This window comes from Butyrivibrio sp. (genome assembly GCF_015056685.1).
Classification (GTDB): Bacteria; Bacillota; Clostridia; order Lachnospirales; family Lachnospiraceae; genus Butyrivibrio.
In genome coordinates, this window is the sequence record NZ_SVFW01000013.1 from 1 (window position 1) to 41393 (window position 41393).

The 41393-nt window shown below is 41.4% G+C and carries 47 protein-coding genes; 44 read left to right on the plus strand and 3 right to left on the minus strand.

Annotation, left to right across the window (positions count from 1 at the left end; translation table 11 throughout):
* The 13 genes from E7303_RS06225 to E7303_RS06285 all read left to right on the plus strand — a co-directional run.
* The coding region (locus tag E7303_RS06225) for a VirB6/TrbL-like conjugal transfer protein, CD1112 family (RefSeq protein ID WP_292144338.1) at positions 1-750 on the plus strand (750 nt) is incomplete at its 5' end.
* A gap of 19 nt (positions 751-769) precedes the next feature.
* Positions 770-1171: a PrgI family protein gene (locus E7303_RS06230; protein WP_022766160.1), complete on the plus strand. Its 402-nt coding sequence runs from the start codon at positions 770-772 to the stop codon at positions 1169-1171.
* On the plus strand, positions 1140-3569 hold the full coding sequence (locus tag E7303_RS06235; protein ID WP_330601635.1) for a VirB4-like conjugal transfer ATPase, CD1110 family: 2430 nt from the start codon (positions 1140-1142) through the stop codon (positions 3567-3569). The genes E7303_RS06230 and E7303_RS06235 overlap by 32 nt, the downstream gene beginning before the upstream one ends.
* A gap of 4 nt (positions 3570-3573) precedes the next feature.
* Entirely contained in the window at positions 3574-5337 is a 1764-nt protein-coding gene (locus E7303_RS06240) for a C40 family peptidase (RefSeq protein WP_292144339.1), read from the plus strand.
* Between the two features lie 23 nt (positions 5338-5360).
* The gene (locus E7303_RS06245; protein WP_292144340.1) at positions 5361-5630 is read left to right on the plus strand and encodes a DUF4315 family protein; all 270 of its coding nucleotides are present in this window, start codon (positions 5361-5363) and stop codon (positions 5628-5630) included.
* Entirely contained in the window at positions 5614-6279 is a 666-nt protein-coding gene (locus E7303_RS06250) for a DUF4366 domain-containing protein (RefSeq protein ID WP_292144341.1), read from the plus strand. Before E7303_RS06245 ends, E7303_RS06250 begins: the two co-directional genes overlap by 17 nt.
* Positions 6280-6340: 61 nt before the next feature.
* Positions 6341-6565 carry a hypothetical protein gene (locus E7303_RS06255; protein WP_292144342.1) on the plus strand — a complete coding sequence of 75 codons (225 nt, stop codon included), beginning with the start codon at positions 6341-6343 and terminating at the stop codon, positions 6563-6565.
* Entirely contained in the window at positions 6562-6900 is a 339-nt protein-coding gene (locus tag E7303_RS06260) for a hypothetical protein (protein ID WP_292144343.1), read from the plus strand. The genes E7303_RS06255 and E7303_RS06260 overlap by 4 nt, the downstream gene beginning before the upstream one ends.
* Positions 6857-7189 carry a plasmid mobilization protein gene (locus E7303_RS06265; RefSeq protein WP_292144344.1) on the plus strand — a complete coding sequence of 111 codons (333 nt, stop codon included), beginning with the start codon at positions 6857-6859 and terminating at the stop codon, positions 7187-7189. The genes E7303_RS06260 and E7303_RS06265 overlap by 44 nt, the downstream gene beginning before the upstream one ends.
* A gap of 95 nt (positions 7190-7284) precedes the next feature.
* Positions 7285-7569, plus strand: a complete 285-nt coding sequence (locus tag E7303_RS06270; protein WP_292144345.1) for a hypothetical protein — start codon at positions 7285-7287, stop codon at positions 7567-7569.
* A 99-nt stretch (positions 7570-7668) separates the two neighbouring features.
* Positions 7669-8841, plus strand: a complete 1173-nt coding sequence (locus E7303_RS06275) for a relaxase/mobilization nuclease domain-containing protein (RefSeq protein WP_292144346.1) — start codon at positions 7669-7671, stop codon at positions 8839-8841.
* Between the two features lie 132 nt (positions 8842-8973).
* Positions 8974-9267, plus strand: a complete 294-nt coding sequence (locus E7303_RS06280) for a SpoVG family protein (protein ID WP_292144347.1) — start codon at positions 8974-8976, stop codon at positions 9265-9267.
* Positions 9268-9294: 27 nt separating this feature from the next.
* Positions 9295-10266 carry an ArdC family protein gene (locus E7303_RS06285; protein WP_292144349.1) on the plus strand — a complete coding sequence of 324 codons (972 nt, stop codon included), beginning with the start codon at positions 9295-9297 and terminating at the stop codon, positions 10264-10266.
* Between the two features lie 219 nt (positions 10267-10485).
* Here E7303_RS06285 and E7303_RS06290 read toward each other — a convergent pair whose 3' ends face one another.
* Together E7303_RS06290 and E7303_RS06295 are read right to left on the minus strand one after the other, a co-directional pair.
* A complete protein-coding gene (locus E7303_RS06290; RefSeq protein ID WP_292144350.1) occupies positions 10486-12264 on the minus strand; it encodes a sensor histidine kinase in 1779 nt (592 codons plus the stop codon).
* 19 nt (positions 12265-12283) lie between these two features.
* Positions 12284-12913, minus strand: a complete 630-nt coding sequence (locus E7303_RS06295; RefSeq protein ID WP_292144351.1) for a response regulator — start codon at positions 12911-12913, stop codon at positions 12284-12286.
* A gap of 188 nt (positions 12914-13101) precedes the next feature.
* Between E7303_RS06295 and E7303_RS06300 the strand changes: the two genes are divergently transcribed.
* The 20 genes from E7303_RS06300 (at position 13102) to E7303_RS06395 (ending at position 31998) form a co-directional block, all read left to right on the plus strand.
* The gene (locus E7303_RS06300; RefSeq protein WP_292144352.1) at positions 13102-15063 is read left to right on the plus strand and encodes an NHLP bacteriocin system secretion protein; all 1962 of its coding nucleotides are present in this window, start codon (positions 13102-13104) and stop codon (positions 15061-15063) included.
* Positions 15064-15084: 21 nt separating this feature from the next.
* Positions 15085-17244, plus strand: a complete 2160-nt coding sequence (locus E7303_RS06305) for an NHLP family bacteriocin export ABC transporter peptidase/permease/ATPase subunit (protein WP_292144353.1) — start codon at positions 15085-15087, stop codon at positions 17242-17244.
* A gap of 21 nt (positions 17245-17265) precedes the next feature.
* Positions 17266-19824, plus strand: coding sequence for an NHLP bacteriocin export ABC transporter permease/ATPase subunit (locus E7303_RS06310; protein ID WP_292144354.1), 2559 nt, complete (start codon positions 17266-17268; stop codon positions 19822-19824).
* The gene (locus tag E7303_RS06315; protein ID WP_292144355.1) at positions 19796-20302 is read left to right on the plus strand and encodes an RNA polymerase sigma factor; all 507 of its coding nucleotides are present in this window, start codon (positions 19796-19798) and stop codon (positions 20300-20302) included. The genes E7303_RS06310 and E7303_RS06315 overlap by 29 nt, the downstream gene beginning before the upstream one ends.
* Before the next feature lie 139 nt (positions 20303-20441).
* Positions 20442-20936 carry a radical SAM protein gene (locus E7303_RS06320; RefSeq protein WP_292144356.1) on the plus strand — a complete coding sequence of 165 codons (495 nt, stop codon included), beginning with the start codon at positions 20442-20444 and terminating at the stop codon, positions 20934-20936.
* Entirely contained in the window at positions 20921-21256 is a 336-nt protein-coding gene (locus tag E7303_RS06325) for a hypothetical protein (RefSeq protein ID WP_292144357.1), read from the plus strand. The genes E7303_RS06320 and E7303_RS06325 overlap by 16 nt, the downstream gene beginning before the upstream one ends.
* Before the next feature lie 58 nt (positions 21257-21314).
* The gene (locus E7303_RS06330; RefSeq protein WP_292144358.1) at positions 21315-21794 is read left to right on the plus strand and encodes a hypothetical protein; all 480 of its coding nucleotides are present in this window, start codon (positions 21315-21317) and stop codon (positions 21792-21794) included.
* Positions 21795-21877: 83 nt separating this feature from the next.
* Positions 21878-22225, plus strand: coding sequence for a hypothetical protein (locus E7303_RS06335; protein ID WP_292144359.1), 348 nt, complete (start codon positions 21878-21880; stop codon positions 22223-22225).
* 411 nt (positions 22226-22636) lie between these two features.
* Complete coding sequence (locus E7303_RS06340) at positions 22637-23110, plus strand: hypothetical protein (RefSeq protein ID WP_292144360.1); 474 nt, start codon at positions 22637-22639, stop codon at positions 23108-23110.
* 6 nt (positions 23111-23116) lie between these two features.
* Entirely contained in the window at positions 23117-24157 is a 1041-nt protein-coding gene (locus tag E7303_RS06345) for a radical SAM protein (protein ID WP_292144362.1), read from the plus strand.
* Between the two features lie 172 nt (positions 24158-24329).
* Positions 24330-24503 (plus strand): hypothetical protein, encoded by a 174-nt coding sequence (locus E7303_RS06350; RefSeq protein WP_292144363.1) that lies wholly within the window; start codon positions 24330-24332, stop codon positions 24501-24503.
* A gap of 38 nt (positions 24504-24541) precedes the next feature.
* A complete protein-coding gene (locus E7303_RS06355) occupies positions 24542-24841 on the plus strand; it encodes an STAS domain-containing protein (protein WP_292144365.1) in 300 nt (99 codons plus the stop codon).
* 106 nt (positions 24842-24947) lie between these two features.
* Positions 24948-25316, plus strand: coding sequence for a Crp/Fnr family transcriptional regulator (locus E7303_RS06360; protein ID WP_292144366.1), 369 nt, complete (start codon positions 24948-24950; stop codon positions 25314-25316).
* 12 nt (positions 25317-25328) lie between these two features.
* Positions 25329-26984: a dicarboxylate/amino acid:cation symporter gene (locus tag E7303_RS06365; protein WP_292144367.1), complete on the plus strand. Its 1656-nt coding sequence runs from the start codon at positions 25329-25331 to the stop codon at positions 26982-26984.
* Between the two features lie 26 nt (positions 26985-27010).
* Entirely contained in the window at positions 27011-27457 is a 447-nt protein-coding gene (locus E7303_RS06370; protein WP_292144368.1) for an ATP-binding protein, read from the plus strand.
* 13 nt (positions 27458-27470) lie between these two features.
* Positions 27471-27839, plus strand: coding sequence for a hypothetical protein (locus E7303_RS06375; RefSeq protein WP_292144369.1), 369 nt, complete (start codon positions 27471-27473; stop codon positions 27837-27839).
* An 18-nt stretch (positions 27840-27857) separates the two neighbouring features.
* Positions 27858-30026 carry a SpoIIE family protein phosphatase gene (locus E7303_RS06380; RefSeq protein WP_292144370.1) on the plus strand — a complete coding sequence of 723 codons (2169 nt, stop codon included), beginning with the start codon at positions 27858-27860 and terminating at the stop codon, positions 30024-30026.
* An 18-nt stretch (positions 30027-30044) separates the two neighbouring features.
* Positions 30045-30371, plus strand: a complete 327-nt coding sequence (locus tag E7303_RS06385) for a hypothetical protein (RefSeq protein WP_292144371.1) — start codon at positions 30045-30047, stop codon at positions 30369-30371.
* 121 nt (positions 30372-30492) lie between these two features.
* Positions 30493-31425, plus strand: a complete 933-nt coding sequence (locus tag E7303_RS06390; RefSeq protein ID WP_292144372.1) for a DUF7005 family protein — start codon at positions 30493-30495, stop codon at positions 31423-31425.
* 420 nt (positions 31426-31845) lie between these two features.
* Positions 31846-31998 carry a hypothetical protein gene (locus tag E7303_RS06395; protein ID WP_292144373.1) on the plus strand — a complete coding sequence of 51 codons (153 nt, stop codon included), beginning with the start codon at positions 31846-31848 and terminating at the stop codon, positions 31996-31998.
* Between the two features lie 38 nt (positions 31999-32036).
* On the opposite strand, the gene E7303_RS06400 is transcribed toward E7303_RS06395, so the two are convergent.
* On the minus strand, positions 32037-32786 hold the full coding sequence (locus E7303_RS06400; protein WP_292144374.1) for a metallophosphoesterase: 750 nt from the start codon (positions 32784-32786) through the stop codon (positions 32037-32039).
* A gap of 202 nt (positions 32787-32988) precedes the next feature.
* On the opposite strand from E7303_RS06400, the gene E7303_RS06405 reads away from it, so the two are divergent.
* The 11 genes from E7303_RS06405 to mraZ all read left to right on the plus strand — a co-directional run.
* Positions 32989-33201, plus strand: coding sequence for a hypothetical protein (locus E7303_RS06405; RefSeq protein ID WP_292144375.1), 213 nt, complete (start codon positions 32989-32991; stop codon positions 33199-33201).
* A gap of 23 nt (positions 33202-33224) precedes the next feature.
* Positions 33225-33458 (plus strand): GlsB/YeaQ/YmgE family stress response membrane protein, encoded by a 234-nt coding sequence (locus E7303_RS06410; protein WP_292144377.1) that lies wholly within the window; start codon positions 33225-33227, stop codon positions 33456-33458.
* Positions 33459-33865: 407 nt separating this feature from the next.
* Positions 33866-34225 (plus strand): helix-turn-helix domain-containing protein, encoded by a 360-nt coding sequence (locus E7303_RS06415; protein WP_292144378.1) that lies wholly within the window; start codon positions 33866-33868, stop codon positions 34223-34225.
* 114 nt (positions 34226-34339) lie between these two features.
* Positions 34340-35005 (plus strand): hypothetical protein, encoded by a 666-nt coding sequence (locus E7303_RS06420; protein ID WP_292144379.1) that lies wholly within the window; start codon positions 34340-34342, stop codon positions 35003-35005.
* Positions 35006-35322: 317 nt separating this feature from the next.
* A complete protein-coding gene (locus tag E7303_RS06425; protein WP_292144380.1) occupies positions 35323-35577 on the plus strand; it encodes a hypothetical protein in 255 nt (84 codons plus the stop codon).
* A 339-nt stretch (positions 35578-35916) separates the two neighbouring features.
* Positions 35917-36435 carry a sigma-70 family RNA polymerase sigma factor gene (locus tag E7303_RS06430; protein ID WP_292144381.1) on the plus strand — a complete coding sequence of 173 codons (519 nt, stop codon included), beginning with the start codon at positions 35917-35919 and terminating at the stop codon, positions 36433-36435.
* A 403-nt stretch (positions 36436-36838) separates the two neighbouring features.
* Positions 36839-37423, plus strand: coding sequence for an excisionase (locus E7303_RS06435; protein WP_292144382.1), 585 nt, complete (start codon positions 36839-36841; stop codon positions 37421-37423).
* 88 nt (positions 37424-37511) lie between these two features.
* Positions 37512-38687 carry a tyrosine-type recombinase/integrase gene (locus E7303_RS06440; RefSeq protein WP_292144383.1) on the plus strand — a complete coding sequence of 392 codons (1176 nt, stop codon included), beginning with the start codon at positions 37512-37514 and terminating at the stop codon, positions 38685-38687.
* A 132-nt stretch (positions 38688-38819) separates the two neighbouring features.
* Complete coding sequence (ychF, locus tag E7303_RS06445; RefSeq protein WP_292144384.1) at positions 38820-39917, plus strand: redox-regulated ATPase YchF; 1098 nt, start codon at positions 38820-38822, stop codon at positions 39915-39917.
* Between the two features lie 17 nt (positions 39918-39934).
* Positions 39935-40801 (plus strand): prolipoprotein diacylglyceryl transferase, encoded by an 867-nt coding sequence (gene lgt / locus E7303_RS06450; RefSeq protein WP_292144385.1) that lies wholly within the window; start codon positions 39935-39937, stop codon positions 40799-40801.
* A gap of 170 nt (positions 40802-40971) precedes the next feature.
* Positions 40972-41393: division/cell wall cluster transcriptional repressor MraZ (mraZ, locus tag E7303_RS06455; RefSeq protein WP_292144386.1), on the plus strand; the 422-nt coding region annotated here is incomplete at its 3' end.

Below are 41393 nucleotides of genomic sequence, written 5' to 3' on the forward strand. Positions count from 1 at the left end.
TCCCAGGTGGCAACAACACCATCTGCATTTCAGCCTGCTGTATTTAACATGATCAGGAACCTGTCAGAGACGGTGATAATGCCAATAGCGGGAATGATACTTACATTCATTGCCTGCTATGAGCTCATTCAGCTTGTCATAGCACATAATAACCTGGCTAACTTTGAAACGTGGATATTCTTTAAATGGATCTTTAAGACATATGTGGCAGTAATGATGATAACTCACTGCTTTGATATAACCATGGCGGTATTTGATGTTGCCCAGCATGTTGTAAATAACAGCGGAGGCCTTATATCTGCCTCAACTGCGATAGATGATTCAGCTCTTTCATCCATGAGAGCTACTGTTGAGGCTATGGACATGGCAGCCATATTTGGACTGTTCTTTCAGGTACTGTTTGTGAGCATTGCAACGCAGATCATATCGGCATTCATTTTCGTGGTCATTTATGGGAGGATGCTGGAAATATACTTGTCAATCAGCCTTGCGCCTATCCCGTTTGCGACATTTGGAAACAGGGAGCAGAGCCAGATAGGACAGAATTATTTAAGAGGCCTGTTTGCACTTGGATTTCAGGGCTTTCTTATAATGGTATGTCTTGCCATCTACGCAGTGATGATACAGTCTGTAGCATTTTCGTCTGATATTGTCGGATCCATGTGGGCAGTCCTGGGTTACACAGTTCTTTTGTGCTATTCGCTATTAAAGACCAGCTCACTTTCAAAGAGTATCTTCAATGCCAGATAAACAGGGAGGTTACAGGAGTATGGCAAATTTTGTATCAGTGCCCAGGGATCTTACTAGGGTCAAAGATAAGATAGTATTTGGTCTCACAAAAAGACAGGTCATATGCTTTTCACTGGCGGCGCTCGTGGGAGTCCCGCTCTTTTTTATTACAAAAAAGATAACGGAGAACATAAGCGCATCGACGCTTACCATGATGGCTGTGATGCTGCCCTTTTTCTTTGTTGCCCTATATGAAAAAGATGGGATGAACTGTGAGACCATACTTCGTCATATGATCACATGGCGATTCAAAAGACCAAAGATAAGACCCTACAGGACACAGAATTATTACGCTGCCCTCATGAGGCAGAAAGAACTTGAAGAGGAGGTAGAGGACATTGTTATTTCCTATGTTCAGAAAGAGAAAGAAAAGAAATCTTAAGATCCCGGCCCGCCTCTCATCAGAGGAAAAGAAGCAGATAAAGAAAGTCATTGATGAGGCAAAGAAGTCCGACAACATGCCTCACTCGGCGCAGGAATCCGTGACTTTTGAGAGGATGTTTCCCAGTGGTATCTGCAGGGAAGGGGGAGATTTTTATTCCAAGACGATCCAGTTTCAGGACATCAACTACAAGCTGGCTCAGGATGAGGATAAGACCATCATGTTTGAGGAGTGGTGCAGTTTTCTTAACTTTTTTGACAGCTCAGTAGAGTTTTCACTGACTTTCATGAATGTCAGCACTGATGCCACGAGCTTTGAAAAGAGCATAAGGATCCCGCTTAAGAAGGATGGCTTTAATATCACAAGGGATGAGTATTCAGGAGTCCTGAAAAGACAGCTCGAAAAAGGTAACAACGGCCTTACAAAGACCAAGTACCTTACTTTTGGCATCCACGCTTCTTCAATAAAGGAGGCGAAGCCAAGACTCAATCACATAGAAATAGATATACTGAACAACTTCAAGCACCTTGGAGTTATGGCAGATCCGCTGAACGGAAAAGAGCGTCTTAAGCTTATGCATGACATCTTCCACATGGGTGATGATGACAGGTTCATGTTTGACTGGAAGTGGTGCGCTGAAAGGGGCCTCGGACCTAAGGACTTTATTGTACCGAGCAGCCTGGCTTTCCCTAAAAAGAGAATGTTTGAGATGGGAAACATGTACTGTTCAATGAGTTTTCTTTCAATTACTGCATCAGAGATAAATGATGAGATGCTGGCAGACTTTCTTTCCATGGATTCATCACAGATCCTTAATATAAACATGCAGTCCATTGATCAGAATACTGCCATCAAAAATGTTAAGCACAAGATTACGGAGCTCGATAGGAACAAGATTGAGGAGCAGAAAAAGGCTGTCCGTTCCGGTTATGATATGGACATCATCCCTTCTGATCTTGCAACCTATGGTACAGATGCAAAGGCACTTCTCAGGGAACTTCAGAGTCAGAATGAAAGAATGTTCCTTATGACATTCCTTATAATGAATACCGGAAGAACTGAGCGTGAGCTTGAGGCCAATGTTTTCCAGGCTAAGAGCATAGCCCAGAAGCATAACTGTATCCTCGTTCCGCTTGATTATCAGCAGGAAATGGGGCTTATGAGCAGCCTTCCTTTAGCTCATAACCATATCGAGATACAAAGGGGCATGACAACTTCAAGCTCAGCCATCATGATCCCTTTTACAACACAGGAGCTTTTTCAGGAAGGAGATGAGTCTCTTTATTATGGACTTAATGCTTTATCCAATAACCTTATCATGGCAGACAGGAAAAAGCTCAAGAACCCCAACGGGCTTATCCTTGGAACACCAGGATCAGGAAAGTCATTTTCTGCGAAGAGAGAAATGGCCAATGTCATGCTGGCTACAGATGATGACATCATAGTCTGTGATCCGGAAGGTGAGTACGCACCTCTTGTGCAGAAGTTCAACGGCCAGGTCATAAAGATCAGCGCCAATTCAACGCAATATATCAATCCCATGGATATCAACCAGAACTATTCCGATGATGACAACCCAATAGCTCTTAAAGCAGAGTTCATCCTTTCACTATGCGAGCTTGTCCTTGGCGGAAGAGAAGGCCTCATGCCCATTGAGATAACTGTAATAGACAGATGTGTCCACAAGATCTATAACAGATATTTTGATGATCCAAGACCTGAGAACATGCCTATCCTGGAAGACCTGTACAATGAGCTCTTAAAGCAGGGAGAGTCAGAAGCACGGAATCTTGCAACTGCTCTTGAGATTTATGTAAAGGGGTCTCTCAATATCTTTAACCACAGAACAAATGTGGATGTCCATAACAGATTTGTCTGTTATGACATAAAAGAACTGGGAAAGCAGCTCAAAAAGCTGGGTATGCTCATAGTTGAGGATCAGGTCTGGGGAAGAGTATCTGCAAACAGGGACTGTGGAAAGAGCACCCGTTACTATATGGATGAGTTCCATCTGCTCCTAAGAGAGAAGCAGACAGCCAGCTACAGTGTGGAAATATACAAGCGTTTCCGTAAGTGGGGAGGCATTCCGACCGCCTTAACGCAGAACGTCAAAGACCTGCTTTCATCTCCTGAGATTGAAAATATCCTGGAAAACTGTGAGTTCATCTATATGCTCAATCAGGCGACCGGGGACAGAAATATCCTGGCACAGAAACTTGGGATCAGTGACCATCAGCTTTCATATGTGACACAGGCAGGTGAAGGAGAAGGCCTTTTGTTCTTTGGGAACGTGATACTTCCTTTTGCGGATCATTTCCCAAAAGACATAGAGCTATACAGAATCCTTACGACCAAGCCTAATGAGCTTGCCCAGTACAAAGAAGAGAAGGGAGCATAAAGATTTGGATGACAGAAAGCGCAAGAAAAGTAAGCTTCGGACGAAGTCCTCCATGAAGGAAGAATTTGGAAAAAAGCTAAGACATGGAAGGGGCAGTTCTACAGCTTCAGGAAGATCAGATGGAACATCCGCAGAGGACCTAAATATCACTAAGAAGGTCCTAAAGGGAAGGGAGCAGTCAAAAGAACTGCTGGGAGTAAAGGCCCAGATGAAAGCCCGGGAAAAGACAGTTTCAGCGCAGGAAGCTCAAAGAGCAGCCCGTCGTCAGAACCTTGGGAAATCTCCTATCGGCCCAGGAAGGGCTGCATTTATAGCTGCAAGCACAGCATCTGATGTGGCTGGGAAAAGCCAATCTTCTGATGATGGTGATAACAGCATTTCTGAAGACATCATAAATGATGCTGCTCATGGCTCGGAAGAAGCCGCTCACATGTTAAAGGAGAGCTCTTACAGACAGAAGCTAAAGCGTGAGCATAAAGAAGAAAAGAAACATGCCAATGAACAGAATCCCAAGGACGGATCAAATCCAAAGTCCAGAGCAGCACAGAAAAAGAGAGTCAGGAAGTCCTACTATGACAGGGAAAAAGAAAGACAGGCAGCAAGGGGAGGAATCACAAGACTCGAAGACTTAGTAAACAGCTTGTCCGAAAAGATAAGTGAACTTGCTGCAGCAATCGCCAACTTTGTCAGGGACAATCCAAAGCTCATTGTAGCCATCATAATCGTGGTGCTTATCATTATCATGCTGTCCACAATGCTCAGCAGCTGTTCTCTAGTCATGCCGGCAATGACAGATGGCGGAGCAGTCTCTTCTTATTCTGCCTATGATGAGGACATAACCGGAGTAGAGAAAGATTACCGGAAGCTGGAAAAAGAACTCAGCGATACCATAGAAGATACTGAGACTCTTTATCCTGACTATGATGAGTATGAGTACGAGCTTGATGAGATAGGGCATGACCCATTTCAGTTAGCTGCGTTTCTTACAGCAAAATATGATGATTATAAAAGAAAAGACATGAAAGATATCATAAAAGAGCTGTTTGAAAAGCAGTATAAGCTCACTTATTCGTCAAGGGAAGAAACCAGGACCAGAACTGTAGAGAAGACAGGAAAGAGATGGGTGGATGACGAGGATCATGAAGATGGCGGTTACTATGAAGACTACACTTACGAGGAGGATGAAGAATATACAGTCAAGATCCTTAAAGTGAAGCTTGATAATAAAGGTCTGGATTACGTGATAGCTCACTCAGGGCTTACTGATAAGCAAAAAGACCACTATGAACTTCTTATGTATACCAGAGGTAACAAAGAGTACCTTTTTGAGGATGTTTACGGTGATGGTGATGAAGAGGATTACAGCATCCCCGGGGATGCACTTACAGATCAACAGTTTGCAGCAATGATAGCGGAGGCCGAGAAGTATCTTGGACGGGAATATGTCTGGGGTGGAAGCAGCCCGTCAACAGGATTTGACTGTTCAGGTTTTGTATGCTGGGTGATAAACCACAGCGGATGGCATGTAGGAAGGACAACTGCACAGGGACTCAGGAAGATATGTACGCAGATCTCATCGGATGAAGCAAAGCCGGGAGATCTTATTTTTTTCCAGGGAACCTATGACACCCCGGGGGCAAGCCATGTGGGTATATATGTCGGAAATGGAATGATGATCCATTGCGGCAATCCGATTTCCTACACATCTGTAACTACAAAGTACTGGAGAAATCACTTCCTCTGCTATGGCAGGCTTCCGGAACAGTAACAGCTCATGAGAGGGGGAGAGCAATGTTTGAAAGATTAGACAGATACAAGGCTGAACTAGCAAAAGCCAGAGAAAGAAAGGCTGAGATCGATGCAAGGGTCAGGGCACTTGAAAAGAAATGCCAGGAGGAAGAAAAAACTGCAGTCCATGACATGATGAAGGCTGCAGACATTACTCCTGAGGAGCTTCAAAAGCTCATAGCCTACACAAGGACAAAGGGTAACATGCCCGGTGACAAAAGTGTAGGGGAAATAGTAAATGAGGAGGAGATCACAGATGAAACTGAAGATTAAGACATGGCTGTTAAAAACAGCAGTAATCACTACTACTATTTTTGGAATGACTGGACCATCCGTCACCGCCTATGCGCAGGTTGACCCGGCTGATATAGAAGCGGAGGAGGCTGAGCCTGAACCTCCTGCAGAGGACGAGACAGAGAAGATGGGACCGCTTACTCCGGACGGAAATCTTACAATCGTGGATGACTACGGTGATCCGGATAAAAGTGGCAAGCAGTTCATTACTGTTACCACCAAGAACGGTAATATCTTTTATATCATTATCGACAGGGACGATGAAGGAGAGAACACAGTCCATTTCCTGAATCTTGTGGATGAAAGGGATATCTTATCTCTTCTTGATGAGGATGAGATAAAAGAGCTCAAGGGAGAGACTGACGAGGAAGAGACTCCTGCTCCTGTTGTTGAAGAGCCAAAAGAAGAACCAGAGCCTGAACCTGAACCGGAAAAGAAGGGCGGCTCAAAGGTAGCACTTATCATTATTATCATACTCCTTGCAGGTGCAGGCGGCTTCTATCTTTATTCCAACAGGGATGAGTTCATCCATAAGGAAAAAGAAGATCCTGATAAGGACTTCCAGGAGGATGAAGAGAAAAATGTTCTCGATAATGTTCCTGAGGAGAATGAAAATCCTGAGGAATGATACACAATTGACAGCTGCAGATTCTATGTCTGCAGCTGCTTTTAGAAAGGGGGAAATAACCATGATCGAAGCAGAAGTAAATGAGAATCTGACTGCAGAGGAAAAGGTGGACATAATCACAAACCGTCTTTCTAGCTACAGCTTCAGAATGGGTGAGGTGGTAGATGCCAAAAAGAAAGAGACAAAGAAAAAGAAACAGCTCATAAAGCGCGGGAAAACAGACGGCAGGGATTCTGTCCTTCAGAAACTCGAGAACTATAAGAAGGCAAAGGGGGTACTTGCATGAGCGGACTTGATATAGCAAATGACAGACTTCATAAGGAAGAAGAACTTACAGAAAAAGAAGAATCTATCCTGGAGCAGCACAGTATTCATTCCAAAAAAAATTACCTGAAATCTGTGGAGGATATCGTTGAAGGCAGCGACAATAACTTCGAAGGCATGATCAATGCAGCTCCAGATGACAGCGATGGTGATGGTGATGTAACCACTGAACTGTCCAGCACTAAGGCCAGGGAATATGAGGAAGCCAGAGACAGAGCAATTGAGGAAGAGAGTGCAGCAAAGGAGAGAAAACATGCAAGAGCGCACACACAAAGTTACCGTGAGATTGGCCGATGAGGAGTACGCAAGGCTTCTTGCCAAGATGGATGAGGTCGGTGTCAGCAGCATGAGCATGTATATTAGAAAGATGATCCTTGACGGCTACTGTGTCAGGCTTAAGACAGATGATTTTAGTGAGATTGTTTATCTTCTGAGGATGTGCTCCAACAATCTGAATCAGTATGCAAAAAAAGCCAATGCTTTTGGTGATGTATATGCTGCAGATATGGAAGACTTAAAGATGAGGCTCGATGAGATATGGGAGCATACCAAAAACATGATGATAGCTTTTTCTCAGATCAGGTAGCTTTACAATCGGCAAACTTGGCAGATACTTTTTGCAGACATATCATTATGGCAAAGGAAACGTAAACCTGAGTAACAGGGGATTGGAGGCATCATATGACTATAATAAAAATCGCACTTAAGATCATGCTCTTTCCGTTATTTCTGATAGTATTTACTGCAAATATGTTTGCTAAGATGTTCATGAACATATCAGGAGTTGTGGCAGGACTCATGTTCCTTATAGGAGCCGGCCTTATGATCTACTGCATAGCATCTCACATTTATTTCGGAATCCTGATGGTATTTATTGCCGGTGTTATGGTATCGACGGTAATGCTTGCAATTGGATTTGGAGAGCATCTTCTTGATATGGCGGTTGAGCTTTATCAGGATTTCTGATAGGAAATAACAACTAAAATATGGCGTATGAGAGCAGTCTGTATTTTGAAAATATGGGCTGCTTTTATTATGCCCTGGAGCAAGAAAAGGAGAACATTCATGGCAGCAACAAGACTGATAGCACTGCATCATGTGAAAACCAAAACTGTGGCAGAGTGTCTTAAGCGAAGCATAGATTATGTGAGAGACTCCCGTAAGACCGAGGATGAAAAGTATGTCAGCACCTATGGTTGTGATCCCAATACCATACTTGGGGAATTTCTTCTTTCACGCAGAGACTATGAAGACAATATACGCAGGCCTCATAAAAATGATGTGGTCGCCTACCAGATCAGGCAGGCCTTTAAGCCCGGAGAGATAACACCGGAAAAGGCAAATGAGATAGGGTATGAGCTTGCCATGAGGTTTACCAAAGGGAAGCATGCATTTATCGTTACCACACATACCGACAGGCATCATATTCACAATCATGTGGTGTTCAACTCTGTATCGATTGATGGAAAGAGCCGATTTAGGAATTTTTATTTCTCTGGACTTGCTCTTGGCAGGATTTCAGACACTTTATGTATTGAGAACAACCTCTCTGTCATTCAGAGCCGTTATGAAGAAAAGCTTAAAGCAAAAAATAACAAGCCGAAATGGAAAGACAGATCACCGGACAGCTTAAAGTTCCTTGTGGATGTCGAAAAGAAAATGCGTGAAGGAAAAGGCAGAGGTTATGAGAATTGGGCCAGGAAATTTAACTTAAAACAGCGTGCAAAGGTTTTACTGTTTTTGGAAGAACATGGCATTTCATCTTTTGAGGAACTTGTGAAGATCACAGATGAGATGCAGCCTAAACTTGATGCTCTGAACTCAAGGATAAAGAAGCGTCAGGAGCAGATGGCTGCCAACAAGGAAATGCAAAGAGCCGTCATAGTCTATGCCAAAACAAAAGAAATCTACACCGGCTATAAGAATAGCAAATACAGTAGTGATTATTACAGAGAACATGAAGATGCACTAAAGGAGCATGAGTGGGCAAGAGGAATCTATAGGATGTATGCAGATGGGGAACCTCCAAAAATGAAAGACCTAAGAGATCAGTATGGGGAGCTCCTTGCAGAGAATAAAACTGATTTTGCCGAATACGTAAAGCTTAAAAAAGACACCAGAGATTACCTTGTTGCAAGGAAGAACCTCGAACTTCTGATGACTGAAAAGGAAACAGAAGAGAGAGAAAAGGCGAAGTCGAAGACAAGCCGAGACTCGAGGTCGGAGACCTCGTTGTAAAAGCCACAAAACGCATTTGTCTGACAAATGCACTGCTTGCATGCGACCCAGCCAAAGGCTGTGGTCGTCCCGGGAGAATGACCCGGAGAAAAAGAAATAGATCAATTAAAAAAATGAGGGGGGGAAACAACAATGAGAGTAAACGTAAGAACAAAGGCATTTGAAAATGCAGTAAACGGAGTAAAGGGAGTAGCGACAGTTACACTTGGAGAGAGCTTTGCCGTAAGAAATATTTCCATTGTAGAGAGCAAGGCCGGAAACCTTTTTATGTCCATGCCCAGTTACAAGATGAAAGAACTGGATGAAAATGGAAAGGCTCAGTTCAAGGACATAGCATATCCTATCACCAGGGATTTTAGGGAAAGACTTCAGGAGAGTATCCTTCAGAGTTATGAAAGTGGTGAAGATGTTTCGTTTGAGGTGTAAAGATCTGCAACACGGGGAGGCGCATATATGAACGAAGAATTTGAAAAGTCCAAAATGGATGCGGTCATGGATAAACTTGAGAAGGGTGTCCATGACCTTTTTAATTCCGAGAATTATAAGAAGTATCTTAGTACCATGGCAAAGTTTCATACCTACAGTTTCAATAATACATTACTGATAGCTATGCAGAGACCGGATGCGACTCTGGTTGCAGGGTATCATGCCTGGAACAGAAATTTTGGAAGATATGTCAAAAAGGGGGCCAAGGGTATCAAAATCATTTCTCCCGTGGTCAAAAGGAAAGAAGAGCAGGAAAAGGATAATATGATTCCGGTACTGGCGCCTAGTCAGAGCATGGAGGATTATAAAATCCTGCATCCTGATAAAAAGCCGGAATATGTTTCTGCAGGATTTAAAGTATCGACTGTGTTTGATGTATCTGATACTGATGGCAAAGAACTTCCTGCAATCGGCGTGAAGGAACTTAGCGGTCAGGTTGAGAATTATGAAAAGATGATTGATGCTCTGAAGACTATATCTATAGTTCCAATTGAATTTGGAAATATTGATAGCGGGGCCAAGGGTTTCTATAGTATGTCTGATAAGAAGATTGTTGTGCAGGAGAATATGTCAGAGGCTCAGACTATCAAGACTCTGATTCATGAGCAGGTTCACAGTAGGCTTGATGACAGAGACAAAATCTCTGCAGAGGGCCTTGAAAAGAGATCAAGAGGTGACTCAGAACAGATAGCGGAGTCTGTTGCTTATACTGTATGCCAGCATTATGGTATCGACACATCTGACTATTCCTTCGGCTATATTGCATCCTGGAGTGAGGGCAAGGATACAAAGGAACTCAAGGCTTCTATGGAGACAATCAGAAAAACTGCCTCTTCCATGATAAAAGAACTGAATTCTGAGCTTGGCATAGAGGAGATAGGCAAGGAAAAGCAGAACTTTGTTAAAAAGCATGCGAGCAGCAAAAAGACATGTCAGTAGATAAACCTGTAAAGGCTAAGCATTCAATGGAAATGGCAATTTGATTTTTTCATCAGCTGATGATAATTTTGCATTCCGAATCATGTCGGGGATGGTTATTATGCCATGATAATTTCAGGTCCATTTTTATCGTCAGCTGATGATTCATTTTACTCAAAATTAGGGATGGGAAATCCTTATCTAAATGGCATTGCCACCGTCCCCGGGGACCATTCAGAGCTACTGCAATGGAATAGTTATCTTTACAAGTGCTCCCATGGCATTGTCTTTAGCTTCAGCTTTGGTAAATTCGAGTGTGCCACGGCACATAAGGTATAGGCGCCTCTTTATGTTTTGTAGACCTATTCCGGTGCCGGTTTCATCGGAGCTGATTGTGTTATTACCGTCATCCTCCACTGTAAGAGAGATATAATTGTTTTCCCGTACGGTTCTGATAATGATATGAAGCGGGCAATCGTTTTTTTGGTTATATTTTATCGCATTTTCGACCAAGGGCTGTAATGTGAAAGGTGGGAGCATAAAGTCTGTGACCTGAAGGTCATAGGTTATCTCAATCCTTTCTCCAAAACGCAGTTTCTGTATTTTAATATATGCTTCTGTGCAGGAGAGTTCATCAGAAAACGGAACGGGCTCTGTTTTGATAACTGACATATAGTTTGAGGACAGATACTGTGAGAGATTGTCGATCATTGTCTGAGCTCTTTCAGGGTCAGACTCTGTCAGGGCATATATGGAAGTTAAGGCATTGTTGATAAAGTGTGGCTTTATCTGGCTTGTCAGTACCTGCATCTGAGACTGTCTCAGCTCATTTTCTTTTTCTATAAGTGCCTTCTGTTGCCTGATAGAAGTTCGAACAAACAAATATCCCCTTCCCAAAAGAGAGATAAGTACCCATGAGACCATAAATAGAGCAGTATCATCATCTTTTGTGAAAAGATATATCAGATTATCTGCAAGTATAGCAAAAGGATAGGGCATGAGCCAGATCAGTTCTGTTTTTGAAAAGCCCATGGACAGAGCCATGATAATCATCATGAAAGATGACAGAAAAGCCAGTGGCCTTAAGACAGCATACAGTTCAACAAGATTAAACAGTTGTAGTACAAAGGCAGCAGTTACAATCACCACATAGGAAGTAAAGATGACCAAAGGGACTCTTTTGATTTTAGCCGAGTTCTTTTCGAAAAAGAAATAGCTCATGACAAAGACAGGCAACAGCATATAAAGAACTGCTCCTATAAACCAGATTTCCCTGGCTAGGAGAAACTGATCGGTAATAAGGGCTGTGGTCTTTAATGTTGTGAGTTTCCATATTCCGGAGGATAAGGCGATGGCAGACATACAGATATATCTTTGTCTGCCGGAAGCAGAAAAAGCAGACAGGAATATCAACAGAATAAAGGACAGACCAGCCAATACTTCCACAAGACTTATGATAATACCTGCCATATCTTTTGGAAGAATAATATGCCTTAATAGTTCACCGTGATTAATGACGATGAAAATCGGGTGCCCTTCTATGAGCAGTCTGGGAGAAAGGTCTGCAACATCCTTGTACTGGGGATACAGCTCAATCTTAAGTTTTCTTCCTGCGTACTCAGGCCGCATTAAGACAGACAGCCAGTAGTTTCCTGTGGCGCGGCTTATATGATCTTTGCCGCTCTGGGTTGAATTGTAGATCAGATGTGTTGCATCAAGACCGGTATCTTCGCCAAGGTAAACCCTGGCGGAGGTCTGCCTCAGATATAAGGACAGCTCCATGCCTTTCTGTGTCATGGTATTATCGGGAATAGTAAATGAAAAGGTTCTGTAAATACCGGCATCGCTGTCAACAGGCTGTGTTTCTTCTGCTTCCGGCTCCAGCATAAAGAAGGAATAGGAAGAGGCGGCATAAATCTGATCGTCAGCTGTTATGTGAACGGCGGCTAAAAGAATAAGTCCGGCAATACATATGAAAAGAAGTGCCAGATTAATAGCTTTATATATCTTTTTTGACATAAAAACAAAGACTCCTTGATTATGGGTATATTTCTTTTGAATCCGGTGCCAATATGTTATTCATCTTAATCGGATACCGGAGGTGTTCTACCTGCTCAAGAATTTTTTTCCGAGTAAGCGGCTTTAAGACATAACCACTGCAGAAAATGTCAAGGGCATCCTTGGCATATTCCGGGTAGCCGGTTAAAAAAATAATGTTTAAATCCGGACTAATTTCTACAAGGTTCTTTGCCAGATCGATGCCGCTTGAACCATATAGTTTTATGTCAAGAAAGGCTATAGCTATCTTCGTTTTTGCTGCATATCTGAGAGCAGTACCTGGGTTATCAAAGCCTGTGACATTTGCTCCCGGAAGTGTTTCCTTCAGAAGTTTCATAAAGCATTTCAGGATAGTCTTTTCATCTTCTACAAGAATGACTTTGGGTCTGGATTCTTCATCTGATGAATGATTAATAAGTTCGTCAAAGTCGCAGTTAAGAATATCTGCGATTCTTCTCAGAGTGTCTATATCAGGCTTGCGCTGGCCCTTTTCCCAATAACCGACACATCTGCCACTGACAAACAGCTTTTCACCAAGCTCGTTCTGAGTAAGTTTTTCTCTTTCACGAAAAAATCTGATATTAGTTCCAAGAATTTTGTAATTATCCATTTTTTTGTTTCTTTCCCTGTGTTTTCTACAATTGTTATCATACCAAAAAAAGATGTATAGAGTTACTTCAACAGAACGATTCAATGGAACAATTTGTTCGATTCAATTTTCTCATACAAGATATTGATATAATAAAAACATAAAATATACGAAATCTAGAGCAAATCAGGCATTTCAGAGGGGGACTCATGGCAGATATTTACAGAAAAGCAGCACTTGATAAATTATCATCTCCGGAACAGCTGGACAAGATGATAAAGATTATATCACCGTCTTTTTGGATTGCGGCCATAGGGGGAGGCGGAATAATCCTCGTAGCTACTATATGGTCAATATTTGGACGGCTTCCTGAAAATGTCAGCACTAATGGCATATATATGGGTGAAAGTGGCATACACACAGTTACTTCAGAAATCGGAGGGGTAGTGACCGAAATACTGGTGGAAGAAGGGGATACTGTAAAAAAAGGTCAGGAAATAGCAAGAATCGATACATCAAAGGCAAAAGAAGAGATAAGCAATCTTGAAAGGCGAAAACAGGAGATACAGAAAGTAACCTTTGACTCAGAAAATGATGTAGCAACATCTGATACTAAGTCGCTTATCGATATAAAAGCTCAGAAAATGACCGGCGGCTCATCCCTGAATACTAATAAGGAACTTCTTGCAGCCAAGCAGAAAGAGCTTGATAACCAGAAAAGCGCTACTGCAAATGCAAAAGCGACTTTTGAACAGGCACAGGCAATTTATCTTTCTACAATGTCACCTAATGATTCATCTGCTGCTCAGGCGGCGTATCAGATGGCAACAACCAAGCTCAATTCGGCGCAGCAGAGTCTGGATTCTTATAGGGCACAGCTTGCGCAGTCAGGCGCTTCAATAGAACCTTTACAGGAACAGTATGGAAGTGTTGAGAATTCAAGAAATTCAGCGGAGTCAAATAGGAGCAAAGCGCAGAACAAGGCTGATCAGGCTTTGAACTATATTAACAAAGTTGAAACATTTGATCCGACCAACGCAACAGATGAAGAAAAAAACGTTATGGTTTCTATATTGAATGAGATAGGCATTACGGTTCCTGTTACCACAGATGATCCACCTAAACCTGATTTTTCTGATTGGAACAACATAAAAACAACTGCCAACGATATCCTTGCAAATACCTATAATGAACAATCCCAGCTGGCAGCACAGTATGAGGCAGAGGTTAAAAACTATAATTCTAATCTGTCATCGATAAAGTCAAATGTTGATACTGCGAAAAACACTCAGAATGCCTATTCCGGAATTGTCGGAGAATGGTATGGAAGGGTTTCCGATGCTCAGTCTGCATACAACAGCGCAGAATCTGCCTACATCTCAACAATGCAGGCGGCAGCAAATCAGCAGGCTCAAAACTCACAAGCAGGTGTTACCTATAATGTGGCGCTTAGTACATACCAGACGGAACTCTCCCAGAAGCGTAACCTCGAGGATGCTGTTATTCAGCTGACTGCACAGGTTGCTGCGGATGAAGAGAACCTGGCTATACAGAACGCAGCACTTAAGATGCAATTCGACAGTGCTAAAGACGGAACTTTGGATCAGATTGAACAGGAAATCAGGAAATATGAAAAGCAGATACAGGATGGAACTATAAAATCCACTCATGATGGATACATTTCCGGGCTCAATATTACAGAAGGTAATTCTCTTTCACAGGGTGCCAGTGTGTGCAGGATTGCTTCCCCGGAAGATGAGCATATAGTTGTATGCTATGTTTCTGTAGCTGATGGTAAAAAAATAACCCCGGGAATGCAGGTTGTTATTTACCCATCTACAGTTAACAAGCAAGAGTATGGGCACATGGAGGGGACGGTAACTACAGTTGATGAGTATGTGACCTCTCAGGAAGAAATACAAAACCAGCTGGGGGATCCTTCTTTAACCCAGGCCTTTACCAAGGATGGCCCTGTGGTATCGGTAAAAGTGTGTCTTAGAAGAGATGCAACAACGGTAAGCGGCTTTTGGTGGTCAAGCAAAAAGGGCAAGACTGTCAGCATGACCGAAGGAACAATGGTATCAACAGATACAATTATTCAGGAGAAAGCGCCTATTACAATGCTCATTCCCCTGTTAAAAGAAAAGCTTTCCGTAAAGCGCGATATGTAGTGGGAAAAATTGGGGATAAAGATGAAGCTAAAAAAGAAAAAATTGGGATATGCCAAGACACCTACGGTATATCAGATGGAAGCAACAGAATGTGGGGCAGCTTCCCTTTCCATGATATTCGGGTATTTTGGTAAGTTTATACCGCTTGAGCAGATGCGAATAGAGACCGGCGTATCACGTGATGGTTGTAATATGAAGAACATCATGAGGGCCGGGAAAAAGTTTGGGCTTGAAGTACATGGCTATAGAAAAGATCTCAAAGATCTGTTTGAATTGCCAGTGCCATGCATAATTCACTGGAATTTTAACCATTTTGTCGTATGGGAAGGAAGAAAAGGCAAATACTGTTACATAAATGATCCTGCTATGGGAAGGAGAAAGCTGACAGTTCAGGATATAGACGATTGTTTTACAGGTGTAGTCTTGACCTTTGCGCTTACTGACGCATTTACAAAGAGTAAAAAGCAGAGCAATATGCTTGATTTCATCAGTCGGAGGCTTAAAGGGCAGAAAGGGGCCATTGCAGCGCTTATAGTCCTGGGTTTGTTTCTGGTGGTCCCGGGAATTGTAACCCCGGTTTTTTCACAGATTTTTATTGATGATATCCTTCTTGGGGGCAAGGATGACTGGGTCAGTGTACTTTTGGTGGTAATGCTTGGCACGGCGCTGTTTAAGTCATTTCTCACCTGGTACAGAGGAAAGCTCCTGGCAAAACTTCAGAACAAGATGATATCCATAAGTGCATACAACTTTCTCTCGCATCTGATAAGACTGCCTATTTCTTTTTATGATCAGAGATATGCGGGTGATCTGTCCCAGAGAATTGTAAATAATAACAACATAAGCACCTTTTTAACCAGTGATCTGGCTCAGACAGTGCTCAACATATTTGTGGCGATGTTTTATTTTGTTCTTATGATTTTTTACAGTCCGATCCTTACGGCTATCGGCTTTACCTGCGTGATCATAAATCTTCTTGTAATGCGTTGGGGAGCTTCTTACATGGGAGATATCTCAATGAAGAGTCAGCAGGATCAAGGCAGGATGATGGGGGCTCTTTTTGCGGGACTTAGTATTACAAGTACCTTAAAGGCTTCCGGAACAGAGAACGAATACGTCAGCAGACTTGAAGGAAATTATGCTAAGGCTATTCTCATGGAACAGTCTATGGGTATGAGGCAGGAACTTCTAAATGCTATCCCTGAGGTGTCCAAGAACCTTCAGAGCGTGCTTACCCTTATTGTGGGCGGAGTGCTGGTAATAAGAGGATATATGACTGCCGGTATGCTGATTGCATACTCGGGACTTCTGGATTCCTTTACAGAACCTATCAATTCTCTTGCAGGTTTTATTCAGAAGATACAGACAACCAGGGCAGACATGGCAAGGGTAAATGACATCATGAAGTATAAGGAGGACGATAAGTACAACGAAGAGGAATATGAACCGTATTCTGAAAAACTCATCGGTAAAGTAGAACTTCAAAATGTTTCTTTTGGATATGACATTTTAAAGGATCCTCTTATAGATGATTTTTCCTTTGTGTTAAAACCCGGAAAATCTATAGCATTCGTCGGTGCTTCAGGAAGCGGAAAATCCACTGTAAGTAAGCTTTGTTCAGGATTATATAAACCTTGGGGCGGAGAGATTAAATTTGATGACTGCCTTGTTAAGAAAATTCCTCCTGAGGTTCTTTCTGCCAGTGTGTCTACGGTGAGTCAGAGCATTACGCTTTTCTCCGGAACTGTGCGAGATAACCTGACTCTATGGAATAAATACATAAGCGATGAAGACGTGATAAGGGCAGCCAAGGACGCCTGTATCCATGACATCATCACTTCCAAGCCCGGAGCGTACGATTATCAGCTCTCTGAGGGAGGATCAAACTTTTCAGGAGGGCAGAGACAAAGGCTTGAGATTGCAAGGGCTCTTGTTACAAATCCTTCGGTTCTCATAATGGATGAAGCGACCAGTGCTCTTGATCCGATTGTGGAAAAACAGATATTGGACAACATCAAGAGAAGAGGTTGCACATGTATCATCGTTGCTCACAGATTAAGTGCTATAAGGGACTGTGATGAAATAATAGTTATGGAAAAAGGCAAAATAGTTCAGAGGGGAAGTCACGAGGAGCTTGCTGCTTTAGAAGGGCATTATCAGCGGCTTATTCAGAACATTTAAATATATATCAGGGAGTGTCTGATGGATAAGAAAACTATAAAAGGTGGGGAAATATATTATGCCGAGAATTCCTCTTCTTTGTATGCGTCAGAGGATGGGAATATTCTCATATATCTGATACCGCTTAAGGATGGTGAGGAAGGACGGAAGCTCTTCCTTTCAGAAATGCATAAGGGGGAGAGTTTTCCCGGATTTAGCCATAGCTCCGAGCATCTTGGTGACTGGGTATTGGGAATCGTGGCTCTTGAAAAGGCTACAATCACGGTTTCAGAAGATTCTGTTACAGATACTGATATCCTTGAATTTGCCAAAGCAGTAGGTCTTGATATAAGCGACCCGGGAGACCTGGCTGAAGAGCTTATAGAAAAATATGAGAAGCTCAGCGTAAGGGAAAAAGGCTATATATACGCCACAAGAAAAGAAGGTGAGAGGACAAAGGAGAGAACCTTCAAGCTCCTTTTAGGCCTTTTTGACAACGAAAAAAACACAGGTTCTGCTGAGAATTTTACAGAGACAGGAAAACCCTTATATGATGCAGTATCTTTTTTGTGCGCTAAAGAGCGAATCAATATAGCCAGCCTTGATCGAATTGTGGAGTGCTGTGGAAGAAGATATGAGATAGCTGATATAGCAAGGATCTCGCATTTTGTAATCAGAGAGATTGTGCTTGAAGGTAAGTGGTATAAGAGTGATTGCGGAGCTTTTCTTGCAACAAGAGCCGAAGATAAGGCTGTGGTGGCACTTGTTCCCAATGGCCCATACAGCTATATGATGTATTGCCCCAAAGATGGAAAAACTGTGCGGGTCACAGCTGCTATCGCAGATGGCCTGAAGCCTTCGGCATATATGTTTTACCGTCCTTTTCCGGAAAAAAAGATATATATAAGAGACCTTATCCGTTTTGGAATGGAGAAGGTATATAAGTCAGATATTGTCAGGCTTTTTGCAATGGCACTGATAGGCACACTTATCGGTTTATTACTTCCTTACATGAATGAACAGGCCTATGACAAGTTTATTCCTATGGGAAATGCATCGGGGCTTATGCAGCTTGGAGCAGTACTTATTGCTTGTTCTCTCGGCAATATTACTTTTTCAATAGTAAAAAATCTATCCTCATTCAGGTCCATGAATTCCATGGAATATGCTGCACAGTCAGCCGCTATAGACCGTCTTTTTAACCTGCCGGAGAGCTTCTTCAGAGATTATGACGCAGCAACTCTTGGTCAGAGGGTAATGGGAGTAAAAACAATATATGAAGTGATAGCCAATAGTATTATAACCTCGCTTCTTTCGGCGTTGTTTTCAATTTTGTACCTTTGGAGAATGTTCAAGTATTCCGGTAAAATGGCGGGATGGTCACTGGTTCTTTTGCTTGTAGTGGTCATCTATATCGTCGTTATAGGAATAGTGCAGACCAAATATGAGGTGAGCAAACTAAAAGTTGACACCCATGCGCAGGCTACAAGCTTTCAGATCATATCCGGGATCAGCAAAATAAGGATAGCAGGAGCTGAGGACAGAGCAATTTTAAATTACCTTGGGGATTTTGTTTCATCCCGCAGGATAAATACCAAAAAGGAAGACATGACTCTTTTGGTAAGCGCCGTGACCTGTTCTGTCCAGATCATTTTCTCTGTAATATTCTATTACCTTATGATCAGGAAGAACATCGGTCTGACAATCGGTGGATTCTCGGCGTTTACTGCCGCCTTTGGCTCATTCTCTTCTGCAATACTGCAGATTGTACAGAACATTCTGGTGGTAAATCAGATTAAACCACTATATGACAACATAAGGCCGATATTGGAGACACTTCCGGAGCTCAGTGAAGACTCTGTGATGCCATCAAAGATTGAAGGCGGAATTGAAGTAAATAATGTCAGCTTCTCCTATAATCCAGATGAGCCGCCGGCTCTGTCAAACTTTAACCTGAGTGTCAAGCCGGGTGAATATATAGGAATTGTCGGCTCCTCAGGCTGTGGAAAATCTACTCTTTTAAAAATACTTCTTGGGTTTGAAAAACCACAGGTGGGAAAAGTCTATTACGACAACCAGGATATCGATGATCTGGATAAAAGAGAACTTCGTAAAAAATTCGGTGTTGTACTTCAGGATGGAGGCCTTATCTCAGGAAGTATCTATGATAATATAACTATTACTTCTCCCGGGATAAAAATGAAAAGGGTGGAAGAAACAATAAGGGAAGTGGGGCTTGAAGATGATATAAAACAGATGCCCATGGGACTTCATACAGTTATTTCGGAAGGCGCCGGAACAATATCCGGAGGACAGGCTCAGAGAATACTAATAGCAAGGGCTATAGTGGGAAAACCCAAGGTGATATTTCTTGACGAAGCTACAAGTGCTCTGGACAATGTCACTCAGAATCAGGTAGTTGAAACCCTAGAGAGTATAGATGCTACCAAGATAGTAATAGCCCACAGGCTTAGTACTGTTAAAAACTGTGACAGGATCATAGTCATGGACAAAGGAAGTATTGTTGAACAGGGAAGCTACAACGAGTTGATGGATGCGAAAGGACGTTTCTATGACCTGGCTATCAGACAAATCTCATAGAAAAGAGAAATTTGAAAAAATTTACCGGGAGAATTTTGAAAGGGTCTATCGTTATGCATATATGATCCTTCTTGATCAACATGATGCAGAGGATGTTACCTCGGAAACCTTTATGGCGGCTTTTAATGAATTTGACAGCTATGATGCAAACAAGGCGTCGGTTATCACCTGGTTGTCAAGGATTGCCCATAATAAAGCGATAAATCTCCTAAGGTCTTCCGCCTACAGAGAGCGAAATGAGCTGCCCCAAATGGATACTAAAGGAGCTGAGGACAAGGCAATAGAGAATATTTCTGAAGATGTGGCATTTGCCACTCTGTCATTTTTGAGTGCAGAAGAAAGAGAGTTTTTAACTTACAGATATGTGTTTGAGTTTTCAAACAAGGAGATAGCAAAACTGCAAGGTTCTACTGAAGACGCAATTAAGATGCGATATAAGAGACTTCTGGAAAAATGCAGAAAAAAGCTGTCAGAGTAACTTTATGGATTCTTAAGTATCATTTTATAAAAGCTTAATTTTATAGCGTTACTTTATGAGGGTGCCAGGCTGTATATATATAAAACAGCAAGGCACCTTATTCTTTTATATAAAGAATACAGTACTGAGGAAATTGAATATGGATAATGAAAAGAGATTTGTGGACCTCAAGGTTACAGTTTTTGATGTGCCCTGGCAGATGAATCTTGAACTCACAACACAATGTCCATTACGCTGTCCCCAATGCTATGTACATTTAAATCAGGGAACTCATATGAGTCTTGATACAGCACTTTACTGGATAAGGGATGCGGCAGATGCCGGAGTAGAGCAGATTAACTTAAGTGGAGGTGAGACTTTATGTTATCCCTTTCTTGAGGAACTTATTGCAGAAGGTAAGAGTTTAAAGCTTAGCAGTGCCATTGCGCTCTCCGGAATATATGCCGGAAAGGAGACACTGGAAAAGCTCATAGCAGCAGGTGTGAACGACATATTTATTTCCCTGAACGTAAGTACTGAGGAAATAAATGCAAAGACCAGAGATGGGTACGAACTGGCTATAAAGGCACTGGAAACCTTAAAGGAACTTAGGTTTATTCTTGAAAATGGAGGAATAATATGGACAACAGGATAGAAAGAATCAAGGAATTATTCAGTGATGAGGCAATGGTAAAAGAAGTATTGTCTATTGCAGAACCTGAGAAAGCACAGGAGTGGTTTTCAGACCATGGGATAGAGTTCACCCTGGATGAGATAAAGGACATGGGTGAAATGATAAACAAAGTCCAAAAAGGAGAGATAAAAGCTGGATATCTGGCAGTAAATGATGAACTTTCAGAAGATGATCTTGAAAATGTGGCCGGGGGTACTAATCAGACTGCTGTTGAGTATGCTTTAGGGGCTATAGGGATTGCAATGGTTTCGATAGCAATAGGAATAGCTTGTACTTGGTAATTATCAAGAGCAGAACCACGCATTTACTATGGCTTTTGTGAGCAAATAGGTGAAAACAATGAAAAGGACGTTCAGCGAAGAAGAAATTGAAGATATTCTGAGACGATACAGACCACCTGTAAATGAGGTCTTTAAGAATCGACTTGAGAAGAATTTGTTCGCTAAAAAGAAGGAGGTAATTATGGGTACTAAAGAAGAGAAAATCAAGGAGATGCTGGAAAATGAGGATTTGCTTAAAGAGGTACTGGCCATAGAAAAGCCGGAGGATGCTCAGAATTGGTTCTCTGACCATGAAGTGGAACTTACAATTGATGAAATTAAGGCAATTGGAAAACTGCTATCACAAATTTTAAAGGGAGAGGTAACTACTAATGAGCTTCAGAGAATTGCTGATGGTGAACTTGGAGAGGATGAGCTAGAGGCTGTTGCGGGTGGAAAAATGACTACATCTGACGTAGTGATGTTGGTGGGATCTGCTGTGGCAGGACTTGGGATAGGGACAGTACAGATACTTATCGCTGCCGGGTTAATGTGGTAGTTAGGAGATAATAAAAATGACAATTGAACAGGAAAGAGAATGCAAGGGAAACAATTTCTAACACAAAGAGAGGAGAATAAGAGATGAGAGATACTATTGAAAAAATGAAGGAGATTTTTGAGAACGAAACGCTTCTTAAGGAGATGTTTTCGAACGAGAAGCCGGAGGATGCCCAGAATTGGCTCTCTGAACATGGAGTGGAGTTGAGTTTGGATCAAATTAAGGCCTTGGGAGATATCTTGAAAAAGGTAGCAAGCGGAGAAATAACGAAAGAACAGCTTGAGAGTGCAGCCAACGGGGAACTTTCAGAGGATGATCTTGAAGAGGTTTCCGGTGGATACTCGGCACTAGAATGGGGTGTCGCGCTTGGTTTTACTGGCGTAGCAATGGCGCCTTTGGCAGTCATTTTTGCAGCAACATGTATGTGGTAAATATATGAGGACTTTGTCGGATAATCAAACTTTTTGAGGGTTTGCCAAGCGTTTTGAGGGTCTGGTTTGAGGGTCAGAGTTCTAGGGCTATTTTGGTTAACCTATTTTATAGTGGGTGTCCAACACGATAGCATATAGTTATCTGTCGCCCTGGTGCGACGGCCCAACGCCCCATGGGACCCGCCGCTCGCATCGGACAGGGCTCGGTATTAAAAGCAATTAAGGAAACGGAGGGAGTGCAGGTAACGATTCTTACATGAAATGAGCTAGGATTAGTCAGTTTCAATAACTGATTAACCCTGGTTTTGTTTATTATCACGATAGACCTTCACGATAGACCCTCAAAATGATTGACCCTCAAAAACTTTGAATACCCACTTTGTCTTCAGACTGAAATGCAGGGGCTATGATATGAAAAAAGAATTTAGTGATGATGAACTTGAATACTATTTGAAAAACTTCAGGCCCCCTGAAAATGAACTTTTCAGACGAAGGCTTAAAAAAAGACTCACAGCTGAAAAAACAGGCAGTGACAGCGCGATGAGGAAAGAAGAAAACATGAGTGATAATGCACAAAAATTAGTAGAGATTTTTAAAGATGAAGAGCTTGTAAAAGAAGTTGTAATGATTGAGAACGCAGAGAAAGCACAGCAGTGGTTTTCCAAGCATGGGGTTGAATTAACCATGGACGACATTGGGCAGATGGCAGAGAAACTAAATAAAGCAAAAAGAGGTCAGCAGGAAGGGGACGAAATTAGTGAGGATGGAGAACTCTTTGAAGATGATCTCGAAGCTGTAGCCGGAGGTGCAGGAGGAATTAGCGGATTCCTTGATGCATTTACTCAGGTAATGTTTAATCTTGGAGATATATTCGTGGGGTGGTAAGTGTCATTGAAAAACGACGAGAGATTCTTTAATCCAAAGGTCAGGTTTTTTGATACACCCTGGCAGATGAATCTGGAGCTGACAACCAGGTGCCCATTGCACTGTCCGCAGTGCTATGTATCCCTGAATCAGGGGACCGAAATGAATATTGATACAGCTCTATACTGGATCCGTGATGCGGCAGAGGCAGGAATTAAGCAGGTGAATTTAAGTGGAGGAGAGACCTTGTGTTATCCCCATTTAAAGGAACTTATTTTGGAATGCAAGAGGCTTGATCTAAGTAGTGCAATTGCTTTGTCGGGAGTGTATGCAGAAAAAGAAACTCTTAAGGAACTTATAGATGCCGGAGTGGATGACATATTCATTTCCCTAAACGGCAGCACCAGGGAAATCAATTCCAGAACAAGAGACGGTTACGAACTGGCAGTTAGGGCTCTTGAAACATTGAAGGAGCTGGAGTTTGAAAACAGACATATCAACTGGGTGATGCATTCAAGTAATGCTGATGACTTTCCGAGTCTTATGGAGCTGGCAGAGAAATATGGGGTGAATACTGTTGCGATACTTGCTTTTAAACCAGACAGCTCCTATGAACTTAAAAGCTATCCAACAAAGCAGCAGATGACAGACACAGCAGCATTTATTAAGAAGTACAAGGGAAATGTGAAAATTGTACCAGAGCCATGTTTTTCCCAGATGCGTGCTTATGTATATAAAAGCTTTTTAGGAAACTTAAATATGGGACCGGCGAGAGGATGCGGAGCAGGAAGAAATGGTATCTCCGTAGCAGTTGACGGGAGGCTGACCCCCTGCAGGCACCTTGATGTTCGGGAGAGCTTCGAGCATATATCAGACTACTGGAATAATTCTGATTTTCTAAAACAGCTTAGGAGCGTAGAAGAAAACAGAAAGGCTCCCTGCAAGGGATGCATATATGAGAATAACTGCCTTCCATGTCAGGCGGTAGGATATAAACTTCATGAAGGACCAAATTTTGGTATGGAAGAATGTCCTGTTCATGAAGCAGCTGAAAATGAAATAAAATAGGAATCTGAGATGACAGATCAGACCGAAAAAATGAAAGAACTTTTTGAGAACAAAGAACTGCTAAAGGAGATATTATCCATATCAGAGCCGGAAGAAGCACAGAAGTGGTTTTAGACCATGGCATAGACTTTTCACTGGATGAAATAATGAAAATGGGAGAAATTCTTCAAAAATGAGCCGTGGAGAGATTACGGAAGAAAAAATTGAAAAGGGCGATGAACTAAGTGAGGACGACCTTGAAGCAGTAGCAGGAGGTGAGGATACAACCTTCTTGCAGAAAGGTGGGGCATTTACGGCTGTTGCGGGTCCTGTAATACTTATGGCAGGTTTTATGTGCGGCTGGTAAAGAGAAAAAAATAATTTGTTAAGGAGGTAGTAAAAGAAATGAATATTACTCTGAACAAGGAAGGCAAAAAGCTCACTATAGGACTCGAAGGACGCATGGATGCAGTCTCAGCACCGGAGCTTGAGAAGGTGATTGAGAGTGAACTTTCAGGAATAACAGAACTTATTTTTGACCTTAAAAAACTGGAATACACTTCATCTGCAGGTCTTAGGCAGTTTCTTGCGGCCCAGCAAATTATGGATGATCAGGGCGAAATGGTAGTGAGAAACGCAAATGAGGCCGTTCTTGATATTTTTGATGAAACAGGCTTTACCGACATTTTGGATATAGAACAGTAATAGGAGGAATGTTTAGCCACTAGGGACGGTTCATATTGACTTTTTTGAGCCACTGAGAGCCGGCCCCAATGGCTTTAAAGAGGTAGGTTATGGCACGGATCAGGAAGTGCTGCTGGGAATTATTGGGCCTGGAACCTGCTTTGGTGAGCTGGGGCTTTTGGCATCAGTACCATCAATATATACTGTCATTGCTTATTCGGACGTATACGCGCTAAGGGTGACTGAGGGACGTATGGGCGACTTTATACAGGAAAACCACGCAAGTGTGATGCAGATAATGAAGAATATGGCAAATACCATGATCCGTATGCAAAAACAGATTATGTTACTTCAAAATGAGCTTAGTATCTATTCAAAAGATAAAGATGAATTAAATGAAGCCAAGAAGGATATTATACGAAGTATTTACAATCCAAAGGCAATGAATATGCGTGGAAAAATGCATTTTCTTGGAAATAATACAAAAAAAACTTGAAGGAGACCCACTATGAAGGAATATGTTTTCAAAAAAGACCGCAGTGAGATACCAAAGGTCATAGATTTTATCAGGGAATGTCTTGATAAAAAGAAGATTACCAAGAAAAATGCAGTAAGACCTCTTTTGGCAGCAGAAGAGATACTTGAAAAAATCTGTGAAGTCGCCAATGATGACAGCGAAATTATAGTTGGTGTTGAAAGCCTTTTGGGGAATGTGAAGATCAAATACAGCGGAAAAGGCGGAGAGTTCACGGTTGCTGATATTCAGGGAAAGCTTCTTTTTGGCGGATCATCTTCTATAGGAGGAAGAGCTGGGGAGGCCTTGCAGGGCCTGATACAAAAGCTCTTTGGAGAAAATCTGAATGTAAGATGTGAGAAGGGCAATATTTTTGTTAAGCAGCAGGTAAAAAAATCTCCTTATTCCAATCTTATTGTCACATTATTGGCACTTGTTCTTGGTGTTGCTACTGGGCTTTTGATGCAAAACATGCTGCCTTCAGACGTTTCAGGAACTATTACTAAGAATGTTTTTTCACCTGTGTACACGGTGCTTATCAACGCGCTTAAAATGATCGTCGCACCTTTGGTGTTCTTCTCGATTGCCAGCAGTATAGCGGAATTTTCAGATATCAGAGCTCTTGGGCGAATAGCAGGAAAGGTCGTTGCTATGTATATTCTGACTTCCGTACTTGCTATTGGCGTAGGGTATGTTACATACAATATTTTCCCTATAGGCAATCCCAATCTTGCACAGGCTGTGGATGCCGACGCTGCAGCTGCAACCATTGCAAAAGGAGAGTCTGCGACCATTTCCATAAAGGATACATTAGTAGGAATTGTTCCCACTGATGTTATCACTCCTTTTCAGAAGTCAGATATGCTGCAGATAATCTTTATGGCAATCTGTCTGGGGCTTGCTGCAGCTACTTTGGCAAAGGCAGTGCCTATTGTTAAAGACTTTGTATCTGCTATGAACATGGCCTTTTCAAAGATTACTGCAGTGATCGTTTCATTTATGCCAGTAATGGTATTTTGCTCCATGGCCAAAATGATGGCAACGATGAAGTTTTCATCTTTTATGGATGTTATAACTTGGATACCGGTAGTATATCTGGGAGATGTAATAATGATATGTGTTTATTTGGTCCTGCTTCTGATATTTGCAAGGCTTAATCCGTTTAAATTCATTAGCAAGTATTATCCTGCAATGGTTTCTGCATTTACCTTATCTTCAAGTAATGCTGCCCTTCCATCATCAATCAGACAGTGCAAAAGTCTTGGTGTTTCGGAGAAGGTTTATTCATTCTCACTTCCTCTTGGCGCAACGATAAATATGGACGGAAGTTGCATAACTCTCATGATCTCAGCACTGTTTTTTGCTAGAATTTACCAGCTTCCTGTGACAGGCGCAATGCTTCTTCAGCTGTTCATCGCTATTATTGTACTGTCAGTGGGGTCTCCCGGAGTTCCAGGAGGGAATCTTGTGTGCCTTACTCTTCTTATACCGCAGATTGGCATACCTGCTGAGGCAATAAGTCTTGTCATGGGACTTTATCCGATAATATCCATGATGCAGACAATGGCTAATGTTACCGGTGATGCAGTAGTCACCACAATAGCAGCACGGTCGGAAGATATGGTGGATATAAAGAAATACAATCAATAAGATGTGGAGTCAGTAATACCAAATGTATGGAAGAGAACAGTATTAAGAATCAGGACAGGCTTGACATAGAGGCTGATTTGGAAAACCTGCCTGTAGTAACAGATTTTGTTGAGCAGAGAGTTCGTAAACTGAATTCTTCGCAAAAGGAAGTGTCACAGACGCTTATAGTGACAGAAGAACTGTTTGCGAATATAGCAAGCTATGCTTACGGTCAGGACACAGGCATGGCTACTTTGATTGTGGAGATTTCCAGGGATGATAATTCTATAGAGATAACATTTATAGACAGCGGAGTTCGCTACAACCCTCTGGACAAAGAAGATCCTGATATAACTCTGAAGGCTAAGGAGAGGCAAAAAGGTGGACTGGGCATCTTTTTTGTTAGGAAGAAAGTAGACAGTATAATCTACAGATATGAAGAAGGAAAGAACATACTAACGATAGAAAAGACGTTTCGTGGGAATGACAGATAAAAAGGAGGCTGTTATGGGAACCAGAGAAGAAAAGTTAAAAGAGATATTTGAGAATGAGGAACTGTTTAATAAACTGTTACATCTCAAAAGTGGCAGAGAGGTTCAGGATTTTTTATCAGAGCATGGTGTTGAAATGACGATGGAGGAAATTCATGGACTGGGAGAGCTCCTTTCCGGGGTTGCCAGTGGAAAAATTACAAAGGAGACGCTTGAAAAAATCGAAAGCGGAGAACTTTCAGAGGAAGAACTTGAGGAGGTATCCGGTGGTGGACTGTTTTTTTTAGGCGGAATTGTTTTTGCTGTTTGTGTGACAACAGCTTTGGATTACTTCGGCATCATCGGTGCACAAGATATAGTAAATCAGGATTTTGATTGGAATTGATGAATTGGAGACAATCTTATGAGGAGCAAAATAATGCGCCTTTGTGTCACCATTGTAGTGACCGCAATAATCGCATTCTTTGTCAGCGGACTTATAGAGGTAATGCTGATACAAAAAATGGTTGGCGAAGCAGGTGAAAACCAGACGATTACCCTTAAAGAAAAATCTCAGGAGACACTTACAGGAATTGTGGAGGGCAGTCTTAAACAGACTATACGGCAGGCTGCGGACAATTCCAACGATGAGTTTTGGAGCCTTGATCATGATTTCAGAATCTTAGGTGAGCAGGTTCAGGATGTTTTTATGCATCCGGAGAACTACAGCGAGGTTCCTGTTAACCCTCCGAGTAAGGCTAATGCCGGTAAGTATGTGCAGCAGTTAATGTTTGCTGACTGGGCTGATCAGAACGATCAGGAGACCATGCGGATGGTAAGAAAGCTGGGTAATCTTTCACCCATTATGGCAGAGATCATAAGGGGAAACAGCGACTATACCATGGACTGTTATATAGCCCTCCCCAGCGGAGTTACTATTGCCATGGACAAAATGTCCGAACAGAAATTTGAGGAGGATGGAAAGGTAAAAAACTATGATCCAACCTCCAGAGCCTGGTATCAGGGAGCGGTAGAAAAACAGGATATGTATTTTTCTGCGGCAGTTCACAGTTATTTTTACGATCTTACTGAGGTTGTATTTGGTTATCCTATATACGTTGACGGAGAGCTTGTGGCTGTCCTTGAGGGCTCTACTAAGCTTGATGCCCTTCAGCAGCTTGTTTCAGAGCTTAGCTTTAGCGAAAACAGTTTTTCAATTCTTATAAGCGGCGATGGACAGCTTGTCTATTCTCCGAGGACGGAGGGCGACCTTGCCATGGACGATATGCTTTCTACAGACATCAGAGAAACCGCCAACCCTGAGCTTAACGATTTGGTAGCCAGGGCTCTTTCGCTTGAAGAGGGCTTTACCAGTGTGCATATCGACGGCGAAAAATATTATGTTGCCTATGCTCCGTTAAAAATAATGGGCTGGACTCAGATGATGTTTATCGGAGAAAAAGAACTGCTGAACTCAACGGATTCTCTTCTTGAGGAAATCGACAATTCAAATACTCAGACATTTTCAAAGTTTCAGGGAAGGATAAGGAGAACTACAATCGTAATCCTTATTGTCATGCTGCTTCTTATATTCAATGCAGCAATGGCATCTGCTATCATTTCGAAAAGGATGGTAACACCTATTAATACCATGACTGAGAGAGTTAAGAACATGGATGGGGATGATATGTCCTTTGAAATGGAAGAGGTTTATAAAACAAAGGATGAGATAGAGGTTCTGGCAGGCGTTTTCCATAAACTGACCTATAAGCTTAAGAATTATATCAATGAAGTAGCCAGAATTTCAGCGGAGAAAGAACGTATAGATACAGAGATGGCCACTGCCAACAAGATTCAGGACTCCATGCTTCCCAGAATCTTCCCTGCATTTCCGGATAGACCTGAGTTTGAGCTTTACGCAGACATGAAGCCAGCCAAGGAAGTTGGAGGAGATCTGTACGATTATTATTTTTTAGATGATGACCATCTGGCCATGGTGATAGGAGATGTTTCCGGAAAAGGAATATCGGCAGCCCTCTTTATGGTAATGACCAAGCATATAATACAAAGTCAGGTGATGCTCCATGGCGGTGATGTATACAAAGCAATTGAAGGTGTCAATGCCCTTCTGATGGAAGAAAATGCTGCAGGAATGTTTGTGACAGTGTGGCTTGGGGTGCTGAATGTTACAACAGGGGCGCTGTCCTATGTCAATGCAGGCCATGAATACCCTATCATCTGCAGAAAGGGCGGACAGTATGAACTATATAAGGATAACCATGGCTCACCTGTTGCCTGCAGGAAGAAGATCAAAATAAAGCTGAATGAAATAACCCTTAATCCGGGAGATGTACTTTATCTCTATACCGATGGAATTACTGAGGCAACAGACAGTGACTTTAAGATGTTCGGACATGACAGAATTCTTGAAGTGCTCAATGCCAGGAAGGAAGCTACTGTGCTTGAGCTTGATAAGACTGTCCGGGCTGCGGTAGATGAGTTTGTAGGAGAAGCTGACCAGTTTGATGACATGACTACGCTCTGCATCAGATACAATGGACCTGAAAAAGGGAAAACAAAAAAAGATACTTAAAAGATTGAAAGGAAAGATATGACTAACAGAAACGAAAAATTAAAGGAAATTTTCAGCGATGAGGCGAAGGTGAAAGAAGTACTGTCAATCGAAGATCCTGAAAAGGCGCGTGAATGGTTCTCTGAACATGGAGTGGAGTTTTCTATTGATGAGATACATAGACTCGGAGAGACAATCAATAAGATTAGCAGGGGTGAAATAACCCAGGAGGATCTGAATAAATCAGATGAGCTTTCAGAAGATGACCTTGAAGATGTGGCAGGAGGAAGCGAAGCAGATAAGTTCCTGGCTTATTTGTGTGCTGTAGGGATGCTTGGAATAGCTGCAATAGCAATACCCTGGTAAATAGATCCGGTATGGAGATTTAATTTATTTTTGGAAGAGCCTGACATTTTGAGCTTTATAAGGACAAACAGCATAAAACAAGACTGCAAGTAAAACTATACCCGAAAGGGGAAGATGGTATATGATACTGGGAAGAGAAGTCATTCCATATCTTGCGCGTACTTATAAACAACTTTACCTTATTCCGGGTAGTGACGGAGCAGATGAGAAGTATAGAGCTATAGTAAGGCGCGGTGAAGATTTATCTGAAAAGACACTTGCTCATTTTACTATGTCGGATAATGATAGCTTGGTGTTTACAGAAACACCTGCGGGGATTGTTCAGGTAATATCTCTCTATGAAAGAAATGATTTTGAGATATTCATACAGATAATGGCGAACAGATGCAAGAAAAAGGTTATTCCGCGAACACAGGGAGCTGCTATCATAGATGGTGTTATAAACTGGGATAAGATAAATGCCCACAAGAAGGAATTCTTAGAGAAAGAAATTGCACGGGGGAATTATTTCCCTGATTGGAGTGCAGAATTTAGGAGATTTACTTCCAATAAATGTAATTACCAGGATGGGATAATCGTTCTTTCAGTGGGACCATATAGTGGGATTTCAGCATCTGAGCTTGGTTTCTCCGAATCGGAATGGATTGAGCTTTCAGCGGTCATAAGAAAATATCACGAGTGTACACATTTTATATGCCGGAGGCTGTATCCGGATCAGATCGATCCTATATGGGATGAAGTTGTAGCGGATGCAGTAGGTATTTTTGCTGCATTTGGAAGGTACGATAGTGATATGGCACTTAAGTTCCTGGGAGTTGATGAAAGCGGATATAAAGGCGGAAGGCTTGAAAACTATCTGGAAGAATGCATCGAAGAACGGTCCAAAAACCTTAAACTGGATAAAATGTCAAAACTTGTCAGTACGTATGTCAAGCTCTTCTCAAAAATAATAAGTGAAAGTGGAACTAATAATCCGTTTGAAATACTAAAACATTTAGAATGCAATTATGAGCTTTATAGAATTTATCCTGGAAAACAGAATAAAAGTCAATAAATATCTTAACAGGGTGCTGTAGCTTTTGGGCATTACAGGTCCTGCTATTGCCCTTGGACTTCATTGAGGGATATTTAGGGATATAACCTATGAAAAAAGCGATCGGTGGATTTTGAATCCATAGGTTGCTTTTTTATAGCTTTAAATAATTGGATAATCAAACTTTTTGAGGGTTTGCCAAGCGTTTTGAGGGTCTGACTTGAGGGTCAGGCCCTTTTAGTATGGGGAGTTTTTGAGGGTTTGGTTTGAGGGTCTAGTTTGAGGGTCTGAATTTAAGGCTCATTTTTAAAGCCCACAGATTACTCCGCAGGCTTTGTTATCAGTTAGGAAGGTAAATCTGTTGCGTTAAGGAAAACCTCTGGATAATCAAGTTTATTCCCATCAGGCAAAACAAGTTATAGTGACATCATAGAGGATAAAGTGGATTTTGGCTTTTTTGGAGAGATGCTTGTGGGATTGACAATAGTGCCAGAACAAGCTTCTCTTGAGCTTGCACTTAGCAATTATGGTGATGATGTCAGAGTATTTAAGACAAAGATCAAATACTGCTCTTTTTGTGGAAGAGAGCTTTAGTTGGGAGCAGAGCAGTAAAATGCACTGCTTTTACTGCTCTATAGGGAAGCAAAGGTCACGACTGTTTCGCTCATATCTTCAAGCCGGATGCAGATGACACCATATTCATTAGGATCAAGGACGTTTCTTGGACCGTAGGAGCAGCCGCCATCTATAAGGAGCACGTTCTGCTCATGAAATGCCTGTAACTTGACATCAAGCCCGGCTACTCTTTGCACTGGCACATGACCTATCACAAAGTCCCAGTCTTTCTCAGTATAGTGGTCAATTGGAATTTCAAGATCATACCTGTAGGGCGTCTTCCATACGATATTCCAGATGACTCGGTTGTTGCATTCTTTGTATTCTTTATCAATGCATTCCTCGTTGAAATATGAGTGTGTTAAGCATATGGTCCTTCCATCCGTGTCGATTAACGTGGTCAGCTTTCTTGTCAGGAGCCATTCTACGAGATCTTTTCTATCAGATTCATTGAGTGAACAATACTGATCAAATGTCTCATCACCGCCATTATAGTACATCCACAACTCTGTACTGTCTCCCGGCAGATCTTCTGAATATCCATCAAGATCAATAGAATTAAGCATCATGTACTCATGATTACCGATGAGAAGATCCATGTTAGGAGTGTCTTTTATTTTCTGAAGTATCTTTATCCCATCAGGGCCCCTGTCTATGGCATCTCCAAGAACATACAGGAAGTCATTCTCAGAGAAATCTATTACATCCAGTAGTTTTTCAAAGATGCCATATTGCCCGTGAAGGTCGGATATAGCGTAGGTTGACATAATGTGCTCCTTTATATTTTGCTGAAAAAGTGAAATAACCGTTCCAAAATCACTGAAGTAATTATGTAAACTAAGAACGGCCACCTCTATAATGATAACATCAACAGAAAAATAAAAAAGTTTGTAAACATACAGAAAGAGGAAAAACCGATGGATAGAAAAAAGTAACTGCTAATGATGTTGTGCGAAAGAGGTGAGTGTTATGATGACATTGTTGTTTATGGTTTTATTCTTCGGTATATTTGGAAAGCTTATAGGATTTGCATTCAGGGCATCCTGGAGCATCATGAAGGTGATGCTGTATATCGTATTCCTGCCTGCGATATTGATGATAATGCTGTTTGGCGGGTTAATATATATTGCACTTCCGATACTTGTAATAGTAGGGCTGGTAAGTCTTTTCAGCCGTGCATGAGTAATTGATGAGGAGGAGAGAACATGGGAATAATAATGGGACTTATTCTTGGAGCCATTGCAGGCTTCGTTGCAAGTAGGATCATGGGAGAGTCTTCAGGAACTCTTAAGAACATTCTTCTGGGAATCGGAGGAGGATTTGTCGGAGGCCTGGTGTTCAATCTTATAGGATTATCCGCCAACGGATGGATTGGCAGCCTTGTGGTATCGACAGTAGGAGCCTGCATCTGCATATGGCTTGGAAGAAAACTTTTTTAACGTAAAGCAAAGGCGCAGCTGGTGTTCATAGACATCGGCTGCGCTTTAGTGTAGACGGATTAAGCTGTTTTACTTGAGATGTGTTCAGCAGCAAGCTCATCATTTATTGTAGGTACTTGGCAGAGATGCAGAGGCAGTTATTATTTATGAAGATATTGTCAGCTTTTTTGAGTATTGACAGTTGTTACAACAGAATAATCATTACTTATCCCGATACATTGGCAATAAGGGTTGTCGTGTATCGGGATTTTTTGTATGTACTTTGTGCGGTAATAGGGATGTTTTTACAGTAGTAGTTATGAAACCACCAATAATACTGGCGGTTTCGATTAAAAAATATGGATAACTCTGTGAATCGTTAACGACCATTGCTTGTATCATGTGATGTAGGGAATAGGAGAAAACGAGTGAAAAGAGATAACCCAAAAAAGAAGTCTGAAGCTAAAGAATTTCATATTCAAGTTGGCAAGAGACTTCAAAGATATAGACTTGAAGCTGGAGTTACACAGCAAGCGTTAGGAATAAGGATTGGGAGAACAGCAAATACCATAGCTGAGTATGAAGCCGGGAGAACTAAGATACCAATTGAAGTCGTTGCAAAGCTTGCTAAAGAGCTGAATTTTTCAATAGATGAGCTGCTTTTCGGGGAGCATGGAAGAATGGAATTTGTAGTCGAAAATCAGCTAAGAAAAATCAGCTCAAAGAGAATTCTTTTATATATGAAATTACTAGCAATAGAACTGGAGAGAAGAGATATAAAATCATAAATTCTGAAACTACATTGCCACAAAGATGCAAACAATGGTTACGACAGGGGGACTGGAACAAGTAGTGTTTTGTCTCCCTGTTTTTGATTATAAGCTGTGCATAAAGGAGGGGTTATGCCTAAAGAAACTAGAATGACAGCGGAAAAACTTGCAGCAGAGTTATGTGAGCAAGAAGGCTTTAGCGTTAAAGATGCTTCTGAATTTGCAGAGGACATGCTTAGCAGATTGTTAGCTGGACAAGTGGTAGGTGAAGAAGACGCTAATAACAAAGTGCCTTCAGTCATACAATCCCAAAAGCTCAGGCTGAGACACTGGTACATTCTTCTGGTCGATCAAATGCCGAATGTTTTTAATCACGATAAACCGATACCAATTCCTGCCGAATATGGAGGACGTGGAGATTTTATATGGGAACTTGTACGTACTATTTGGATCAAAGGAAAGTCAGATGGGATGCTTGATAAAATAGAGAGGATGCTTGATGGTAATGTGTCAGGTACGCCATATGATCCCGAAAAAGACAGACGTAAGGATGGTAAGCTTATCAGGACGATACTCACAGATTGCTTTTTTACTGGAGAGGCAAGCTCTCTCACTAACGAGGAGTATGCCAGACAATTACAGATAAGTCGCTCAACTCTTGAGAGTAAAAAAGAAGCAGGCATGGCAATTTTTGGAATCTTGATGTGGATATATGCTGTCAGAAGAGAAATGGAAGATATAGAAGAAGGAATTATACCAAGACCAGAACAGCATAGATGGTGGATGAAATATGTTTAGGGAGCAGCTTTGAGGCTGCTCTTTTTATGTTAATTGAGAAACATTCAATAATTACGCAATAAAAAACAAACAAACTACGTTTAAAGTTTAACAGACTTCATTAAATCCGCCAAATGCCAGTAATCATATGATAAAATGCCTATCGTTGCAGAAAGGAGGAGTCATTTAATTGGGGAAACATATCACTGAGTGGGGAGCTGGTGATTGTTATGAAAAAGAGTGTAAATGTTTATATGGCCGCATAAGATGTGGACCATTGTAATTCCGAGTTATCAGGTTTTGGTAGAAAGAGTAAAAAATTGTTGGGAGAATATGCAATGGCAGATATAAATGTAGCGGCTTGTTTTGAGAGGGAATTGGAGGAATTACACTGCCCATATTGTGGGAAATGGGTGTGTGATACCGATATGAATATAGGGCGAATAATAGAGCCCTGTAGAGAATGCGGAAGAAGACTTGTCATAATGAATATGGGAGATGTACCGTTTGTCTTTAAGGACAGGAGGAAGGTTGCCAGAATCCGCAGAAAAGAAAAAAAGATGCTTAAAAAAGCATTCTCAACTACAACTTAATATTGATATGAGCTGTGTGTATTGGGCGTCGAATCCGTAATTGTGGAAGGTTCGCAGCATGCAGCAAGAGTTTGCTTAGACGGACTATGAACAGTAATTGATGTTGAAAGGCGGAGCAGAACAGAGGAAATATCCATGACGGGTATTCTGTTTTGCTACCGTCTTTTTATTATGCCAATTTTTAGCGTTCAAATTTGAACTCATTTCGGAGATTTTTCTCTGTTTTCTCTGAATAAGGTTCAGATTTGAACATTTTTAATTGGGAAACTTACATAGGCAGATATCCGTGAAGCCCGGTTTTTGAAACTGACAACTTTCAAAAATCGGAGGAAACGGAAAATGAATAATAAAGATAATAATAAGGAATATGAAGTAATCAACCTGGGATATGAGTACCCTGGGATGAAAGGCGGAATCAAGTGGGCTGTTATCACGGAGCTGGATAGTGAAATGCTTATAGAAAAATATGGAGATGAATTATCTATGTTCAAGCCATTTGTTGTCATGACAAAAGCTCAGGGAGAGGTGCTTAAGGATTATGACAGAAATGAGGCTAAACATAGAATGAGAAGAGTCAGAACCTGCTCACTGGACGGATATGTGGAGGGAGAAACTGAGTATATATATTCTGTTTTTTCAAAGGATGAACCAGAGGATATAGTTGTCCAGATGGATGAGGTAGAATGCTTACGTAAGGCTGTTGAAACTCTTACAGATATTCAGAAAAGGAGGCTCAAACTATATTTTTATAATGATTTGACTGCGCGTGAAATAGCTGAACTAGAAGGCGTTTCACATAAGAATGTGTTGAAATCTTTGAACGAGGCAATTAAGAAAATTCAAAAATATAAAAACTAAGGGGTACCATCAGTAACTTCTCTGTTCGGATAGATGAGAGGATAAAAACTCATTTGTCGGACATTGAAAAGTAAATAGCCATTCATCAGGTACGTTCCTGTTATTCAAGCCCCAAAGGTACGCCTTGTGCGATATAGCCTCACTGAAAGCCGTTAGCACCGGTCTGGCGATGACAATAACATGGATAATGATACTTCCGCTCAGCCACAACTCATCGTAATGGGAGCGGCCCGGCGAGATCCGCGGGGAGGTAAAGAGCCTATGGAGCTGTCAGCTGCAGCCGCCTGATGACTTCCGAAATCCGGGTGTCGAGGACAAATAGATACAATATAAATATTTTGGAGCGTTTCTTCCATATTTTATTTATGAAGGAAGCGCTCCTTTTTTAGGAGATATAACAAATATGAGAGAAGTTTTAAGAGGAGACATATACTTAGCAGATCTGGGTGAAAACATAGGATCTGTACAGAGAGGCGAGCGTCCTGTTGTAATAGTACAAAATAATAAAGGAAATAAGTATTCGCCTACAATTACGGTAATACCTGTGACGACTAAGATTCATCGAAGTAAAGGATTTCCCACTCATGTGCTTTTGGATCATATTGGGGGGCTTGATGAAGAATCAGCATCTATGGCAGAGCAGATAACTACTATAAGTCGTAGTAAGCTCATAAGATACATTGGCAGTTTGTCAGAGGACTTTATGAAAGCAAAGATCAATAAGTCAATTCGTATACAGTTGGGATTGGAGAAGATAGAGAAAACTGTTAAGAAGGATTTGGCAAAGTCTGATTCGCCTGGAGTACCAATTTGGCACAAATCTTCAATGACTGTTGAAGAAGCTTCGGAGTATTCGAATATTGGGATAAACAGAATAAGGGAATTATGTAAGGACCCTTTGATCAAAATTTCATTTCAGGTAGGAAGAAAAATATTGATAAAACGAGAGGCGTTTGACGAGTATTTAAATAATGTGGAACTCATCTGACAGAGCCTGCCAATCTTGAAAAAAAGGCTTTTCTATGTTATTTTTATACACGCGTGATGATGCTTCTTTTATAAGAAGGAGTGTTATTGTGGGTAAAGATTTAAGAGGTCGAGAAATCGGCGAAGGAATTGTGCAGAGAAAGGATGGTTTATATTCTGCCAGATTTACTAATAAGAGTGGAAAAAGAGTAGAAAAATATTTTGATAGTGCTGCAGAAGCCAAAAAGTGGGTTACGATAAGTCGACTTGAGGATGATAAAAAACCAGGCACAGCCATTGAATATAGCATGACTGTTGATGAGTGGTTTGTGTATTGGATCAAAACATTTAAGCAGGATTTATCGCCCAATACAATAAGAAATTATAAGGATCGCTACTACACTAATGTTCAAAACTATATAGGCAAAATGTTGCTTATAGATGTTAAGGCGATGCATTGTCAGCAGATTCTTAATGAAATGCAGGCAGATTACGCAATATCTACAGTCTATCAGACATACATTTGTCTTGGCTCAATGTTCAAATCTGCTTTGCTAAACGATCTTATTCCTAAGCATCCGCTTGATGCAGTGAACTTCAGAACAAAAAAAGTAAAGACACCGCGCAGAGTTCTCACTGTGGAGGAACAGGAAAAATTCCTCGAATTTGCAGATAAGAATCATAATGCAAAACAATTTAGGTTGCTTTTGCAGACAGGACTTAGAACCGGTGAGCTGATAGGTCTAACTTGGGACAGCTTTGATATTGAGAATAGAACCCTGACAATTGATAAAGCACTTGAGTATAGACATGAGCGTGGGTATTGGAGAGCTGGACCACCAAAAACAATGGCAGGATTCAGGACAATACCGCTTACTGAAGAAGCTTTTGATATATTATATGGGTTGTATCAAAAGCGGCACACCAGGAAAGAATCCATGGCACTGTCACAGGTATTAACTTTCATGGATCCGAGAACCGGACTTGAGAGAACAGTAAACATGAAGGAATTGATATTCGTGAATTTCCGGACCGGAGAGCCTATCAAGAATTCTACTTATGATACCAACCTTTATAAGATATGTGACAAGGCAGGAATTAAACCTTTTTGTATGCACGCATTAAGACACACATTTGCTACCAGATGTATTGAGAGAGGAGTTAATCCGAAGTCTCTTCAAAAGATTTTGGGACATGCACAGTTGTCCACCACGATGGATACATATGTACATGTGACTGATGATTCTTTACTTCTTGCGATAAAACAGTTTGAGGCTGCTGTATAGCCTTTATAATTTTGTATAAAAGTTGGGAAGTAAAAAAATAATCAAAACTTATCATTTCTGGTGTAAAATGGTGTATATTTCATTATTCTAGATAGAAAGAATCCCGTAAATACGGGCTGGAGGTAATAAAAAATGAAACTAGGAATCGTAGGTTTACCAAACGTAGGTAAGTCAACACTTTTCAATTCACTTACAAATGCAGGAGCGCTTGCAGCTAATTATCCTTTTGCAACAATTGATCCTAACGTTGGAGTTGTAGCAGTTCCGGACAAGAGACTGAAACTTTTGGGGGATCTTTATCATTCCAAGAAGGTTACACCTGCAACAATTGAGTTCGTTGATATTGCCGGACTTGTAAAGGGTGCATCAAAGGGTGAAGGACTTGGAAACCAGTTCCTTGCAAATATCCGTGAGACAGATGCTATTGTACACGTTGTTAGATGCTTTGAGGATCCTAACGTAGTTCACGTTGACGGTTCGGTTGACCCTGCAAGAGATATAGAGACAATTAACCTTGAGCTTATTTTTGCAGATCTTGAGGTTCTTGAGAGAAGAATAGCAAAGGTTGCTAAGACTGCACGTATGGATAAGACTGCGGCAAAAGAGCTGGATCTTTTGAACAAGATAAAGGCAACTCTTGAAGAAAATAAGATGGCTAGAGAGCTTGAGATCACTGATGAAGATGAGCTTGCTCTTATGAATGGATATGATCTTCTTACATGGAAGCCTGTAATCTATGCGGCTAATGTTAAGGATGATGATCTTGCTGATGATGGCGCTTCTAACAAGTATGTTGCAGCTGTAAGAGAACTTGCTTCAAAGTCAGGTAGCGAGGTTTTTGTTATCAGCGCTCAGATTGAAGCTGAAATTTCAGAACTTGAAGCTGATGAGAAGGCAGAGTTCCTTGAGAGCTTGGGACTTACAGAGTCTGGACTTGATAAGCTTATTGCAGCAAGCTACAAGACACTTGGTCTTATGAGTTTCCTTACATCAGGTGAAGATGAGACAAGAGCATGGACAATCAAGATTGGAACAAAAGCTCCTCAGGCAGCAGGTAAGATCCATACAGATTTTGAAAGAGGATTTATCAAGGCTGAGGTTATCAATTATGAGGATCTTCTGAGAGAGGGTTCACTTGCAGCAGCAAGAGAAAAAGGTCTTGTCCGCATGGAAGGAAAAGAATATGTGGTTCAGGACGGAGATGTTATATTGTTCAGATTTAACGTCTGATAAAATGGGAGGATGTTATGCCGGATATAATGGGGAAGATGGATATTGCGTTCCCGCACTTAAACATCTATTTGGAGAATGTCCCTAAGAGTTTTACTGTTTTTGGCTTTAGTATTGCTTTATATGGAGTGATCATAGGATTGGGCTTTTTTCTGGCGCTTATCCTTATTTCGAAAATTGCAGGGGCAACTGGTCAAAATCCTGATACATATTGGGATGTGGCGACTTTTGTAATTGTTTTTTCAATTATTGGAGCCAGAATATATTATGTGTTTTTTGCCTGGGATTACTATAAAGATAATCCTATCAGTGTGTTTAACATCAGAAATGGTGGCCTTGCAATATATGGTGGCGTGATTGCGGGATTCCTTACGGCGTTTATTTATTGCAGGATAAAAAAAGTAAATTTCTTTTTGCTTACAGACACTATTATGCCGGGGCTTTTACTTGGCCAGGTAATGGGAAGATGGGGCAATTTTACCAACAGAGAAGCTTTTGGTGAATATACAGATAATCTTTTTGCTATGAGACTTCCTGTGGAAGCTGTACGAAGCGGAGAGATAACTGAGCTTATGAAGGCTCACATGGTGGAAGGAACAAACTATATTCAGGTAAGCCCAACATTTCTTTATGAAAGTATGTGGAACCTGTGCCTTCTTATAATAATACTTTTATACATCAAACATAAGAAGTTCGATGGTGAGATAGTTTTGTTATACCTTGGTGGCTATGGCCTTGGAAGATTCTGGATAGAAGGACTTAGAACGGACCAGCTCATAATGCATACCACAGGACTTCCGGTGTCACAGATGCTTGCGATGTGTCTTGTTGTATTTTCAGTGACGGCTATGATTATTAAACGTCTTAAAATGCGCGAAAAGTAATAAACAGAATATTTTTTTCAATGAAAAATGTCTTCTTGAATTTTTGATTCAGGAGGGCATTTTTTTTCATGGATTTTTAATAGACAGTAAGAAAAAAGTGTTCTATAATGTGTTTAGGTGGTAAAAAGTGGCAAAAAGTGGTTAAAAGTGGTAGAAAAGTGGTAAATTAAGTGGGAGCAGCATTTAAAGGCGAATATAGTCATTCCATAGATGCTAAGGGAAGACTCATAATACCTGCTAAATTCCGCGAGCTTTTGGGTGATCAATTTGTGGTTACCAAGGGCTTTGACGGATGCCTTTTTGTGTTCGCAGAAGAGGGATGGAATCAGTTTGAGGAAAAACTTCAGTCCCTGCCCATGGATAAACCTGAAGCCAGAATGCTTGGCCGTTTCTTCATTGCAGGAGCAATTGATGCAGAAGTGGACAAGCAGGGAAGAATTCTTTTGCCAGCGAATCTCCTGCAACATGCAGGAATAGAAAAAGAAGCTGTTATAGCAGGTGTAGGTAATCGAGCTGAAATCTGGAGTAAGGCAGAATGGGAGAAGGCAAGCACCTTCGATGACATCAATGGAATTGCAGCTAAGATGAGTGA

What these genes read in the sequence shown, in the direction of transcription:
- E7303_RS06230 (WP_022766160.1), top strand. Translation starts at nt 770, where the DNA reads ATGGCAAATTTTGTATCAGTGCCCAGGGATCTTACTAGGGTCAAAGAT.
- E7303_RS06235 (WP_330601635.1), top strand. Translation starts at nt 1,140, where the DNA reads ATGTTCAGAAAGAGAAAGAAAAGAAATCTTAAGATCCCGGCCCGCCTC.
- E7303_RS06245 (WP_292144340.1), top strand. Translation starts at nt 5,361, where the DNA reads ATGTTTGAAAGATTAGACAGATACAAGGCTGAACTAGCAAAAGCCAGA.
- E7303_RS06250 (WP_292144341.1), top strand. Translation starts at nt 5,614, where the DNA reads ATGAAACTGAAGATTAAGACATGGCTGTTAAAAACAGCAGTAATCACT.
- E7303_RS06255 (WP_292144342.1), top strand. Translation starts at nt 6,341, where the DNA reads ATGATCGAAGCAGAAGTAAATGAGAATCTGACTGCAGAGGAAAAGGTG.
- E7303_RS06260 (WP_292144343.1), top strand. Translation starts at nt 6,562, where the DNA reads ATGAGCGGACTTGATATAGCAAATGACAGACTTCATAAGGAAGAAGAA.
- E7303_RS06265 (WP_292144344.1), top strand. Translation starts at nt 6,857, where the DNA reads ATGCAAGAGCGCACACACAAAGTTACCGTGAGATTGGCCGATGAGGAG.
- E7303_RS06270 (WP_292144345.1), top strand. Translation starts at nt 7,285, where the DNA reads ATGACTATAATAAAAATCGCACTTAAGATCATGCTCTTTCCGTTATTT.
- E7303_RS06275 (WP_292144346.1), top strand. Translation starts at nt 7,669, where the DNA reads ATGGCAGCAACAAGACTGATAGCACTGCATCATGTGAAAACCAAAACT.
- E7303_RS06280 (WP_292144347.1), top strand. Translation starts at nt 8,974, where the DNA reads ATGAGAGTAAACGTAAGAACAAAGGCATTTGAAAATGCAGTAAACGGA.
- E7303_RS06285 (WP_292144349.1), top strand. Translation starts at nt 9,295, where the DNA reads ATGAACGAAGAATTTGAAAAGTCCAAAATGGATGCGGTCATGGATAAA.
- E7303_RS06290 (WP_292144350.1), bottom strand. Translation starts at nt 12,264, where the DNA reads ATGTCAAAAAAGATATATAAAGCTATTAATCTGGCACTTCTTTTCATA.
- E7303_RS06295 (WP_292144351.1), bottom strand. Translation starts at nt 12,913, where the DNA reads ATGGATAATTACAAAATTCTTGGAACTAATATCAGATTTTTTCGTGAA.
- E7303_RS06300 (WP_292144352.1), top strand. Translation starts at nt 13,102, where the DNA reads ATGGCAGATATTTACAGAAAAGCAGCACTTGATAAATTATCATCTCCG.
- E7303_RS06305 (WP_292144353.1), top strand. Translation starts at nt 15,085, where the DNA reads ATGAAGCTAAAAAAGAAAAAATTGGGATATGCCAAGACACCTACGGTA.
- E7303_RS06310 (WP_292144354.1), top strand. Translation starts at nt 17,266, where the DNA reads ATGGATAAGAAAACTATAAAAGGTGGGGAAATATATTATGCCGAGAAT.
- E7303_RS06315 (WP_292144355.1), top strand. Translation starts at nt 19,796, where the DNA reads ATGACCTGGCTATCAGACAAATCTCATAGAAAAGAGAAATTTGAAAAA.
- E7303_RS06320 (WP_292144356.1), top strand. Translation starts at nt 20,442, where the DNA reads ATGGATAATGAAAAGAGATTTGTGGACCTCAAGGTTACAGTTTTTGAT.
- E7303_RS06325 (WP_292144357.1), top strand. Translation starts at nt 20,921, where the DNA reads ATGGACAACAGGATAGAAAGAATCAAGGAATTATTCAGTGATGAGGCA.
- E7303_RS06330 (WP_292144358.1), top strand. Translation starts at nt 21,315, where the DNA reads ATGAAAAGGACGTTCAGCGAAGAAGAAATTGAAGATATTCTGAGACGA.
- E7303_RS06335 (WP_292144359.1), top strand. Translation starts at nt 21,878, where the DNA reads ATGAGAGATACTATTGAAAAAATGAAGGAGATTTTTGAGAACGAAACG.
- E7303_RS06340 (WP_292144360.1), top strand. Translation starts at nt 22,637, where the DNA reads ATGAAAAAAGAATTTAGTGATGATGAACTTGAATACTATTTGAAAAAC.
- E7303_RS06350 (WP_292144363.1), top strand. Translation starts at nt 24,330, where the DNA reads ATGAGCCGTGGAGAGATTACGGAAGAAAAAATTGAAAAGGGCGATGAA.
- E7303_RS06355 (WP_292144365.1), top strand. Translation starts at nt 24,542, where the DNA reads ATGAATATTACTCTGAACAAGGAAGGCAAAAAGCTCACTATAGGACTC.
- E7303_RS06365 (WP_292144367.1), top strand. Translation starts at nt 25,329, where the DNA reads ATGAAGGAATATGTTTTCAAAAAAGACCGCAGTGAGATACCAAAGGTC.
- E7303_RS06370 (WP_292144368.1), top strand. Translation starts at nt 27,011, where the DNA reads ATGGAAGAGAACAGTATTAAGAATCAGGACAGGCTTGACATAGAGGCT.
- E7303_RS06375 (WP_292144369.1), top strand. Translation starts at nt 27,471, where the DNA reads ATGGGAACCAGAGAAGAAAAGTTAAAAGAGATATTTGAGAATGAGGAA.
- E7303_RS06380 (WP_292144370.1), top strand. Translation starts at nt 27,858, where the DNA reads ATGAGGAGCAAAATAATGCGCCTTTGTGTCACCATTGTAGTGACCGCA.
- E7303_RS06385 (WP_292144371.1), top strand. Translation starts at nt 30,045, where the DNA reads ATGACTAACAGAAACGAAAAATTAAAGGAAATTTTCAGCGATGAGGCG.
- E7303_RS06390 (WP_292144372.1), top strand. Translation starts at nt 30,493, where the DNA reads ATGATACTGGGAAGAGAAGTCATTCCATATCTTGCGCGTACTTATAAA.
- E7303_RS06400 (WP_292144374.1), bottom strand. Translation starts at nt 32,786, where the DNA reads ATGTCAACCTACGCTATATCCGACCTTCACGGGCAATATGGCATCTTT.
- E7303_RS06405 (WP_292144375.1), top strand. Translation starts at nt 32,989, where the DNA reads ATGATGACATTGTTGTTTATGGTTTTATTCTTCGGTATATTTGGAAAG.
- E7303_RS06410 (WP_292144377.1), top strand. Translation starts at nt 33,225, where the DNA reads ATGGGAATAATAATGGGACTTATTCTTGGAGCCATTGCAGGCTTCGTT.
- E7303_RS06420 (WP_292144379.1), top strand. Translation starts at nt 34,340, where the DNA reads ATGCCTAAAGAAACTAGAATGACAGCGGAAAAACTTGCAGCAGAGTTA.
- E7303_RS06425 (WP_292144380.1), top strand. Translation starts at nt 35,323, where the DNA reads ATGGCAGATATAAATGTAGCGGCTTGTTTTGAGAGGGAATTGGAGGAA.
- E7303_RS06430 (WP_292144381.1), top strand. Translation starts at nt 35,917, where the DNA reads ATGAATAATAAAGATAATAATAAGGAATATGAAGTAATCAACCTGGGA.
- E7303_RS06435 (WP_292144382.1), top strand. Translation starts at nt 36,839, where the DNA reads ATGAGAGAAGTTTTAAGAGGAGACATATACTTAGCAGATCTGGGTGAA.
- ychF (WP_292144384.1), top strand. Translation starts at nt 38,820, where the DNA reads ATGAAACTAGGAATCGTAGGTTTACCAAACGTAGGTAAGTCAACACTT.
- lgt (WP_292144385.1), top strand. Translation starts at nt 39,935, where the DNA reads ATGCCGGATATAATGGGGAAGATGGATATTGCGTTCCCGCACTTAAAC.